We start from the raw sequence: 57,671 nt of genomic DNA on the forward strand, positions 1-57,671 counted from the left end.
TTGCCATAGCCCTTCAACTCATTGCCGGCATAGGCAACGACGCCATCCTCGGCGGCCTTCACCTCGGTTCCTTCCGGTACCGATATATTGATGCCATCGCTATTGCGGCCGAAGTTCTGGATGATCCGTCCCTTCACTGGCCAACGGAACTCGGGGCTACCCGGCGTGGCGGCATTGGCATCCTTCGGCAGTTCCGCGGCGGGAGCAGCCTGCTGGGGCAGATTCGCGGAGGGCGAGATCGTCCCAGTCGCAATCGGCGCAGGCTGGCTGACTTCGGCGGGCTTGGCCGGCTTGGCAGCTGCCACCTGCGCAGGCTTGCTGGCGGGCACCTTCTGCTTGGCAGCGGCCAGCTTCTCCGCCTTGAGCTTGCTCGCCTTGGTCGGATCGACCGGCTTGGCAGCCGCCACCTGGGCAGGCTTGGCCTTGGCCTCGACCGGAGCGACCTTTGCCGTCTGAACCGGCTTGACCGTCACCGGCTTCACGGTGGCAGTCTTGACTGCCTGTCCATGCGGGGCCGCGACCTGCATCGCCTCGGCGGCAATCGACTTCTGCGTCTTGGCGGCCCTCACCGGAACCGGAGTGGCGGCACGCGCCGCCTGCACCGGCTTGGGAGCAGCCACAGGCCTCGGCTGAGCGGCGGCGGCAACCGGCACGTCACGCGGCGGACGGTTGTCGACAACCTCAGCAGCCGGCGCCGGCGCAGCGGCATGGGCCGTGCCGCGCACGACCAGCTTCTGGCCGATCTTGACGCTCATCCATTCATCGATGCCGTTTTCCTTGGCAAGGCGGGGGCGCGTCGTGCCATAGGCCTTGGCGATCGACGTGAGCGTCTCGCCCGGCTTGACGACATGAACGCCAGAGGCCGCGGCAACGGGAGCCGGCCTCGGCTTCGCACCGGCGGCCGGCGTGGTCGCAACAGGGCGAACCTTGACCTCGCCAACGCTGCCGCGTGACGTCTCGGGTACATCGCCCGGATAGGGTTGCTCGGTGGCGGCGGCGACAGTCGTCACTGCGCCGTTGCCATTCTGGGCCGCGTTGTAGACGGGGATGATGACCTGCTGACCTGGTGTCAGCGAACGGGAGGTCAGGCCGTTGACCTTCATGATCGCGTCGGAAGGCACACCGTAGCGATTGGAGAGCGTGTTGATGGTCTCTCCTGCGGCGGCCGTGACCGGCGTTCCGCCCGTCGCGGTCCAACCACCGGCCTTGAAGCCGCCGATCTGCGGCGCAGGCGTCGAGATCGCGCCAGTCACGATCGGCTGCTCGCCGCGCGCCAGGCGATATTGCGTGGACGGTGCGCTCCGTTGCGCCACGGCACCAACCGGCGGCAGTGGCTGCGAGGCGACCACACCGGCCGCCGGCACCGTGTTGACGGCATAGCCGGAGTTGTCGTAACGCGGCCTCGCCTTGGAAGGCTGCGGCTGCGCATAGGCCAACTGGTTGTCACTCGCGGTGAATGGATTGGAGAAGGGGTTCTGGGCGAACCTCGATGTATCGCTGCAGCTTGCTGCGAGGCCAGCCACTAGGGCGATCACGGCGACGCGCGACAAATGGCGCGAACGGACCAATTCGATCGGAAAACGCATAGGACGCTCACACCCACGCTTGAGAAGAAGATGGGGTGATTAAGCCTCTATTGGGGTAAACAACGCCTTAAGAGCCGGACTCAATTTGGACAAAATCCGGGAATGGCGCCGATCGCGGGCAACCGGGCACCTTGGGACCCGAGCCACTCATCTCATTGAGATCACTGAACTTTACAACCGGCCGCGTGATGCTCATGCCAGTTGCATGACAGGAGATCACAATCAGGAAACCGGACAGCCCCCGCCTCATGCGTTAAGGTGGCACCGCGCCGGCGTTCGCTGGGAATCAGCGTGGCCGGCGCGACTCACAAATGGTGTCAGCGCGTCCATTCCAGGCGCAGATCCTCGGCGCTGCGAATGCCGCCATGGCCTTCGACCTTTAGCTCGCCGACGAGCCTTGCCTGCGGAATACGGCTGACGAGCGCTGCCAATCCTTCTTCCAGTTCGGCTTTTGCCAGGGCCTCGCCCAGGCAGCGATGGGCACCGCCGCCAAAGACATAGTGCCAGCGCGTGTGATCCGTCCGCCTGATGTCGAATCGATCCGGCTCGCCGAAGACCTCTGGATCGCGCAGGGCCGACATGGTGGAGAGCATCAGCAACGATCCCGGCGCCAAAGTATGGCCGCCTATCTCGATATCTTCCAGCACCAGCCGCGGCAGCGAGGCCACCGAAGGCTCGAATCGCAGGGCCTCGGAAACCGCGCCGGGAATGAGGCTGGGATCGCCGCACACATCCTGCCATTGTTCGCGATGCTCGAGCAGAAGTGCCGTCTGGATCGCCATCGAGGCCCGGGTGGTATCGCTGCCACCCAGCACAACGATGATGATCTGCATGATCGCCTCGAGCGGCGTCATCTCGGGATTCTCGTCGATGGCGGCGATATAGTCGGACAGGAAATCGCCGCGCGGGTTCTGGCGGCGTTCCGCCACCAGTTCATACATGTAGTCGGTCATCTGGCGGCAAGCATCCTCGAGTTCGGGGATGTCCTTTTCCGTCCACGAGGTGCCCAGACTGCGGGCGATGACGTAGATCCAATCCGCGAACTTCGGAATATCGGCCTCGGGCATGCCCAGAATGGCGGCGACGGTATGGGCCGGTATGATCGCGGAATAATCCCTGAACAGGTCCATCCCGCCGGCCTCATAGTGCTGGTCGATCAGTTTCTCCGCCATCGCGCGTACCTTGGGGCGGACCTCGGCAACCATCTTGAAGGCGAAGGTCCGCGCCATCGGGCCCCGTCGCCGCCTATGGGCAGCCCCATTCGAAAGCAGCATGCATTTGTCGTAAAAGTCGAAGAGCGGTCCGGAGGTGACTCCCCTCAATTGCAGGAGCTCGGTTTCAATCTGGCGGGTGCGCTCATCGGTGGTGAGGCTGACGACATCCTTGGCGCGCAGCACGAAGAGCGGCCCATCATCCCGCCGGATGAAAGGCGTTTCCGGTCGAAATTTGCGGAACAGAGCATGCGTGTCCTGATCCAGTTCGGCAATGCTGAATGTTGGAATATCTGAAGTATATTGTTGTGCTGCCTGTTCGGTCATCTCAAATCCCCCAACCGACTTGTGGCTCTGACTGAACGGCCAGGGGTGATCTTGAAATCAGACCTGAGCTGCCAGCCCCGCACCGTCGGAAACCGCCGCATACTGCACGGGATGGAGGTATCCCGCCATCCCTCCGTGACCTGAATTTGTCTGCATTCGCCGCGTCAGAGCCTCGCCCCCTGCCCTGCAGTCGAGCGATTGAAATCCGGCTCGACAGGAAAGACAGGTTTGTACTGTGATACCGGCGATGATGGAGCCGAATCTCGCTTCCGCTCCAAACTCGACGGCGGCTTAAAGCCGGTCGGCCACGCCCAGAATCATCGAAGCGGCACGGATGTCCATCAGCGGCGTATGATGGAAACCGTCGGCGTCGCGCACGATCATGGTCAATTGCTGCTCTTCGCCGGGCGGGCCGATCGGCGCGATCATCCGTCCCCCCAAGGCCAGTTGATCCAGCAGATCCTCCGGCACCTCGCTCATCGCCGCCGTGGTGACGATACGATCGAAGGGCGCCTGCTGGCGCCAACCGGAACTGCCGTCTGCCACCATCATGGTGACATTGAGGATGGTGACGGCCCGCAGCCTTTCCTCGGCCTCTGTGACCAAGGTGCGCCAACGGTCGAGCGTAAGGACCCGCTTGGCGAGGCGCCCGAGCACTGCGGTCAGATAGCCGGAACCCGTACCGATCTCCAGTACACGGTGCAGGGGTTCGACATCCAGGCGTTCGGCAATGGTGGCCGCGAGCACAGGCGGTGTGATGGTCTGGCCACACTGGATGGGAAGGCTGAGGTCGCGCCAGGCGAAATCGGCGAATTCCGGCAGCACGAAGACAGGGCGCGGCAAAGTGGAAACGGCATTCAGCACCTTCTGATCCGTCAACCCGTGGCGGCGCAGGCGCAGGATGAAAGCCATCATCTCCTGCGCGTGTTCGTCATCGGGATTCACAAAGGGCTCGTAATCCGTCATGTTGTCCGTCATCGCACCGTTTCAAAGCTATCCGAAAGCCGTTGCAGGGCTGGCACGTCGGTCAGGTTGAGATGGAGGGGGGTCACGGAAATCTGTTTGTTGAAAAGCGCGGCCAGATCGGTGCCCTCGAGCCTGGGCGGCGTTTCCCGCCGCGGTGCCAGCCAATAGTAGGGACCACCGCGAAAATCCTGCCGCTCCACCACGTCGACGAGGGCCGCATCGCGCTGTCCTTGCGTCGTGACGGCAATCCCGACGACCTCCTCGGGCTCGCAATCGGGAAAATTGACGTTGAACAAGGTTCCCTTGGCAAAACCGTGGGCCAGGAGCTTGCGGATCACGCCGGGTGCATGCTGTTCGGCGCAATGCCAACGCATGCCGTCCCTGCCCCCGATGCCATAGCCCTGGCTGAGCGCAATCGACGGTATTCCGAGAACGGTGCCTTCCATCGCGGCTGCCACCGTGCCGGAATAGATGACGTCCTCGGCGATATTCTGGCCGCGATTGACACCGGACAGCACCAGATCCGGCAGCTTGCCCTTGAGTAGATGCTGCACGCCCATCAACACGCAATCGGTCGGTGTCCCGCTGACCGCATAGCGCTTTTCCTCGATCTGCCGCAGACGCAGCGGCGTGCTGAGCGAGAGGGAGTGGGACACGCCGGACTGATCCGTCTCGGGCGCTACGACGATCACGTCGTCGCTCAGGCTGCGGGCGATCTTCTCCAGCGAAACCAGGCCTGGCGCATGGATGCCATCATCGTTGGTAATCAGAACTCGCATCCGCCGTTCGTCCCTTGTTCGCTGAGTCCACACCAGTGTGCCACAGGAAAAGGAGCTCCGGCGAGGGTTTGTCTTACGCAATCCCCTGCCGTTACGAAAATCCCTGCAGAAACAAAAGACTACCTCACCCTTCTTGATTCTGGAATCAAGGAGGGTATGGCAGGATGCGCAGAGTCGAGGCCTATTGTCTTTCGATCCGGCGCAGGCCGCCCATATAGGGAACCAGGACATCCGGAACGGTGATGGAACCGTCTTCGTTCTGGTAATTCTCCATCACGGCCACAAGCGCGCGGCCGACAGCCACGCCCGAGCCGTTCAGCGTATGCACGAAACGCGGAGCGCCACCGGACTTCGGACGGGTCCGTGCGTTCATACGGCGGGCCTGGAAGTCGCCACAGACCGAGCAGGACGAGATTTCACGGAACAACCCTTGCCCCGGCAGCCAGACCTCGATGTCATAGGTCTTCTGCGAGGCAAAGCCCATGTCGCCCGTGCACAGCGTCATCACCCGGTAGTGTAGATCCAACCCCTTCAGCACGGCCTCGGCACAGGCGAGCATGCGCTCATGCTCGTCGCGGCTCTGCTCGGGGGCTGTGATCGAGACGAGCTCGACCTTCTGGAACTGGTGCTGGCGGATCATGCCTCGCGTATCGCGCCCCGCAGCGCCGGCTTCGGCCCGGAAGCAGTGGGTCAGCGCGGTATAGCGCAGCGGCAACTCCTCCTCGGCAGTGATCGCGTCGCGCACGAGATTGGTCAGCGAAACCTCGGCCGTCGGAATCAGCCAGAAATCGCCGGGCTGCACTCGGAACTGGTCTTCGGCGAATTTCGGCAACTGGGCCGTGCCGATCATGGCATCGTCGCGCACCAGCAAGGGCGCCGCGACCTCGGTATAGCCGTGTTCGCCGGTATGCTTGTCGATGAAATACTGACCGATTGCCCGCTCGAGCCGGGCCAGGCTCTTCTGCAGCACCACGAAGCGGGAGCCGGAGAGCTTGGCGGCAATTTCGAAATCCATCAGGCCGAGCGCCTCGCCCAGCTCGAAATGCTCCTTGGGGGCGAATGTATAGGCCCGCGCCACGCCATGGCGGTGTCGTTCGACATTGCCGTGTTCGTCGGCGCCGGTAGGAACCTCGTCGAGCGGCAGGTTCGGGATCGAGATGAGCTGGTCGTACAGAGCCTTGTCGGCGACGCGCAGCGCCTCCTCGTCAGCCGGCATGGAGGCCTTGAGCGCATTGACTTCGGCCATCAGGGCTTGCGCCTTGGCCTCGTCCTTGGCCTGCTTGGCCGCACCGATCTCCTTGGAGGCGGCGTTGCGGCGTTCCTGGGAAGCCTGCAGCCGGGCGACGAGCGCGCGGCGGCTCTCGTCGAGCTCGAGTATGGTGGCGGACAGCGGCTCGAGCCCTCTGCGAACCCGGCCTTGGTCGAAGAGACCCGAGTTCTCGCGGATCCACTTCACATCATACATGAGATCAACTCCAGAACGGTCGTCGGGACACCGACGGGCTATTCCGAAGCCTGCGTATCGCTTTCCGCGCGCTTCTTCTCAACCCACCGGACCGAATAGATCGAGAGTTCGTAAAGGAGCACGCCCGGCACGGCAAGCGCGATCATGCTCCACGGATCGGGCGGCGCCAGCACGGCGGCGATCGCGAACACGATGACGATGGCATAGCGACGCTTTTCCGTCAGGAAGGTCGAGTCGACCACACCAATCCGGCCCAAAAGGGTCAGCACCACCGGAAGCTGAAACACCAAACCGAAGGCGAAGATGAGGTTCATCAGCAAGGACAGATAGCCATCGACAGTCGCCAGCAATTCGATGGTGGCGATCCCGCTGCCGCCCAGTTGCTGCATGCCCAGTGCGAAATGCATCACCGCGGGCATCGCCAGGAAATAGACCAGCAACCCGCCCAGGAAGAAGAAGAGTGGAGTGGCAATCAGATAAGGCAGGAAGATATTGCGTTCGTGCTTGTAAAGGCCAGGAGCGACGAAACGATAGATCTGGATGGCGAAGAAGGGAAAGCCGACAAAAGCAGCGGCGAAGAAAGCAACCCGAATCTGCGTGAATAGGAAATCCAGCGGATGATTGTAGATCAGCTTGACCGGATTGCCGGCTGCCGCCCATTCATAGGGCCACAGCAAGATGAGATAGATCGATTTGGAGATCGCGAAAGCGCCGATGAACAGCACGATGAAAGCAATGCCGGATTTCATCAGGCGTGAGCGCAACTCGATCAGGTGATCGAGAAGCGGCGCCTTGGAGGCGTCGATGTCGTCTTCGGTCATCTTAGGACTTGAACGCTGCAAGGGGGGCGAAGGCGGAGGGGATTTCGACCCCGACGAGTTTGGCGGCCAAGGACGAAGGGGTCGGCCCGTCGATGGAAGGCTCGCCTGACGTGGCACCTCCTGCTCCGTTCTCCAGAACCGGTGCGATCGCTGCCGGGCTGAGCGGCGGCTCCGAATCGAACACCGAGGATTTCAGGGCGTTGCGCGCCAGGCCGGTGGGGCTGCTGATGCTACTCAAGGTTGCCGCGGATTGGCGTAGCGTGTCGAATTCCTTTTTGACATCCTCGAGATTGGCTTCCTTGAGCGCTTCGTTGAACTGGCCCTGGAACTCGCCTGCCATGCGGCGCAGCTTGTTCACGCCCCGCCCGAGGGAGCGCATCGTGCTGGGTAGCTCCTTGGGGCCAATGACGACGACAGCCACCGCCCCCACGATCAGGATATGGCTCCAGCTGATATCAAACATGCAACGCTCGGTCTGGCGAAACGAAACGCTCCGCGCATATACGCGGAGCCTAGAAAGATCCAATCTTCAGGCTGAGGCCACCGGCGCAAACCGCGCCGGATCAGCCCGCCTTGGTCTGCTCGGCCGGGTTGACGGTCGTACCGGCCTGGGTATCGATCGTCTTCACAGGCTGCTGGGCCGTCGCCGGTTCGTCATCGGCCATGCCCTTCTTGAAGGATTTGATGCCCTTGGCAACGTCACCCATCAAGTCGGAAATCTTGCCGCGTCCGCCAAACAGAACGAGGACGACGACAGCCAGAATGATCCAGTGCGTAATACCCCATGTACCCATGATACCCTCCAACGCGGCAAAGCCGATTGCAACAACACAACAACGGCGCCGCTCGCGACCCGATGATCCCAGCAGAATCTAGGCGGGCTTCACGGCAAAAACAAGAAGGTTTGCCGTTCTTACTCAACCTTCATGTTCGGGTTCCGGTTCCGGAAATGCGAAGGAAAGGTCGGCAGCCTCCAGCGGTTCCTCATCCGGCGTCAGCGCGCTGTCATCATTGGGCATGGGCACGCTGAAGCCAGGCGGCAGCCGGCCGTCGAGCAGCCCCGCTCCCTTGAGTTCATCGAGCCCAGGCAGATCGCCGACGCCATCCAGGCCAAAATGCTCCAGAAATGCCGGCGTGGTACCATAAGTTACCGGCCGTCCCGGCGCGCGGCGGCGGCCGCGCAGGCGCACCCATCCGGTCTCCAGCAACACGTCCAACGTGCCCTTGGAAATCGAGACCGAGCGGATATCCTCGATCTCGGCGCGCGTCACCGGCTGGTGATAAGCGATGATCGCCAGGGTTTCCATCGCCGCCCGCGACAATTTGCGCGTCTCATAGGCATCGCGCGACAGGATCCACGCAAGGTCGTCGGCGGTACGGAAAGCCCAGCGCCCGCCCAGCCTGACCAGATTGACGCCACGGGAGGCATAGTCGGCCTGCAAGGCAGCGATGGCGGCGCCGACATCGGCCCCCTCGGGCAGCCGGGACGCCAGCGTCGCTTCATCCAGCGGTTCCGTCGCCGCGAACAGCAAGGCTTCGATCAGGCGCATATGCTGCTTCAGATCGGTCTGCGCTATGTCTTCCGGTTGGAACGATGCTATTTCGCCCAAAGCCTAATCCTTCCCTATGCGGGCTGCGTCACAAGAATAAAGCGCGGGCCGCATGGCCTACCAAAACCTGCCTCGTCCCCGGACCGGCACCGCCCCAGGCGGTTTGCCGCACAAGGGGATAAGATGCTGCCGATCCTTCCTGATGAAACCCTGGTTCGATCAGGAAGAATCGGCCTGGCCAGTCTCCCCGCGCGACCGCAGATAGATCGGCGAGAAGGGGGTGGCCTGGCGTAAATCGAGCTTGCCTTCCTTCACGAGTTCGAGGCTCGCAGAAAAGCTAGAGGCCCGAACCGTTGCCCGTGTCGAGGGCTCGGCCAGATAGTCCACCAGAAATTCGTCGAGACTGAGCCAGTCCGCCGCCGGCCCGATCAGCGCTTCCAGCAATTCACGCGCTTCGGCCAGTGTCCAGACATTGCGTTCGGGCAGCTTGACATAGCCGACCATGGCGCGCTGGCGCTGCTGGGCATAGGCCGAGAGCAGATCATGCAGCGTCGCCTCGAATCGCCCGTGATTGTTGAGCCGGACACCTTCCGGCATGCCGCGCTTGAAAACGTCGCGGCCCAGAACGGCCCGCTCCTGCAACTGGGCGGCGGCATTGCGCATGGCCTCCAGGCGCTGCAGGCGGAACGCGAGGGCCGCAGCCAATTCGGCGGCGGGCGGTTCTTCGCCCTTGGGCGATTCCGGCAGCAGCAGGCGCGATTTGAGATAAGCGAGCCACGCCGCCATCACCAGATAGTCTGCCGCCAGTTCAAGCCGGAGCCGGCGGGCCTCCTCGACGAAGGCCAGATATTGCTCGGCAAGGGCGAGGATGGAGATGCGCGTGAGATCGACCTTCTGGCGTCGCGCCAATTCGAGCAGCAGATCGAGCGGTCCTTCGAAGCCGTCGACATCCACGACGAGCGTAGGATCGCTGACCGCCTTGTCCGCCCTCACCTCCTCGTCGAATTCATCGTTCATTCAGACCGTCTCTCCGCTGGCGAGCGCCGCCGCCAGCCGTTCCCGTGCCTCGCCGATGTCGAGCGGCTCCGGCAGGTGCCGGATGCGGGCCAAGGCGGCATCGGCACGGCGGCGTGCCTTGCCTGCCAGAGCCGGGGCAGCACGCGCCACTCCGATCATCTCGTCCATCTTGCCGTTGCAATGCAGGCCGAGATCGCAGCCCGCAGCGAAGGCCGACGCAGCCCGCTGCTCCAAGGTTCCCTCGAGGGCCTGCATGGAAAGATCGTCGCTCATCAAGAGACCATCATAGCCGATTACCTTCCTGATCACATTCCGGATCACCTTTTTGGACGTCGTAGCTGGGGATGACGGGTCCAAAGCCTGGTAAACCACATGTGCGGTCATCGCGGCGGGCATATCGGCCAGCATGCGAAAGGGCAGGAAGTCGAGTGATTCAAGTTCGGCGCGGCTCGCCGCCACGACCGGCAGCGAGAGATGACTGTCCACGCCGGCCCGGCCATGACCGGGCATGTGCTTCATCACGGGTAGCACGCCGCCGGCGATCATGCCCTCGGCCGCAGCCCTGCCAAGCGTGCCGACCGTGGTTGCGTCGAGACCATAGGCCCTGTCGCCGATCACGTCATGGGCTCCTGGCACGGGGATGTCGAGCACCGGCAGGCAATCGACATTGATGCCGACCTCCAGAAGATCATGCGCGATCAGCCTCGCGGCCAGCCGGGTGATCTCGCGGCGTGTCACCGGATCATTGGCATGGATCTGGCTATAGCGCCGCGCTGCCGGATATTTCGGCCAATGGGGAGTCGTCAGCCGCTGGACCCGCCCGCCCTCCTGGTCCACCAGAACGGGCGCATCGCGTCCCACCGTTTCGCGCAGCGAATCCGTCAGGACCCGAACATCCTCCGGCGTACCGACATTACGCCGGAACAGGATGAAACCCCAGGGATCCGCATCGCGATAGAAAGCGCGCTCGTCGGGGGTGAGCGACAGGCCGGAACAACCCAGGATCAGCGCTGATTGGGGCATGACAGTCTCTTCGGCTTTCAGGAAAATATGAAGGACGGGCAAGCCAACTGGATCGGGGCGATCGGAACTCGGCCCCGATCGCCCCGATCCAGTTGGCTTGCCCGAAATCTCTCGGACCTCTGGTTCCGTCGCCGCGCCGTAGAAACAGCGCCAGGATCGGGCCAGCCGGTACTCAGTTGCGAGCGATCACGCAATCCCCGCCGGCAGCCTTGAGCTTGCCACAGAAGGCCGTTGCCTCGGCCGGGCTGGACCAGCCGCCAACACGCACCCGGTAGTAGGTGCCGCGGTCAGGCAGATCGACCTTGCGGATCGAAGGCTTCATGCCGCCCAGCACACCTGCAAAGCGGCGCTGCAGCGACTGGAACGCGTTCTGGGCGTCAGCCGGCGAACGTTGTGAGGAAACCTGGACGACATAGCTGCCACTGGTGACCGGGGCAGCTGTCGGACCCGACGCCGCGGCCGGGGCAGCCCCGGCGGCCGGTTCGGCCGACGCCACCTGCGCCGGCTTCGGCGCCGGCGGCATGTGGCGGGGGCGAACCGGTGGCACCGCGGGCGGCGCTACCTGGATTTGGGTCGGTTCGACGACCGTGGTGGCCCCGCCATCCTCCTCGCCCGGCAAGGCCTGTGCCGGCGCCTGCTCATCCGGCAACCCCGCGGCAGAGCCTGCAGGCACGGTTGCGACCGGGGCAGCAGGAGCCGCAGGCGTAGCCTGGCCAGCCTCGCCCTGGACGAGCGGAGCGGTGTCGGGGGCACCGGCGGGAGCCGTTGGCGTTGCCACGGCTGAAGGCTGCTCAGCAGGAGGGGTCGGCGCCAAGGCCGAAACATCCACGGAACGGGTCTGCGGGGCGCGCGGCTCGGCGTTGGTGATCGGCGCTTCGCCAGTCACCACCGAGCTATCCGGCATGATCTTGATGGTCTTTACCCGCCGAGGCTCGTCGGGTGCCTGTGCAACCTGGGATTCAGAAGCATTGCTGGCGGTCTGGTCGGGTGCGGCAGCCCCCTCGGGATTGGGGAGCACGATGTTGCTCGTCGTCACCGGACGCGTCGCATTGGCATCGGGCGCCGCCGGGGTCGGGGCTGCTGCCCCTTCGGGTCGGGTCGGCACCACCGCAACCGGCTGCTCCTCATGACGCACCAGCCGCTCATTGGCGACGGAAGCGGTCTGGTTGCTGCGATTGAAGATCTCGTGAGTCGGCTGGCTGGCCGCAGCCGCGGTCTCGGCCGGCTTGATCTTGACCGGATCCGTGCTCGCCTTGATCACCGGCGGCGCGCTGCCGATACCCGGAATGTCGCTGCCGACGAAGCCGCCCTTCTTCCAGACATAGGCCAAGCCGCCCCCTATACTGGCGACGAGAACGAGAGCGGCGAGGCTGACGGCGCTGCCGCGGGACTTGCGCCGGGGCATCCGGGTCTCGGCGCGCGGCGCCAGATATTCGTCATCGGCGGCCGGCGCATAGCGATCTTCCTCGCCTTCGGGATAGGCTTCCACATAGGGATTACCGTCACGATCGACCCAGACGCCGCGCTGTTCGTCATAGACCCATTCAGGTCCTTGCTCCTCGCGCTCGTCATCGAAGACATAGGCCTTCGATTGGCGCGTAGCGACATCCTGGTAGTCGTCGTAGTAGTCGTCTTGATGAGCCTGCGCCTGCTCGGCCTGTGCATGTTTGGACACGGTCTCGGGATGGCCATCGCGAATCTCGTGTCCATTGCGATCATAGCGATCCGTCATGCCCGCCTCCCGCGAACGCAAAACGCCGGCCGAAGCATAGGCCTTTGTGTCACGCCTTTCAGCATAAACATCGCGATCGCCACCTGCAGTTGCCAGATCGGACAGCCATTGATCGCTGTTGCTGGCTGCGACACGGCGATGTTCGGTTTCAATCATGACTCGTTCCTGACCAGGCTGGTCGATCGCCAGGGGCGATCTGCGGCCAAAACGGCCGATCTCGTTTCAGCGCATCTCGTCCGGCGCAGAACTGCCGAGCAAGCCGAGTCCAGACTTAAGAACCGTCTCGACCCCGCGCACCAACGCCAAGCGGGCGCCTGTTAACAATCGATCATCATCCCTAATGAAGCGTAAATGAGGAGCCCCGAGACTGCGATAATATTGCTGGTGCAGCCCGCCAGCCAAGCTGCACAGATAGTGGAGCAGCCTGCAGGGCTCGCGCTGCCTCACGGCGAGATCGATCTGGCTTGGATATAGGGCAAGCAAGCGCAGAATCAACTGCGCGCCCTCATCCTCGAAAGCCCCAACATCCCAATGATTTTCATCGCAATCACCATGTCCCCTGATCTCCCCTTGTTGGCGTAGGGCGCAGCAGCGGGCATGGGCATAATGCAGCTCAAAGACGGGGTTGGCATGGCTCTGATCGAGCAGAAGGTCGAGATCGAGCGTGAGCGGGGCATCGGCAGGCTGCATCAGCATGCCCAGACAAGCGGCGTCGTCGCCGATAATGCCGGCGACCATCGAAAGGTCGAGCTCGTCGGCGCGATGGCCGGCGATTGGCGGGGAGTTTCGCCCTTTTAAACCCAAAAGCGGCCCGAGTCGGACAATGACATCGGCTTGCACCGCACCTGTCCGGAAGTGCCTGTCCGCGCGAGAACCGAGATGGTCCAGCATATTGGCCAGGGCAGTGCCGACCGCTTCGCAGCGCGCCGGCGACAGGGGCCTGCTGCTCTGCGGATCGGTGGCCCCGAAGTCGATCGTGGAGTAGCCTGCCCCCTCGCGCGTTCTGGCGCCATAGCGGCTGCCGGCCCTCAGCACGCCGGCAAGCATGCGGGCCCAGATCGCCGGCGCCAGGGTCAGGTTCAGAAAGCCAGGCCCGGCAATTTCGACTCCGGCGATGCCATCGATGCTCTCCAGCGTTTCGGCAAGAAGACCGGCCAGGATCCAAGATGGCATCCCTGCCGGCCGGCTCAGCACGAGGGCAGCATTGCTGGTGAAATCTCCCCGCCCGATCTGGTCCGCCACCTCGACGCCGATCGAAGCAGCATCGAGACCGCCGGGCAGACGGCCCGCGGCCTGAAGCGAAGCGATAGCCTCCTGTACGCCACCCCTGAGCCATTCGATCGGGTCCATGGCAGCGACGTCAGCGCAGATCCGGCGCCGTTCCGAACAGGCGTCGATGCTCGTTGATGGCGAAAGTATCGGTCATGCCGGCAATATAATCAGCGACACGGCGCGCACGCTTGTCCTCCCGCGCGCCTTCCAGGCCCTCGCACCATTCGGCCGGCATCTGGCTGATGTCGGCGAACAGGCGGTCGAACAGGCTGGTGACCACCTGCGCAGCATGCATGCGGACGTTCATCACCCGTTCGTGGCGATACATGTTGGGATAAAGAAAGCCCTTGATTCCCTTGTCGGCCAGCGCGACGGACGGCGAAAAGGCAATCAACGTCTTGCCGGCTGCCCGCACATCCTCGCTCGATCGGTAGAGCCCGGAGGTGAAGGCGGCCTTGCCCATGCCGATCACATCTTCCACCAGCCGGGTGATCACTCGGCGCATCAATTCGTGGGTGGTGCGGCCACGATCGAGGTCAGGATGACGATCGGCGATCTCGGCGAGCAATTCACCGGCGAGCGGCACCTGCCCGAGATCCGCGAGTTCGAACAGGCCGGCACGCAGCCCGTCATCGATGTCATGTGCATTGTAGGCAATGTCGTCGGCAATGGCGGCGGCCTGCGCCTCGGCACTGGCGAAACTCTCGAGTTCGAGATTCTGCTGGGCCTGATACTCCAGAATGGCGACGGGAATGCCCCGCTCGCGATAGCGCGCCACCGGGGTGCCGTCCGGCTGCAGCAGAGGCCCGTTGTGTTTCACCAGCCCTTCCAGCGTCTCCCAGGCCAGGTTGAGCCCATCGAACTCGGCATAGCGCCGCTCGAGCCGGGTGACGATGCGCAGCGACTGGGCATTGTGGTCGAAGCCGCCATAGGCGCGCATCGCCTCGTCCAACGCATCCTCGCCGGTATGGCCGAACGGCGTGTGGCCGAGATCATGCGCCAGGGCCAGGGCCTCGGCGAGATCCTCGTCGAGCGCCAGGGAACGGGCGATCGAACGGGCGATCTGGGCGACCTCGATCGTGTGGGTCAGCCGGGTGCGGTAGTGGTCACCCTCATGCGCGACGAAAACCTGAGTCTTGTGCTTGAGGCGGCGGAAGGCCGTGGAGTGGATGATGCGATCGCGGTCGCGCTGGAAATCGGTCCGCGTCGGCGACTGCGGCTCGGCAGACAACCGCCCGCGCGATTGGGGCGCCACCGCCCACGGACCGCGAGGCCGGATCACGCAATCGGGTATCTCGAGTTCGGCCATCGCGCCTCACGCCTTGCTTGCGCCTCAATAGAGGTTGCCACGTGGCAAGGCAAAGCTTCTTTACAGCGCGATCGAGCATTGAACCTTTGGCCCTTCGCACATATTTTCGGTACAAGATGCAGCCAAGTTTACAGGATGCCATGACCAGTCCCGTTTCCGTGAGCGACCGCGCTGCGCGCCGGATCGCCAAGATTCTCGAAAGTGAACCGTCCGGCTCGATGCTGCGCATCAGCGTGGAGGGCGGCGGCTGCTCCGGCTTCCAGTACAAGTTCGTGTTCGACACCGAACGCCACGAGGATGACCTGGCGATCGCCAAGGAAGGCGCCACCGTGCTGATCGACGAGATGTCGCAGCAATATATGGAAGGCGCCGAGCTCGATTATGTCGAGGATCTCATCGGTTCTGCCTTCAAGATCAACAACCCGCAGGCCACTGCCGCTTGTGGCTGCGGCACCAGCTTCTCGGTGTGACATGGTGCGTGTTGCCAGCTGGAACGTGAACTCAATCCGCCAAAGGCTTCCCCATCTCACCGGCTGGCTGAAGGACGCCCAACCGGACGTCGTCTGCCTCCAGGAGATCAAATGCGTGGACGAGGCATTTCCCGCCGCCGAGATCGAGGCGCTCGGCTATAATGTCACCGTCCATGGCCAGAAAACCTTCAATGGCGTGGCCATACTCTCCAAGCACCCATTCGACGAGGTGAAGACGCGGCTGCCGGGCGACGATGGCGACGAACAGGCCCGCTATATCGAGGCCGTGATCTCCACCGCCTCCGGCGCGTTGCGTGTCGCTTCGATCTATCTGCCGAATGGCAATCCGGTCGGCACCGAAAAATATCCCTACAAGCTCGGCTGGATGGAGCGCCTCAGGCAGCACATCAGCGGCCTGCTCGCGTTCGAGGAACCCTTCGTGATGGCGGGCGACTACAACATCATCCCGCAGGCGGCAGACGCCAAGAACCCGGCAGAATGGGTGAATGACGCTCTCTTCCTGCTGCAGAGCCGCTCCAAGTTCCGCGAATTGCTGGCGCTCGGCCTGACGGATGCGTTCCGGGCCTGCGAGGATGCGCCCGGACACTATACCTTCTGGGACTATCAGGCCGGCGGCTGGCAAAAGGACAACGGCATCCGCATCGATCATCTGCTGCTGTCGCCGCAAGCGGCCTCACGCCTCCAGGGCTGCGCCATCGACAAGGCGATGCGCGGGCAGGAAAAGGCCTCCGACCACGTGCCGATTCGCTGCGACCTCGCCCTCTAGCGTGTGTCGTCAGTCGCGCTGCTGTGGCGGGTTGAAGGTGGGGAAGTTGAAGCCCGGCCGCCTCTGGCCGTGATTCTGGCCCCCCTTGCCGCCATAACGTCCGCAGAGTTGGGCCCCCGCGCTGGCCTCGGCACAATGGGGCGAGAATACCACCGGCGGCCCGCCCCTTCGCGACCTACTGCCGGGGAAGATGGTAATCGTCTCTCCCCGCCGTTTCAGAAGCGGGCAGCGCCGCCGGCGTTCCTGGTCGATGGAAAGCCCTCTCTGGCGAGGACAGACCTCGATGGCGCCTTCCCAGATGGTGAAACGCTCATAATTGTCGCTGATTTCGGCCGTGAAATTGGTCCCTCTCACACCGATCCCGGCGAGCGGCGTCTGGATCCAATAGGCCTTCTTGGCGGAGACACCGCTGGCAAAGCGAAACACCCCCTTCGACAGGCCGATCACCACATCCCTGGCCTGCCCCCCCGAATAGACGAAGCGGTCAAGCTTGGCCGATGCCGAAGAACCGAGCGCCAGGCGCGTCTGGTCGAGGAATTTGATTTCAAGGGCCCCGGAAGGGCCGGTGCGCACGGTCTCGTCGCGATAGACAGCGATATCGACCCCGAGTTCTCCGGCAACCGTGCCGATGGCGGCAGGGGTCACGCCGACCGTGTTCCCCACGGTCTCGGCAGCGTTGGCGGACGTGAAGGCCAAGCTGCAGGCTGCCGCCAGTCCAAAGAAGCGGGGTGTCAGGAAGCGCGATCGTGGCATGCCGATAATCCGCCCTATGTCCGGTCACTGTATTGTCGTTGGCGAAAACCGGCCTCCGACCGCCGGTGCCCGAGTTGAGCGAGCCGAAGGGGTGGCAGCGATGCCATGACCATCATGACGCATTCCCTTCCATGATCAAGAGGCGAGACTTCTGCGGCCTACAACCCAGCCACACCGGCTGCCGCCAGGGAAAAGCTGATAATTCACTGGCCGAGCGGGGCGAATTCCTCCAGTAGTACCTGCTGTGCTGGAGTATGAGCGTGACATCGACATGCGGCTGAAGCGCTTCCTTGGATATCCGCTGGTGGTGGCTCTGCCGCTGCTGATCTTCAGCCTGTTGACGTTGCTTGGTCCCGCCCCCCTCCCCCGGTTGCAGGACATCGTCTTCGACACTTATCAGCGCTGGCACGCCAAGGGACGCGATCCCGATTCGCCCGTGCGCATCGTGGCGATTGACGAGAAATCGCTGTCCGAAATCGGCCAATTCCCCTGGCCGCGCAGCGTGATCGCCACGCTCACTCAAAAGCTGGCCGATGCCGGTGCCGTCGTGGTTGCCTTCGACGTCTTGTTCAGCGAGGCCGACCAGACCTCGCCAGGACTGTTGGTCAAGAAGCTGCCCACCAGTGCCGAACGGGAAGCGCTGGAAAAAGCCATGAGCGCCTCCACCGCCTCCTACGACGTCATGTTTGCGCAGACCATGGCGAACATACCCGTCGTGCTCGGTCTTCTGGGAACCGATGCCGGCGAGCCGGTCAAGATCAAGAGCGGATACGGGCAGGTCGGGGATGACCCCGTCAATTTCCTGCCCTCTTTCCCAGCCGCTAAAATGCCGCTGCCCGTCCTTTATGATGCGGCCCGGGGAGCGGGTGCCATCAACTGGTTTCCCGACGGCGACAGCGTCATCCGCAAGGTGCCGACCTTCGTCGCCATCGGCGGCAAGGTGGCGCCATCCCTATCGCTTGAAACCATTCGCGTCGCCATGGGCGCCGACACCCTCATGGTGCGCGCTTCCAATGCCAGCGGCCAGCCCGCCTTTGGCGTCCAAAGCGGCATCAACACCATCCGAATCGGCGACGGCGACAGAAGCATCTTCATCGATACCGACAGCAATGGCGAGGTCCGCCTGGTTGCGCGCCGATCGGAGCCGTCATCCTGGATCTCGGCCGCCTCGATCCTCGACGGCAGCTTCAATCCGCAGGACATCAAGGATCATATCGTCTTCGTCGGCGCAGTCGCCATCGGCCTGCGCGATCAGCGAAGCACCTCGGTGGAAGAGGCGATCCCCGGCGTCGAGGTGCATGCCCAGATCGTCGAACAAGTGCTCGCCGGCGCCAGCCTGGTGCGACCTGACTGGATGCGCGGCCTAGAGGCATTCCTCATCCTCGCCCTGGGCAGCCTGCTGGCCTGGATTCTCAGGCGCACCCGCAACATGCCGTTGGTTTCGACCGTGGCCGGCCTCTCCATCCCGATCATGATCGCCTGCTGGAGCTGGATCCTCTATGTGCGGCAGGGCGTGCTGTTCGATGCGGTGATGCCGAGCGTGGGCACCCTCTCCGTCTTTCTCGCCGCCACGGTCTATCACTACCAGGAGGCCGAGCACCGGCGAGCCGAGGTACGCTCGATGTTCGGCCGCTTCGTGACGCCGGCAGTGGTGGAGCGCCTGGTCGAAGCTCCAGATCGCATCGTGCTCGGCGGCGAGATCCGCGAACTCACCATCATGTTCTCGGACGTGCGCAACTTCACCGGCATTGCCGAGACCCAGTCGCCGGAGGGCGTGGTGTCGCTGATCCGCCGCATCCATACGCCGGCGACGGAAGCCGTTCTCCGCCATAGCGGCACCATCGACAAATTCATCGGCGACGGCATGATGGCCTTCTGGAATGCGCCGCTCGACATGCCGAACCATGCGACGCTCGCCTGCAAGGCCGCGCTGGATATAGCCGGCATGGCACGCGAGTTTCGCGATCCGCCGATCCAGATGGGCATCGGGCTGCATACGGGCGAGGCCTGCGTCGGCAATCTCGGCTCGGAACAGCGGCTCGAATATTCGGCCCTCGGCGATGCGGTCAACCTCGCCTCGCGCCTGGAGGCTCTGACGAAGCTCTATGGCGTGGAGGTTCTCGTCACCGAAGCCACCAGCCGGGCGGCGACCGGCATGCCCTTCCTTGAGCTCGACCGTGCCATGGTACGCGGTCGGCAGGGTGCTATCGGGCTGTTCGCCCTTCACACCGGCGAGGCGGATACCGACTTCTTCCGGCTGCAGGTCGCCCAGGCGGAAATCCTGGCGCCCTATCGGGCCGGCGATTTCGTGGAGGCCCTGGCGTTGCTGGAAAAAAACGCAGGAGCCTATCAAAGGGGCTACCAGCGCCTGTTCGAATATTACTCAAAGCATTTCAATAGATTGATAGGAAACCCTAAACTTGATTGGCAAGGCGTGACCCAGCTCTGATAGGCATCAATTATCCTTCAGAGACATTTGCCGCCCAAGGGATGGCTCGCCTGCTCCACTCCGGAGATGCAGGGGACAATGTTCGAGCAGATTGCTCCGACCTTGCTAATGCCGGCAGCGCCGGTCGGCTCAAGATTGCCAGCAGATAACGAGCGGTCCAAGGCGTCAGCTTCGGTCAGCAAACACGAACCATCCGCACTTTCGATCTGCGCCGACCTATGAATGGTCCTTGAGGAACTGCGCCAGATAGGTCAGGCACATCTCGCGCTCGTCCGGCGTCGCCTTGGCGAAGGCATCGTCATAGAGATCGATGATCCACTGGTCGCGCTCGCCATTGGCACCGTCGCGCGCCAAAGTCAGATACATCAGGCCCCGCGCGCCCTGGCGCGGCATGTCGTTGCCCGACAGCAGGAGGTGGCCGAGCACGGCCTGTGCCTGGCGATGGCCCTTGTCGGCGGCCAGACGCAGCCAGCGGCCAGCGGTGATGGCATCGCGCTTTTGCACGGCATTGCCGTCGAGATAGATGCGGCCAAGATTATATTGTGCGTCGCTGTCGCCGAAATAGGTGGCGGCATACTGGAACAGCTCGGTCGCGTGCCTGGGATTGGGCTTCACCTCGTTGGGGATGCCCGAAACGTAATAGGAGCCGAGCGCGACGATCGCACTGGAAACGAAGCGGGCCTGGGCAGTGTCCGGGCTGTCCTCGCCATGGGCGTCGACGATAGCCTGGTAATAGTCGAACGCCCTCTTGTCGTCGCGCGGAACGCCATCCCCTTCAGAATACATCCGGGCGAGTTTCCACTGGGCCAAGGCATGGCCCTTGCTGGCGGCGAATTCCAGCGCCTGTGATGCTCCGGCAAGGTCGCCGGCCTTATAGGCCTTGGTGCCGTTGCGAAAGGCCTGCATCGGAGAAGGATCGTCCGCCGGCGTCTTGGTACCGTCGAAGGCCTGTGCCGCCACGCAGCCCAGGGACAGGAAGAGGCCGAGGCCGCTCGCGCGCAGAAGACAGCGCATCGAGGCAAGCGATTTGCCATGGCGCGCCGGGCCCCGATCAAGGGGTCCGCCTGCGGTCAGCCGGCCGGCCAAGGGAGAAATCTGGTTCATAGTGAAGGACATAGCCGACACTTCTGCCGATTCTTTGACCGATTCACGGCGGCTCTTCTGCCAAAGCCGCAAAGTTGATGGCTTTTTCGCGACGGCACCGGTCGGCCGGCGGAATCCTCCGGGCACGTGGACACGACCACTGGCAAATCCGGCGCTGTCCATTGCGTGTTCGCGAAAAGCTCTATCCAAGTTCGACCGCCACTCAAGCAACTCAACTGCGTTCAGCACGCTGGAGATCTTGACGCTCCAAAATGCGGGCTGAATTCAGCGGTCACTTTGTGGCAGGAACGCGGCCAAGTCGACGGCTGGAGGTCGGCAACGTAAGACTTCGAATCCGTGTTGCTCTATTGCCACACCGGACAGTGAAGAATTAACCATAGCATTTACGGGCGCACACGAGGATAACGTGCCATCGCCTCCAGATCATCAAGGTCTATGGTGTTGCGCATATACTGCCTGGAAGCGTCCTTGAAAGGTTGAAAGTCCCACGAAGTCGCTTTTCCAGAGTTCAAGGCGTCGTCCACAACCCGACGACGACGCTGGCTGGCGCGTACATCGGCATCGATAGCAGCAAGGCTCCAGCGCGTTTCTATTTCCTTACGAAAACCTGCCACGATTTCGGCATATACCGGCTCCGCCGCAAGATTTGTCAGTTCGGCGGGATCAACAGCCAGATCGTAGAGCTGATCGGGATCGGCAGGTGAATGCACGAATTTGAAGTTGCCGCGGCGGAGCATCAGCAGAGGCGCCACAGTACCTTCGGCAAGATACTCGCCGCGAACTTCATCATGCCCGCCCTCTCCGAGGCAATGCGGCACCAGGCTGGCTCCGTCGATGCCAGTCAGCTGCGCAGCCGCGCCAGGTTCGGCCATATCGACCAGGGTTGGCAGGATATCGACCAGCGACACGCTGGCAGCGACGCGATGCGGACGATAGAGCTGAGGCGCACTGATGATCAGCGGCACCCGGGCTGAGCCCTCGAACCAGCTCATCTTGTACCAGAGGCCGCGCTCGCCCAGCATTTCGCCATGGTCGCCGGTAAACAGAATGATCGTTTCCTTATCGAGGCCCGTCGCTTCCAGGGCCTTGAGCAGCTTGCCGACATTGGCATCGACATAGGAAATCGCACCGAAATAGGCATGCCGGGCATTGCGGATGTGTTGGTCGGTGATTTCGGCCTTGTCCATGTCGCAGACATGGCGCAGGCGCAGGGAGTGCGGATCGAGCTCCTCGACCGGAACCACATGACGAGGCAGGGGAATTTCCTCGTCCCGATAGAGGTCCCAATAGTCCTGCGTGATCGCGTAGGGATCATGCGGATGGGTCAGCGACGCCACCATGCAGAAGGGACGCTTGTCGGGACTGCGCACATGTTCATAGAGGGCGCGCTCGGCTGCGAACACCACCTCATCGTCGAAATCGAGCTGGTTGGTGCGCACGCAAAGGCCGGCATCGGTCACCGATGACATGTTGTGATACCAGCTCGGGCGTTCGTGCGGATGATCCCAATCGGGAGTCCAGCCATAGTCCGCCGGATAGATGTCGGTTGTCAGCCGCTCCTCAAAACCATGTAACTGGTCAGGCCCGCAGAAATGCATCTTGCCCGACAGCACGGTGCGGTAGCCTGCTCGCCTGAGATAATGCGCCCAGGTCGGGATGTCGGCGCGGAATTCGGCGGCATTGTCGTAGACACCCGAGCGCGACGGCAATTGCCCGCTCATGAACACGGCGCGGGAGGGCGAACACAAAGGCGAGTTGCAATAGGCGCTGTCGAACACCACGCCGCGCTCGGCCAGGCTCACGATATTGGGCGCCTTGACCAGATCGAAGCCGTGTACCGGCAGGAAGGCCGGTGCGAGCTGATCCACCATGATGATGAGGATGTTGGGCTTGGACTGGGACATGAGGACCTGACGCGCTGGGCTGGATTCGCAAACGGGAATAGCAATTGTCGGAACACATCGCGAGATGGCCTTGCTTGCATCCGACACGGGCTGGCCTCGGCGGCGCATTTGGGCTTATAGGGACGAGCCCAGTTCGAGAGATCGCGATGTCCCCTGCCCGCCTCACCACGCTCGCCTTCGATGCCGACGATACGCTCTGGCAGAACGAGCAATATTTCAGGACGGCCGAGGAAGAACTGGTCAGCCTTCTTGCCGACTATGCCGACAAGGATACGCTGCTGGCGCATCTTCTCGAAGTCGGCAAGCGTAATGTCGTCAGCCACGGCTTCGGCATGAAGACCTTCACCTTCTCGATGATCGATACCGCCATCGACGTCAGTGGCGGCCGGGTGCCGGCACAGGTCATCGGGCGCATCCTGGCGCTCGGCAAGGAGATCCTCAACCATCCGGTCGAGTTGCTGCCTGATGTCGCCGACACGCTGGAAAGCCTGGCGGGCAGCTACAGGCTCATCCTCATCACCAAGGGCGATCTGTTCCATCAGGAGAACAAGATCGCTCAGTCGGGGCTGCGCGGATTGTTCGAGGCGGTGGAGATCGTCAGCGAGAAGAATGCCGATACCTATGCGCAGGCCTTCGCGCGGCATGGCGATGGTCCCGAGGCCTCCATGATGATCGGCAACTCGTTGAAGTCCGACGTGATTCCCGCGCTCCGGGTCGGCAGCTGGGGCGTCTATGTCCCCCATCCCCTGACCTGGGCCTTCGAACATGCGGACGCGCCCCTGCACGAGCCTCGCTTTCGCGAGATCGAAACGCTGACGCAGACCGTCGACGTGATCCAGGCAATCAAGGATTAGGCATCGGGCGACTACGCCTCCCCGGACCCAATGCGGTTCGCCTAAGGAGGTTTCACGCGGACCGATAGACCTGTGCTACCGAGCCTCCGGGAAAGGCCGTCGAGATGATGGGCTCGAGGCGCCTTGGCGAGGTGATGTCGGAGAAGATCGGCATGCCCTTGCCGAGGACGATCGGATGCACCACCAAGGCGTATCGATCGACCAGCGCCCGGGCGACGAGGCTGCGCGCGAACGCAGCGCCGCCATGGGCAACGATCGGCTTGCCGTCGCTGGCCTTCATCCTGGCGATCTCGTCGGCCAGATCGCCGCTGGCCACATGGGCCTCCTTCCAACTTTCCGCACCGGGCTGCTGTTGTCCCGATCGGCCATTGCCGGCGCTGGCGGGGGCGTCAACCACCTTCAGGGTCGCAGATCCCTGCCTTGAAAAGACGGCCTTGGGTATCTGGTTCATTGCTGGCGCGAACACGCTGGTGGAAGTTGGCCAATGGGCGGCCATGGCCTGGAAGGTTCGGCTACCCATGATGTGCAGGCCCGCCTTCGACACAATCTCCAGCTTCCAGGCGATAGCCTCCTGGTCACCATCGAAGATCCAGTCGAGTTCCCCCTCAGGGCCGCAGACGAAACCATCGAGCGACATGGTCATCGTCAGGATCAATTCTCTCATTGCCTTCTCCTCGCATCCATTCGCTCCAAGGACGCGCGAGATCGATCGGTTCCGACAATGCCCGTGAATTCGGTCTCAATAGCCGATGGCAAGTCCATCCTTTCTCGGATCGGAACCGCCCGTCAGCGTTCCCTTGTCCCAATCGATGAGAACCATCTGCCCGCCACCCAGCGGCTCCTCGGCCGGGCCGACTTTGTGGCCGCGCGCCTCGAGGGCGCGAAGCGTGACCGCGGGAACGCCGCGCTCGGCGACGAGTTCGCCCTGCTGGTAGAAAACCCGCGGCAGATCGATGGCGGCCTGCGGATCCATGCCGTAATCGAGCAGATTGCTCAGCACATGGACATTGCCGAAGGGCTGATAGTCGCCCCCCATGACACCGAAGGGCGCAACCACCCGGCCGTTGCGGGTTGCCATGCCGGGCATGATGGTGTGGAGGGGACGCTTGCGCGGCGCAATGCAGTTCGGGTGGCGGCGTTCGACGCGAAATCCCTTGCCCCGGTTCTGCAGGACGATCCCCGATTTCGGGCCGACCAGGCCGCTGCCGAAGGAATGATAGGTCGAGTTGATGAAGCTGACCGCATTCCGATCGCGATCCACGACGGAAAGATAGACCGTATCCGACGGCTCCATCACCGCTGCAGGCAATTCACGGCTGGCACTATCGGGATCGATCCTGCGCCGCAGTCCATCGGCGTAGGACGACGCCAGCAAGGCCTCCACGGGAACGTCGGCATGATCGGGATCAGCGATCAACTCGTCCCTGATGCGATAGGCGAGACGCCCGGCCTCGACCTCCAGATGCAACCGCTCCGCTCCCAGCGGGTCGAGCCCGGCAAGATCGAAACCTGCCAGCAGGTTGAGCATCACCAGGGCCGTCAGCCCCTGATTGCTCGGCGGCATCTGCCAGACATCGACGCCGCGATAGCTGGTCCTGACGGGCTCCGCGTACTCGCCACCGGCGGTAGCGAAGTCATCCAGCGTATGCAGCCCTCCCACGCTGCGCAGATGAGCAACCAGATCCTCGGCAAGCTCGCCCTCGTAGAACGCCGTCCGCCCCTTGGCGGCGATGAGGCGCAGGCTCCGGCCAAGCTCCGGCTGGCGATGGACATCGCCTGCCCTCGGGACAGCGCCACCAGGCAGAAAGATGCGGGCAGCCGCGGCATCCTGCGCCAAAAGATCCTTCGCCTCGTGCCAATCGGCCTCGACCCGGTCGTGAATGACATACCCCGCCTCGGCATAGTGGATGGCGGGGGCCAGTACGCGATCGAGCGGAGTGCGGCCATGGTCGGTCGAAAGACTGCACCAGGCATCGATCGCACCTGGAATGGTGACGGCATGCGGACTGTCGGCCGGTATCTCCGTAAATCCCCGCCCCTCATACCAGTCGAGGGTTGCCGCCTCTGGCGCCCGCCCGGCCCCATTATAGGCGAGTACCGGGCCTTCTCCACCGGGCACATAGAGGCAGAAACAGTCGCCGCCGATACCCGTCGACTGCGGTTCGACCACCGCCAGGACCGCAGAGGCGCAGATTGCCGCGTCGATGGCATTGCCCCCCTCGCGCAGCAGGGCGAGGGCGGCCGCGCTGGCCAGGGGGTGGGACGTCGCGACCATCGCGTCCATGGCGCGGACGGGCGAACGGCCCGGAAGCTGAAAATCCCTCATGGTACATCTTCCTGAAATGCGTTGCGCAGAAGGTCGATCGTCGGGGCTTCCCCATCAGCAGCGTCTGTGCCGGCATCCTCGAGCAGCAAGGCGTGCTGGACCGAGCGCAGATGCCGCCGCATGGCGGCTTCTGCGGCTGGTGGATCATGCCGGGCAATGGCATCGACGATCTGTCGATGGTGGAGCGTGAGTTCCTCGAAACGCTCGGTCGTGGTGGGATCGTTGCGCAGGCTCCGCCAGGCCCCCTCCTCCCGCACGGCATTCAGGCTGTCGAACACGGCGAGGGCAAGGGCATTGTGCGTGGCCTCGGCGATGGCACGATGCAGGCGCACGTCCCAGATATCCCAGGTGGAGGCATCGCGAGCGGCGGCGCTCTTGTCGAGGAGATAGCGCAGATTGTCGATGTCCATGCGGCTCGCCCGCGTGGCGGCAACCCTGGCATAGGTCGGCTCCGTCCACAGGCAGAGATCCATGAGTTCGGCCGGACTGGTGCTGGCGGTGATCAGCGACATGCCCAGTTCCCGCTCGGGCGGGCGAGTGCCGACGAAGGTGCCCTTGCCGACATGCCGCCATAGGCGCCCCTCGGCCTCCAGCTGCTCCAGCCCGAGCCGGAGCGCCCGGCGGCTCAGCCCCAGCCGGAGCATGAGATCACGTTCCGGCGGCAGGCGACTGCCGGGAGGATAGGCACCGCCGTTCAACAGGCTGCGAAGATTCTGGCTGGCTTGCTGTTTGCTATTCATTTTGGAACCAATTTAAATATTGGTCTCATAGATTAGTATCGATTTTCTTGCATTGTCCATACGATTCTTCTTGCTGGCATGCCAATGTTATGTCCCAATAACGGTATCAATAATAAAATTGGTTCCAAACAAGGACCTGGAACAAGTCATCCGGAGCACCACCATGCGCGCATTCCGTGCCGTACTGCCTCGCCTTCGCCCTGACCTTGCTTTCCTATCGGCCGGCCTCGTGGCGGCGAATATCGCCACCATGGCCTGGGCACAGCCCATTCAGCCACCGGCTGCCATTGCCGAGGCCAAGAAGATGGTGATCTGCGCCGATATCGGATCGCCGCCGCTGTCCTTCTACAAGGATGACGGCTCGTTGACCGGAGCCGAGATCGAACTTGGTAATGCCATTGCCAAGCAATTGGGCGTCAGCGCGGAATGGAAGCAGGTGCAGTTCGACGGCATCATCCCGGCGCTGATCGCCAAGCAGTGCGACGTGATCATGTCCGAACTCTATGACAAGCCCAAGCGCCGGGAGGTCGTCGATTTCGTCGATTACCTCGCCTCCAGCCAGTCCCTCGTGGTGCTGAAGGGCAATTCCAGCCATATCACCGGGCTCGCCGACCTCTCCGGCAAGAAGGTTGCCGTCGAGAACGGCACCACGATCCAGTCCCTTGTCGATGAGGAAAACAAGAAGCTCGCCGGCGAAGGCAAAGCACAGGCACAGGTCGTGGTGTTTCCTAAGGACACCGATGCTTTCCAGGCCCTGCGCATCGGCCAGGTCGATGCCTATGGCACCACCATCAAGACGGCCGGCTATTATTTCAAGCAGGCTCCGGACCTGTTCGAAATGGGCGGGGAACCTTTCGCCCAGGCAATCATCGGTGCCGCTTTCCGCAAGGAGGACACCGAGCTGCAGAAAGCCTTCGCTGCGGCGCTCGACGCAGTCCGCAAGGACGGCACCTACAAGAAGATCCTGGAAAACTGGGGTATCGAACGCGACGCCTTGTGAGGTCTTGCCATGAACTTCAACTGGGCCTTCTTCTTTCACTATCTGCTCGAACCCTCCAGCATCTACTTGCACGGCCTGTGGCTGACGCTCAGCATCAGCATCGTCGCCCAGATCGTCGGCACCACCCTCGGCCTGTTCGTGGCCCTGGGGCGCCTGTCGTCCTGGCGGGTCCTGCAGGCGATCACCTCCTTCTATGTCTGGGTGATGCGCGGCACGCCGCTGCTGGTGCAGATCGTGTTCATCTACACCGCCCTTGCCGCCGCAGGCATATTGCGCTTTCACGACATCGATCTCGGCTTCATGGTCCTGCCGGGCAATGTCCAGGCGGGTATCATCGCCCTCAGCCTGAACGAAGCGGCCTATATGGGCGAGATCATTCGCGCCGGCATCACCTCGATTGATCGCGGGCAGACGGAGGCGGCCAAATCGCTCGGCATGACGCCTACCAAGCTCCTGCGGCGCATCATCCTGCCGCAGGCCGCGCGGGTCATCATTCCGCCGCTCGGCAACAATTTCAACGGCATGCTGAAGAGCACGACGCTGCTGAGCGTCATCGGCGTGCCCGAACTGCTGCTGGCGACCCAGATGGTGACGTCGGCAACCTTTCGCGTCTTCGAGCTCTATTCGGTGGTCGCGCTCTACTACCTCTCTCTCACCACCCTCTGGGGTTTTCTCCAGCGCTACATCGAAGCTCGCTTCAGCACGCCCTTTGCCGAGACGCGCAGCAAGGCGCCGCGCGGCCGGCTTCTGACCAGCCTGTTCGGAGTCAGCCCATGAGCACCATGGATACCCCGTGGACGGTCGAGGCCGAAGGCGTCGAGAAGTGGTTTGGCTCGATGCAGGTGCTCAAGGGCGTTTCGCTCAACGTCCGGCGCGGCGAGGTCGTCGTCATTGTCGGTGCCTCCGGGTCGGGCAAGACCACCTTCGTGCGCTGCATCAACCATCTTGAGAAGATCCAGAACGGCCGCATCCGCGTGAATGGCCATCTCATCGGCTATCGCGAGAAGAAGGGTCGCCTCGTCGAGGACAGCGAGCGCAATATCGCCCGGCAGCGCCGGGACATCGGCATGGTCTTCCAGCGCTTCAACCTGTTCCCGCATCTGAGCGCGCTCGGCAACATCATCGAAGCCCCGACGCAAGTGCTGGGTATCGACCCGGCAACGGCCCGTCGCGAAGCGATGGAATTGCTGGCGCGCGTGGGCCTCAAGGACAAGGCGGATGCCTATCCCGCCCAGCTCTCGGGAGGCCAGCAGCAGCGCGTGGCCATCGCGCGAGCACTCGCGATGAAGCCGACATTGATGTTGTTCGACGAACCGACCAGCGCGCTCGATCCCGAAATGGTCGGCGGGGTGCTGGAAGTCATGAAGGAGCTCGCCCGCGACGGCATGACCATGGTCGTCGTCACTCATGAAATGGGCTTTGCCCGTGAGGTCGCCGATCGCGTGGTGATGATGGATGACGGCCTCGTGGTCGAGGAGGCACCGCCCGAGACCTTCTTCACGGCACCCCGCTCCGACCGCTCGAAGGCCTTCCTGGCCCGCGTGTCGTGATCGCCATTGTTGGTGTGCCGGTCTTCAGACCGGCACACCATTCCCTTACAGGCTTGCCAGGGCGTCCTGCAGCTTGGCGCGGCGGGCTGTCGCCTCTTCGAGGCGCTCGCGATTTTCCTCGATCACCTCTTCCTTGGCCCGGGCAATGAAGTCGGGATTGCCGAGCTTGGCGTTGATCTTGGCGATCTCGCCGTCGATCTTGTCGGTTTCCTTCTTCAAGCGGGCCTTTTCGGCCTCGATGTCGACCACGCCTTCCAAAGCCAGGGCCGCCACCGCGCCGCGGGCGATGATCTGCACCGAGCCCTTCGGGGCTGCCGGGGCAAAGCTGATCTCGCTGATGCGGGCCAGGCGCTTGAGCGTCTCGCCATGGGCCGCGACGCGCGCCTCGATGGCCGGGGACGCGTTCACCATGACCAGCGGCACCTGCGCACCGCCGGGCACGCCGACCTCGGTACGGATCGAACGGATCTCGGTAACGAGATCGACCAGCCAGCCGATCTCCTCGTCCGCCGCCGCATCGAGCAGGCCACCAAGGTCCGGCCAGGCGGTCAGCGCCGCCATCTGGCTGCGCGAAACCGGCCCTGCCGTCACCGACCAGAGCTCCTCGGTCATGAAGGGCATGAAGGGGTGCAGCAAGAGCGTCGACTGGTCGAGGATGAAGGCGACCATGGCGCGTGTCTCGGCCCGTGCCGCCTCGTCCTCGCCCTCGATGATCGGCTTGGCAAGCTCGACATACCAGTCGCACACCACGTTCCAGATGAAGCGATAGACCGCACTGGCGGCATCGTTGAAGCGATAGGCCTCGATGGCGCGCTGGATTTCGCCCGCAGCCTTCTCCGCTTCGCCGGCGATCCAGCGGTTGAGCGCGATCTTGGCCGATTTCGGGTCGAAGCTGGGATCGCGCACGCAGCCCTTCATCTCGGCAAAGCGCGTGGCGTTCCACAGCTTGGTACCGAAATTGCGATAGCCCTTGACGCGGTCGATCGACAGCTTGATGTCGCGGCCGGGCGCGGCCATCGCGGCCAGGAAGAAACGCAGGGCGTCGGCGCCATAGCGCTCGATGCCGTTCGGATAGGCTTTCCGCGTCTCCGAGGTGACATGCCCGACATCGGCCTTGTTGGCCAGGGCCGAGGTACGCTTGGCGACGAGGGCATCGAGCTCGATACCGTCGATGATATCCAGGGGGTCCATGACGTTCCCCTTGGATTTGGACATCTTGGCGCCCTTTTCGTCACGGACGAGGGCATGGAGATAGACGTCCTTGAACGGCACGTCGTTCTGGGTAAACAGGCCCGTCATCATCATGCGGGCAACCCAGAAGAAGATGATGTCGAAGCCCGTCACCACCACGGAAGTCGGGTAATATCTGGCAAGCTCTGCCGTCTTGTCCGGCCAGCCGAAGGTCGAATAAGGCCACAGCGCCGAGGAGAACCAGGTGTCGAGCACGTCCTCATCACGGGTGATCGGCGTGCCGGCACCCCATTTCTCATCGGCCTTGGCGCGCGCTTCCGCTTCGTTGCGGGCGATGACGTAGCCGCCATCTGGCCCGTACCAGGCCGGGATCTGGTGGCCCCACCACAGCTGGCGCGACACGCACCAGGGCTGGATGTTCTCGAGCCAATCGAAGAAGGTCTTCTCCCAGTTCTGCGGCACGAAACGCGTCTGGCCGCGACGCACCGCCGCCAGGGCCTCCTCGGCGAGCGGGCGGACATTCAGATACCACTGGTCGGTAAGCCAGGGCTCGATCGGCACGCCCGAGCGGTCGCCGTGCGGCACCTGATGCTTGTGCTTCTCGATCTCGACCAGGCGGCCGGCAGCCTCCATGTCGGCAACGATGCGCTTGCGCGCCTCGAAACGATCCAGGCCACGATAGGCTTCAGGCGCGGCGTCGTTGATACGCGCCTCGGCCGTGAGGATGTTGATCACATCGAGGTTGTGCCGCCTGCCGACCTCGAAATCGTTGAAGTCGTGCGCCGGCGTGATCTTCACCGCGCCGGTACCCTTCTCGGGATCGGAATATTCGTCGGCGACGATCGGAATCAGGCGCCCGACCAGCGGCAGCCGCACTTGTCTGCCGACCAGATGGGTGTAGCGCTCGTCAGACGGATGCACTGCCACGGCAGTGTCGCCGAGCATGGTTTCCGGGCGCGTGGTGGCGACGGTGATGGTTTCGCCGGTTTCATTGCCTGCCTCGTCCACCACCGGATAAGCGAAGTGCCACAGGCTCCCGTTCACCTCGACCTGCTCGACTTCGATGTCGGAGATCGCGGTCAGCAGCTTGGGATCCCAGCTGACCAGGCGCTTGTCCTTATAGATCAGGCCGGCTTCGTTCATACGCACGAAGATCTCGATCACGGCCTTGGACAGGCCTTCGTCCATGGTGAAGCGTTCGCGCGACCAGTCGCAGGAAGCGCCCAGGCGCTTCAACTGATTGACGATGGTGCCGCCCGATTCCGCCTTCCAGGCCCAGACATGCTCGAGGAATTTCTCACGCCCGATCTCGCGGCGATGGATCTGGCGTTCCTGGAGCTGGCGCTCCACCACCATCTGGGTGGCGATCCCGGCATGATCGGTGCCGGGCTGCCAGAGCACGTCCTTGCCGCGCATGCGCTCGAAGCGGCAGAGAATGTCCTGCAGCGTGTTGTTGAGGGCATGGCCCATATGGAGCGAACCGGTGACGTTCGGCGGCGGAATCACGATCGAATAGGGAGCAGCGCCGGCCCGATCCGGGCGACCCGCGCGAAAAGCCTGCGCCTCTTCCCAGGCCGCGGACACGCGCGGCTCGACGCTGGCGGGATCAAAGGTGGTTTCGATCATGATCTTCTTTCAAGGCAGGTCAGCTGGCATGGGCGGCAAGCACAGGCACCGGCGGCTCCGTGATTCGGCCTGCCGACATGCCCGTGAGCGAGTAGTCCACGCAATTCACGGCCGGTAGTGGCAGAAACGCCCCCTCAAAGTCAACGAAACAAGCGCCAAGACCGCTGCGCCCGGGAGCTTTCCGGCATTTTCCAACGCGATACGCCCTGCGATCTTCCGACCTCTTCCTCCCCTGGTGCCGGCCTTCACCCCCAGGCACGGAGTCGTCTTGTGACAAGAAAATAGAAAGCCTCTCCCTCTACATCATGAAGTCGTCACGATTCTTCGGTTGAAGGCCGGCGGTTCGGGTGTGGGATGGTCGGGGACGATGTCGCGAATACACCCGCCAGTTGTTGCCGGCGACCGTATCACCTATGGTGCCCCGATGATGACCCGACGCCTCCTCCCGAGGGACGTGGTGCCGTCCCTTGCCCAGCCACACCTATTGCGCATGCCGAAAGCGCGTTAAGAAGACCATGAACAGACGCGACTTCTTGAAATTTGCCTCGATTGCCACCGGTGTGTTGGCCGCGCCCCAGGGGGCCAGGGCAGCGATCGACGCCCCGGGCCTGAAGGAAGGCGAGGTTTTCTCCCGCGACAAGCTCCTGGACTATGCCAGGAACCTGGCCAAGGCCCCCTATCAGGCACCGGATGCCACGCTGCCGTCCTCGCTGCAGAACCTGGACTACGAGCAATATGTCTCGATCCGATTCCGGCCGGACCGGGGCATCTGGAGCCAGGATCACCGCGGCTTCGTGATCGAACCGCTGCATCGCGGCTTCATCTACGCGACCCCTGTCGATCTGTTCACTGTCGAGGACGGCCGCGTCCTCATTGTGCCCTATGAGCCGGCGATGTTCGACTTCGGCAAGATCGCTGCACCGCCGCCTGATTCCAAGCTGGGCTTTTCCGGCTTTCGCCTGAAGGCGCCGATCGACATGCCCAATCGGCTCGATGATTTCGCCATCTTCCAGGGCGCCAGCTATTTCCGCGCCATCGCCAAGAACCAGGTCTATGGCGCAGCGGCGCGCGGGCTGGCGATCAATACCGGCGAATCCAGCGGCGAGGAGTTCCCCGCCTTCCGCGCCTTCTGGATCGAGCGTCCGCCTCAGAATGCCGAGAATCTGGTGGTGCACGCTTTGCTCGATTCGGAAGCGGCGACGGGCGCGTTCCACCTGACGCTGCATCCGGGCGAGATCACGACCATCGACGTCGAAACCACGATTTTCCCGCGCGCCAAGATCGAGCATGTCGGCATCGCGCCGCTGAATTCCATGTATCTGTTTGGCTCCAACGACCGTAAGGGCGTCGACGACGTACGCGTGGCCGTCCATGGCTCCTCCGGGCTGCAGATGCTGTCCGGCGGCGGCGAATGGATCTGGCGCCCGCTGCAGAATCCGGAGACGCTGCAGATCTCGGCCTTTGTCGACAAGACGCCGCGCGGCTTCGGTCTGCTGCAGCGCAATCGCGACCCGGCCGACTACGAAGACAGCCGCCACCGCTACGAGATGCAGCCCAGCGTATGGATCACGCCCAAGGGCGACTGGGGTGAAGGCTCGATCCAGCTCGTGGAGATCCCGACGGATCAGGAAATCCACGACAACATCATCACCTATTGGCGCCCCAAGGATGCCCTCGAGGCGGGCAAGGACTATTCATTCGCCTATCGCACCAATTGGTGCTGGACGCCGGCTGAGCGCCCGCCAATGGTATTGGTGCGCGAAACGCGCATCGGAGCCCTGGGCTCCAAGCGGCGCCTGTTCGTGATCGACTTCCAGGGCGACTTGTTCGCCAGTGCCGACAATCTCAACGGCGTCACGCCGGAGATCACCGTGAATCCCGGCAAGCTGAGCGACGTCAGTTTGACTCTGGAAACGGAGCGGCGCATCGGTCGCCTGAGTTTCGGCCTTGACCCGAGCAGCGAAACCTATTCGGAAATGCGTGCCGTGCTGGTCAAGGACGGCAAGCCTGTAAGTGAGACATGGCTGTATCGATGGACACCGTAGAGGAACACACCGGCGGCACAAACCCTACCTCGTCGCAGGAATGGGTCTATCAGCGCCCCGCCATGCCGGATGAGAATCGGCTGGAAATGCCGGTGCAGTCGCTGACCAAGTGGTCGCGCTCGGAACGCCGCTCCTGGATCCATCCGGCCCTGCATCACGGCTCCTGGCTCATCCGGCTGTTCGTTTTCGGCGGCATGCTTGTGCTCACCGCTTTCGGCGCCTGGGAAATGTACAAGGTCGTCGAAGTCGGCGGGGTCACCTTTCTCGAATGGGCCCTGGTCTGCCTGTTCGTGCTGAACTTCTCCTGGATCGCCCTCGCCTTCACGGCAGGCGTCGCGGGCTTCGTCTATCTGCTCTTCCACCGGCGCAGCACCCAGCCGCTGCCGCAGCAATTGAGCACCCGCACCGCCGTGCTCATGCCGATCTACAACGAGGCGCCGAGCCGGGTTTTCGGCGCGATGCAGGCCATCATCGAATCGGTGGAGCAGACAGGGCTCGGCCGCGCCTTCGACTATTTCTTCGTCTCCGACACCACCGACCCGAATGTGTGGATCGCCGAGGAACGTGCCTTCCTGGCGATGCGCAAACGCCTGGGACCTGACATCCAACTCTGGTACCACCATCGCCAGCGCAACACGAACCGCAAGGCGGGCAACATCGCCAACTGGGTCACGCGCTGGGGCGGCTCCTACGACCATATGCTGGTGCTCGACGCCGACAGCCTGATGACGGGCTCCTCCGTCGTGCAACTTGCTGCCGCCATGGAGCGCGACCCCGATGCCGGCATCATCCAGACATTGCCGCTGATCATCAACCGCAACACCCTGTTCGCGCGCATCCAGCAATTCGCCGCGCGCGTCTATGGTCCGGTGATCGCCGAAGGCCTGTCGCTGTGGATGGGCCATGACGGCAATTACTGGGGCCATAACGCTATCATCCGCACCAAGGCCTTCGCGGCGCATTGCGGCATGCCGGATCTGTCCGGCCGGCCGCCCTTCGGCGGCCACATCCTCAGCCACGATTTCGTCGAGGCGGCGCTGATCCGCCGTGCCGGCTACGCCGTCTACATGCTCAACGACGTCACGGGCTCCTATGAGGAGAGCCCGCCCTCGCTGATCGACCTGTCGGCACGTGACCGGCGCTGGTGCCAGGGCAATCTGCAGCATGCCCGCGTGATCGGTTCCAAGGGTTTCCATCCCTGCACGCGCCAGCATTTCGCCAACGGTATCTTCTCCTATCTGGCAAGCCCGCTCTGGCTGCTCCAGCTCCTGGTCGGTCTGACCATCGCGCTGCAGGCCCATTTCATCCGGCGCGAATATTTCACCGACGAATTCTCGCTCTTCCCGACTTGGCCGGTGTTCAACGCCGAACTCGCCTTGGCACTGTTTGGCGGCACCATGGGCATCCTGCTGGCGCCGAAGCTCTTCGGGCTGATCATCATGCTGCTCGACGGCCCCAATCGCCGGGCAAGCGGCGGCGGCATCCGGCTGACCCTGTCGGTGCTGCTCGAGATCATCCTCTCGGCCCTGCTCGCTCCGGTGATGATGCTGATCCAGTCGGGCGCCGTGTTCGAAATCCTGGTCGGGCGCGACTCGGGCTGGAAGCCGCAACGGCGCGACGACGGTTCGATCCCCTTCCGCGACATCGTCAAGCGCCATCGCTCGCACACCGTTCTCGGTCTCTTCGCGGGCGTGGCCGCCTATGTGATCTCGCCCTATCTGTTCACCTGGATGTCGCCGACCATCCTCGGCCTCCTCCTTGCCATTCCGCTCTCCTGGGCATCCGGCCAGCTCGCGCTCGGCCTGTGGCTGCGCCGCCACGGCATTCTGGCTACGCCCGAGGAGACCCATCCGCCGGAAGTGGCGACCCGGGCCAACGCCCTCAGCACCGAGCTCGCCGCCGTCGGCGAGGATGACAGCGATGCCATCGAGGTCGTCTACAAGGATGCCGGCTTCCGAGCCCTGCACGAGACCATGCTGCCGACCTCGGCTTCCCGCGAGCGCGGGCGTTTCGAGCAGGATCGCGTCATGGCGCAGGCCAAGATCGCGGAAGCCGCCTCGATCGAGGAAGCTGCCAAATGGCTGAATTCGAAGGAACGCTTCGTGGCGCTGCATGATCGCAGCCTGATCGCCAGCCTGTCGCGCCTGCACGAGCCGGCCAAGGCCGAACCAGCCTAAGCCGTTCACTCAAGGCCCATCATCGGCGTGCCTTCGCAACGGAGGCAGCGCTATGGGCCGACGGCTTCACCACTCAGGCCGGGTTCGGGCTGCAGGCCGTCCTGGAGGCGCGACTTCAGCCGATTTTCCTGGCGCCTCTTGGCATAGGGCGTGCTGCGATCGGCGGTTTCCTGGACCAGCGGGTCCAAGCGTTCATCGACGGCGGCGATGGCCTCGTCGGCATAGGGGAACTCATCCTGGCGCCCCCATGCCCGCCAGGCCTTGGCCACGCTCAGGCGCAGCCGGCCATAGGTGTAGGCATAGGCGCCCATCGTGCGCGCAAAGCGCCAAGCATAACGGGCGTAGAAGCGCAGCGGGTTTTCGGCTGGCAGCCCGTAGCGCCGCTCCCTGCGATCGATGATGCGCCCGAGGCCGAACTCCGCGAAGGCGACGCCTTCGCGCCGTGGCCCTTCGCGATAGGCGATCAGATTGTAGAGCGTGGTCAGCCGCATGCCGTTCCTGAGCTGCACCCGGCGCTTGAACACCCGCTCCATATGTCCGAAATCATAATAGCGCCGGCTGGCCTCGTGGAAGACGGCATCGAGCTCGGCGTCACTCATCTTGGGATGATGGGTGACGCGATGATTCAAGTCATATTTGTTGAAGTCCGGGTCCATCCATACCCCGGCTTCCTTCATGCGCTTGTGATCCTCGCTGCCGGGCAAAGGCGTCAGAATGTTGAAGTAGAGCACGTCGATGGCGAGTTCCCGCTTGATCAGATCGACGTCACGCAGGATCGATTCCCGTGTATCGGCAGGAAAGCCGATGATGTAGCCGCAGCTGATCACCACAGGATGGCGCTTCCACGCCAGCACCATCTCGCGATATTCCTCGATGCGGTTCTGGCGCTTCTTGGCCGCCTCCAGATTATCGGGATTGATGTTTTCGAGCCCGATGAAGATCAGCCGCACGCCGGCCCGCACCACCTTGTCGATGAAGCCGGGAATGCGATGGGCCATGGTGTCGACCTGGATCAGCAGGCGGGCTTCCAGCCCCTCGTGCTCACGCAACTCGATCAGCCGGTCGCAATAGGCCTCCCAATTGCGATTGCGAGCGAAATTGTCGTCGGTCACGAAGAACTTGCTCACGCCTTCCGCAGCGTTCAGCCGGAGGATGGCCTCCAGCTCGTCCGCCGTGCGGAAGCGGCTCTTGCGTCCCTGGACGTTGATGATGGTGCAGAAGGAGCATTCGAATGGACAACCACGGCCGAGATCGAAGCTCGACCAATGGGTGAAGGAGCGCCGCACGATCGGTCCGGGCAGCAGCGGCACCGGTACGTTCTGAAGGCCGGGCTGGTCCTTCAAATGATTATAGAGTGGCTTCAGGGTGCCGGCCAAGGCATCGCACAGCACGACGTCGAGGCGGTCGGGCTCGGCCTCGCCGGCGAACTGGCTGACACCGAGCTCCCGAGCCAGAGCGAGTTCCTCGGCATCCTCACCGAGCATGGCGACACAGCCGGACACATGAAAGCCGCCAATGCAGACCGGCACGCCGGCGGCTCGCAGCGGACGCGCAATATCCATCGCCCGCGGATATTGGTTGGTCTGCACACCGACCAGCATGACGATGGCCTGCGCACCCTCGCCCTGATGGCTTGCCAGAATGGCAGGAATGTCCACCCGGGTATTGGTCTCGTCGATGGCGTGCACCCGCGCTTCGACGTCGGGACCGAAGACTTGCCGGGAGATGGCGTCTTCCACCAGGGCCCACACGCAGGCAAGCGAGTTCGACGGAATGGCCGACCTTATCCAGCGGATAGGATAGCCGTCATCGTCATATCGCGTAGTCTTGATCAGCCAGATATCGACATGGCGCGTCTGCCGCCCCGGCTGGGCGCCTAGTCTACGCGGCCCTGCAACTGCCTGCCCTTGCATGCCTTGGCCCCAAGGATATTTGTACTTTTGTAGAGACTTCCATTCCGGGAGCAAGATGATTTTTGCTTAGTGCTGCGCCAAGCCCCGCATTGCTGGGTGTTTTACGCACATGCTGCTTCGCAGGGACCACCAACACCCGGCACCGAGGCGGGTGAACAAGTAGTAAGACGGCAAACCTCAGCATACCCGCCACAATGATCTCTTATTAACACACGCACTCCTCTCCTGATCGGGAGTCTTGGCACGTTGTCACCAACGCCGATCGAAGCTGCACAGCCAAATCAGCCTGCAGAGGTAAAAAATATATAATTTCCATAAACTTTATAGAAAAACATTGACATTCTTAAGCTGAACACAAACGATCAGCCTCGATCCATTGCCGTTGGAGACCGCCATGGCTACGCCCTCTGCGAACCGTCGCCACGAGTTTGGCGTCACGGGCCGACCACGTGAACGCTGTCGATAGAGGGACGGACGCTCCGACCTTCATCCTTGACCATTCCAGACGTTTGAGCCCACCATGTCATCTTCCGATGTTTCACCCATTGCACTCAGCAAACGATATCGTTTGACACGCATTGCTTTTATTGCCGTTCCAGCCCTGGTTGCCGTGGCTATCGCAGCAGGGCTTTGGTACGCCCCCATCGACTGGAACGCCGCGCCCGCCGAAATCGGTTCGGGCCTGGTCTCGCGTGGCTTCTGGACGGCCGTTGCCGTCGGGCTGCTGGCCCAGATCGTCGACGGTGCTCTCGGCATGGCCTATGGCGTGACCTCCACGACCTTCCTGCTCTCCACGGGCGTGCCGCCGGCCGCGGCTTCGGCCTCGGTTCACATCGCCGAGATCTTCACCACCGGCTTTTCCGGCCTCTCGCATTGGAAGCTGGGCAATGTGAACGGCAAGCTGTTCGCGCGCCTGCTCGTTCCCGGCGTCATCGGCGCGGTGATAGGAGCCTATCTCGTCACCGCCATCGACGGCGATCTGCTGAAGCCGTGGATATCAGCTTATCTGCTGCTGTTGGGTCTCTATATCGTCAGCAAGGCCTTCCGGGCCATCCACGTCCGCACCGAACCGCCGACTTTCGTCGCGCCGCTCGCCGTTACCGGTGGTTTCGTCGATGCGGTCGGCGGTGGTGGCTGGGGACCGGTGGTCACCACCTCGCTGCTGGGCACTGGCCACGACCCGCGCACCACCATCGGTTCCGTCAACGCCGCCGAGTTCTTCCTCGCCATCGCCAGCGGCTTCTCCTTTGCCCTGCTCGGCGGCTTCACGCATTGGACGACGATCGCCGGCCTGGTCTTCGGCGGATTGTTTGCCGCGCCCTTCGCGGCGCTTCTGGTCAAGAAGCTGCCGACCCGCGCCCTCCTGATCATCGTCGGCGTGCTGATCACCGCGCTCAGCGCCTGGAATCTCTGGAAGGCCCTGGCATAAGCCGGGCGCCCGTCGTCACGCGGGTGCCGAATTCATCGGCAGCCGCGTAACGTGAATCGGTGATCCATGCCGGTTTACGCTCCCACGCCGAGCGATTTGAGCTTGCGGTGCAGAGCCGAGCGCTCCATGCCGACAAACTCGGCCGTACGGGAGATATTGCCGCCGAAACGATTGATCTGCGCGATCAGATATTCGCGCTCGAACAATTCGCGGGCATCACGCAATTGCAGTCCCATCAACTGCTCGCCCCCCTGCCCGTTCGGGCGGGTCGGCATCAGCGCACCGATCTCCGGCGGCAGCATTTCGGCAGTGATGGTCGCATCGGCATCGCCCCCCACCAGGATCATCAGCCGTTCGATATTGTTGCGCAGCTGGCGGACATTGCCGGGCCATTCATGCGACTGCAGCACTGCCATGGCATCGGGGCCGACCACGCGGCGCGGCAAGCCAGTCGCCTGCGCGATCTGACCCTGGAAATAGTCCACGAGTTCGGGAATATCCTCGCGGCGCTCGGACAGGCCGGGCACGCGGATCGGCACCACGGAGAGGCGGTGCAGGAGATCCTCGCGAAAGCGGCCGTCAGCCACTTCCTCAGTCAGGTCACGCGAGGTCGAGGTGATGATGCGCACGTCGACATGCACCTTGGTGGCGCCGCCAACGCGGGAGAAATTCTGGTCGATCAGCACCCGCAGGATCTTGCCCTGCGTTTCGCGCGGCAGATCCGCGACCTCGTCGAAAAACAGCGTGCCCCCATGGGCTTCCTCGAAAGCACCGACCTTGCGGGCACGGCCATCGCCGCCTTCGACACCGAACAGTTCGGTTTCCATGGTATCCGGCAGGATCGACGCCGAATTGAGCACCACGAACGGTCCCTCAGCTCGTTGAGAGGCCTGATGGATGGTTCGGGCCGCCAATTCCTTGCCTGAACCGGGCGGGCCGGCGATCAGGATGCGGCTATTGGTCGGCGCGGTCTTCTCGATCACCTGCCGGAGCTGGTTCATGGCCGAGGAGCGCCCGATCATCTTGGAGGCGCTGCCCGAGATCTGGCGCAGTTGGTTGACCTCCCGGCGCAGACGCGAGGTCTCCAGGGCACGCTCGGCAACCAGCACCAGCCGATCCGCCTTGAACGGCTTCTCGATGAAGTCGTAGGCACCGATCTTGATCGCGGCTACGGCGGTTTCGATATTGCCATGGCCCGAGATCATCACCACCGGAACTTCGGGGTGCTCGGCCTTCAGGACCTCCAGAAGCTGGAGCCCGTCGAGGCGAGACCCCTGCATCCAGATATCGAGAAAGATGAGATGCGGCCGGCGCTGGGCGACGGTCGCCAAGGCATCGTCTGCGTCCTTTGCCGTTCGCGCGCCGTGACCTTCGTCCTCGAGGATGCCGGCAACGAGCTCTCGGATATCGGCCTCATCGTCAACGATCAGAATGTCGGTCGCCATCGTCTAGTTCCTACTTGCATGAGGTGAATTCAGCGCCACCGCCCTGCACAAGGCCGGGTGTGCCGCTCGCAAATGCCTTGCGATCGCGCTGGAAGAATGGGCCTTCGCCCTGATGAAATCGGATGTCACCATCATTGCGCGGCCTCGTTGCTGGCCGGCGCCTCCGCCGGAAACCACAGGCGCATCATGGCGCCATGGCCGCCGTCGGCCACATCAGGCGCGTCGAGCAGCTCGATACCGCCGCCATGCTCCTCCATGATCTTGCCGACGATGGCCAGGCCAAGGCCGGTGCCCTTCTCGCGCGTGGTGACATAGGGTTCCAGCAGCTTCTGGCGATTTTCCTTGGGCAGGCCGATGCCGTTGTCGACAACCTCCACGGCGATATCGGTTCCCTTGCGCAGCGCGCGAACCTCGACGGTGCCCGGTCCCTGCCTGTCCTCGGGACGGCCGGCGATCGCCTCGGTGGCATTCTTGATGATATTGGTGACCGCCTGGGAGAGCAGGCGCCGATCGAAACGGGCGATGATGGGTTCGGGTGGTGGCTGATAGGTGAAAGTGATGTCGGGATAGCCGATGCGCATCATGAACACGACCTGCTTCACCATCTCGCCGAAGTCTTCGCTCTCGATCGAAGGCTTGGGCATGCGGGCGAAGGAGGAGAATTCGTCGACCATGCGCTTGATGTCGTCGACCTGGCGCACGATGGTGTCGGTGCACTGGTCGAAGACCTCGCGATCCTCGACGATGACCTTGCCATACTTGCGCCGGATGCGTTCCGCCGAGAGCTGGATCGGCGTCAGCGGATTCTTGATCTCATGGGCGATGCGGCGGGCCACGTCCGCCCAGGCCGAACTGCGCTGTGCCACCACGAGTTCGGTGATGTCGTCCAGCGTCACCACATAGCCATGCTCGCGCATGGTGGACTGCTCGGAGGTGACGCGCACGGTGAGATTGCGCTCGCGCCCGTCGCGATTGATGGTGATCTGGCCCTGCACCAGCCGCGACCGCGTACCGAGGGCGTCGGCGAGATAGGTCGACAGCTCCGGCATCACTTCGGCGAGGGGCCGACCGACGGCGGACTGGCGCGACTTGATCCAGGTGCTGGCGAGCGGATTGACCACGGTGATCTTGCCCTCGTCGTCGATGCCGATCACACCGGTGGAAACACCGGACAGCACCGCCTCGATGAAGCGCCGCCGGCTGTCGAGCAGGTCATTGGCCCCAAGCAGGTCGTTGCGCTGGGTGCGCAGCGTATCCGTCATGTTGTTGAAGGTATCGCCAAGCTTGCCGAGGTCGCCCGAGCGCCGCTCCACCGGCACATGCACGTTGAGATTGCCGCTGCCGACCTGGTCGGCGGCACTGATCAGGCGCCGGATCGGCTCGACCAAGCGATTGGCGAAGGACAGGCCGATCCAGATCGCCGCCAGCAGCATGTTGAGGGCGATGATGGCATAGAGCAGCGCGAAATTGACCTGGGTCGGGAAACGGGACGCCTTCAGATTCTCGAAGCGCTCCGAATCCTCGCCGGTCTGGCGGATATATTCGGCAATCTTCGGGTCGAAGGGCCGGACGATGAAGAGATAGCGGTCGGTGTAGGCGGCCAGCTTGATGATCTGGCCCGTGACGTTCTGCGTACCTGGGTCGATGCGCACGGCTGGTTGCTGGTCCGCGGCGGCAAGGGCCGGATAAAGCTTGGCCGGCAGGAAGAAGGGCAGGCTCCCGGGCACGTAGGACTGGTCGGTCACCTGGCCGTCCCGCGTCAGGATCATGGCGCTAGACAGGCCGTAATTCACGGCGAGCATGTCGAACAAGCGCTGATATTGCGACCTGTCGGCCGCATAGAGCGGTGAATATTTGTTGAGGTCGGCAGCCATCGACAGACCGGCAAACCGTAATTGCAGGGCCTGCTCGTCCTGGTAGGAATTGGCAACGGCAACCGACGTGTTGACGATATTGCTGACGCGCGTCGAGAACAGATTGTCGAGGCCGCGGTCGAGTGAGATGATCGCCACCGTCGCCAGCAGCAGCACCGGCACGGCGGAGACGACGGAGAACAACCCGATCACTCGCATATGCAATGCGGCCCCGGCCTGCCCGCGACGCCTTGCGACGATCAGATTGCCTGCCTCGACCGCCAGCAGCACCAGCAATGCCACGATGAAGGAGGCGTTGACGATGAATAGCGCGTCGATAGCGTTGCTGTAGGCGATATCGGTGTTGGGCGCCTGGGCGACGCTATCGATACCCAGATAGAAGCGCAGATGGGAGACCGTGCTCTTGAGCAGCAACGAGACCGGCTCGACGTCAACCAGCACGAAGAAAGTGCCGATAGCCGACGCGACCGAAAGAATGACCAGTCCGAAACCAAGCAGGCCGAGGCGCCGTGCCGGCATGCTGGCGACGTCTGGCACCGTCTGCTGGGCATTGTCTGCAACTGCCATTCGAACGCCGTCCTCGCCCCATTGTCGATCGGTCAGCCCGGACGATTCCCGGCTGAGTGATTCTTGCAACACTGTTGCCGAATTGTAACAGAATCAAGGCGAAACTGACGAAACGGGACAATCAACGTTTCAGGCAAACGCGTCCTGTTCGCCGATCATCGCTTCGGCCGCCGCCCTGGCGGCATTGCAGAGCCAGTCTTTCCCGCGCTTACGCAAGTCCTGCTGCAGCAACGGCAACCGATCCGGATCATCGGCATGGCAATTGGCGATTTCATGTCCCATCAATGCGAGCATGCGAGGCGACAGGAACGCGTGGATCGCCGTTTTCACTTCCAGCTTGCGGCTGTTGGGGGACAAGCGCCGCACGAGGATGGCATCTTTCACCCCATAATGCGGGTCCGGTGCCCGGCAGCGGCCGGTTGCAATCGTCGCGGCCAGGATCGCCTTGGCCTTCCGATCGAAGCAAAGGGACCAGGCCGAGATGGTCAACCTCTTGGCCTCGCGCAGTACCGGCCCGCCCCGCCACTCGCCACAAGCCAGGAAACGCGCCCGGCCGAGACTGCCGGTGCCCGCCCGTCTGGGGAAGAAATGATATGTGCCCTGCGGATCGGGCATCGATGCCCGCAACCTCTCCTCGTAATCAGGTTTGATCGGCTTTCGCGTCTTGATGTCAAACTTGCTCCAGAACGCCTTGCGCTCCGATTCCGGCAGCAGCACGGCCCTGCGTAGCCACTTGTGATCACGCTCGAGCACCACCGGAGCGGGATTGGCCAGCCCCGTGACATAGCCGGCCACGACGGCCCGGCAGATCTCCGCCGCCGATGGATCGCCGCTGCCCCGTGCCAGCAACGCACTGGTGGCAAGCCGCACGAGATCGAGCACATAGGGCATGAAGGCGGCATCGTCGAAATCGTTGGCGCCCCAGACCAGGCGCCCTTCGCTGTCGCGCCAGGTGCCGAAATTCTCCAGATGGGTGTCGCCGATCGCCAGAACTTCCGGTGCGTCGGCGAGCTCAGGGCAGATCTCCAGGATCGTCTCGGCCCAACGCCAATAGGTCGCACGCAGAAAGGCAAAGGCGCTGCCGCACATCTTGCGGTGTTTTTCTTCCAGGTCCACCTCGACGAAATCGGCCCCGATCTCATCCCTCAGCCAGTTTTCATAGGCTCGCACCGAGGCCCTGATTGCGTTCATGCCTGCATCCCATGTCCGGGTAGTCGAATGTAGGAGGCAGCGGAGCCGAACGATAGCTGATTTGTCACCTTCCCGACGTCACGCAACAGTCGAACGCCCATGCTCTATTTTATCTGCACAGGTCCAACCATCGACGCATGAAGCGGGAGAAGCAGGCATGCGAGCGGAAGCAACGAATGGTGATTTGGCGCTTCGGGCCATCTCCGGCAGCCATGTGGTCCTGCTGGCGCTCGACGCCACTGCCGAGGCCCGCCAAGGGCTGCTCGGCTTTGCCATCAAGCGCACCGATGTCATCGAAGACCAGTCCTATTGGCTGAGCGGCACCAAATTGTTCCGCGAGGTGGTTCCAGAACCGCGTCCTGGGCAGAAATATTCCACCCTCGAACATCCGATCCAGAGCTTCTTGTGGAGCGACTACACCGCCAAGCCCGGCCGTTCCTATGGTTTCCTGATCCGGCCGGTCTACGGCACGCCCAAGAACCTGCGCTATGGCAACGACATCGAGATCGAGGTCACGACCGAGAGCGAGGATAGCGGTAGACACGCCGTCTATTTCAATCGCGGCGCCATCGCGAGCCAGGCCTTCGCCGAGAAATTCGGCAATCGGGGTCCGGCCGATCCCGATGACCGCCATGACCGCACGACCCAGTGGCTCTCGCGCGGCCTGCTCGAGGCCGTTCTCGATTTCATCGCCGATGCCCGCCCGGGAGAAAGCCTGCGCATCGCCGCCTATGAATTCAGCTATCCGCCGGTGCTGAAAGCCCTGGCTGCCGCCCATGAGCGCAAGGTCGACGTCGCCATCGTCTATGAGGCCGGCCAGGAAACCGTGAAGGGCGAGCGCAAGGATACCGAGGCCACCAAGACCAACGCCGCCGCTATCAAGGCAGCCGGCCTGTCCAAGACGATCTTGCTGCCGCGCACCCGCCGCAACGATATCCCGCACAACAAGTTCATCCTGCGCCTGTCGGACGATCCGGCGCGCATCGCCCTGTGGACCGGTTCGACCAACTTCACGGCGTCCGGCTTTCTGGGGCAGAGCAATGTCGGCCATCTCGTGCGCGATGCGGCGCTTGCCGCCTACTATCTCGCCTATTGGGAAAAGCTTGCTGATGACACCGAATGGAAGCCGCTGCGCCAATGGGTGGGGGCCGAAAATGCCGCGCCCCGAGACGAGATTCCGCCAGGCACGATGACCCCGCTGTTCAGCCCGCGTCCCGATGACAGTCTGCTCGACTGGTATGCCGACCGCATCCGCTCCGCCCGCCAGACCGTGATGTTCACGGCCGCCTTCGGCGTCAATGCCACCCTGGCCAAGGCCTTTACCGAGGACGTGGATTTCCTGCGCTACATCCTGCTCGAAAAGCCGCTCGACACCAAGGCGGAAAAATTGCTGGGCGCCGACCTCGATCTGCAGATCGCCAACGGAGCTGCTCTCGGCAAGACGACGCTACGCGCCAAGGTCCCCGGCTGGAAACTCGACAGATGGTTCCTGGAGGAGGGTCATTACCGCTATGAAGGCAACGTCTTCTACATCCATACCAAGATCCTGCTGGTCGACCCGCTGTCCGACGATCCTCTGGTCATCAGCGGTTCGGCGAACTTCTCCAAGAACTCGCTCGTCAACAATGACGAGAACATGCTGCTCATTCGCGGGGAGACGCGCGTCGCCGACATCTACATGACGGAGTTCGATCGCATCTTCCGGCACTTCTACTTCCGCAATGTCGCCAACCAGCTCGCACTCAAGGGCAGCGAGGGGGCACAGGCAATCTTCCTCGACCCGACCGACGGATGGGTCAGCGAGAATTTCGATCCCGATCGCATGAAGTCCAAGCGACGCAAGCTTTTCTTCCCGCAATCGCCGAACTGAGCCCCACGCCGCGCCTCACCGGATGGCGCGGATGACCTGGATGTCGAGGTCGCGGATCTTCTTGCGCAGTGTGTTTCTGTTGACGCCGAGGAGTTCGGCCGCCTTGATCTGGTTTCCGCGCGTCGCCGCGAGCGCGGCCCCGATCAGCGGCTCCTCGATGTCGCGCAGAACCCGGTGATAGAGCCCGGGAGGCGGCAGATCGTCGCCGAACTTACTGAAATAACGCGTCATGTGCCGCTCGACCGAGGCCGACAGGGTTTCGTCGACCGAGCTCTCCGCCTCCAGCGGCATGGTCTCGGAGGTCGCCAATTCCTGCTCGATGATCGCGGCCGTCAACGTCTCCTGCGGATAGAGAGCGCAAAGCCGGCGCACCAGGTTTTCGAGTTCGCGCACATTGCCCGGCCAGCGATGACGCTTGAGGCGTTCGACGGCGGAAGCGTCCAAGTGCTTGGCCGGCAGGCCCTCCCGCTCCACCAGCTTGAAGAAATGGCGGGCAAGATCCGGCACATCCTCGGCCCTCTCGCGCAGGGGCGGCAGGCGCAGCGGCACGACATTGAGGCGGAAGAACAGATCCTCGCGGAACAGGCCCTGCTGGATCAGGATGCGCAGATCCTTGTTGGTGGCGGCGACGATGCGAACATCGGTCTTGATCGGCGTGCGCCCGCCCACCGTGGTGTATTCACCCTGCTGCAGCACACGCAGCAGCCGCGTCTGCGCCTCCATCGGCATGTCGCCGATCTCGTCAAGGAACAGCGTGCCGCCCTCGGCCTGCTCGAAGCGCCCGACCGAGCGGGCATTGGCGCCGGTGAAGGCCCCCTTCTCATGGCCGAACAATTCGGATTCGATCAGGTCGCGCGGGATCGCCGCCATGTTGATGGCAACGAAGGCGCCGCTGCGGCGCTTGCCATAATCGTGCAGGGCCCGGGCCACCAGCTCCTTGCCCGTGCCGGACTCTCCGGAGATCATCACGGTCAGGTCCGTCTGCATCAGGCGGGCGAGGACGCGGTAGATCTCCTGCATCGCCGCCGAGCGACCGACCAGCGGCATGCTCTCGGCTTCCTCGCCCGAGCGCGGCGTCGGCTTGCCGCGAGGCTCGCTCAGCGCGCGGCCGACGATGGCGATCAGTTCCTTCAGGTCGAAAGGCTTGGGCAGATAGTCGTAGGCGCCCTTCTCAGACGCCCGGATCGCTGTCATCAGCGTGTTCTGGGCGCTCATCACCACGACGGGCAGTTCCGGCCGCACCTTCTTGATGCGCGGCAGCATGTCGAAGGCGTTCTCGTCCGGCATCACCACGTCGGTGATGACCAGATCCCCCTCGCCCTGGCTGACCCAGCGCCACAGCGTGGTGGCGTTCCCTGTCGAGCGCACCTCATAGCCGGCACGGGACAGGGCCTGGTTGAGCACCGTCCGGATGGCGGCGTCGTCATCGGCGACGAGAATACTGCCTGCCTGCATACTCGGTTTTCCTATGCGCTAAAGCGTTTTGTGATTTGAGCGTTTCAGTTCAAATCGCAAAGACGCGTCGAACCAAAGAGAAAGAACAAACAAGCGTTCACGGCTGAAGGCGCTTTGCTTCGGAATCGGAACGATACATGGGGAGAAGGATGCGAAAGACCGTACGCTTGTTCTGGCTTTCGCATTCGACGATCCCCCCGTGATCGCCGACGATCTTGGCGACGAGGGCCAGTCCCAGCCCGGTACCGCTGGTCTTGGTGGTGACGAAGGGATCGAACAGATAGGGCAGGAGATCCGGCGCCACGCCCGGCCCGCTATCCTTGATGCACACTTCGATGGGCAGGCTGACCCGCGAGGACGATCCCGGTACCGAAAGGCGCACGCCCGGCTTGAAGCCGGTGGTCATGGTGATCTCGCCATCCGCCTCGCCGTCAATGGCCTCGGCGGCATTCTTGACCAGGTTGAGCACGACCTGGACGAGTTGGTCCTTGTTGGCATGCACAGGAGGCAGCGAGGGATCGTAGTCCTCGATGAATTTGATCTTGCGGGCAAAGCCGGACTGGGCCAGCTTCTTCACATGCTCCAGCACGACATGGATGTTCACCGGGCTGCGCGCCACCGGACGCTCGTCCGAGAACACCTCCATGCGGTCGACCAGCTTGACGATGCGATCGGCCTCCTCGCAGATCAACTGCGTCAGCTCGCGATCGGCGTCCTCGACCGACTGCTCCAGGAGCTGGGCTGCGCCGCGAATGCCGGAGAGCGGGTTCTTGATCTCATGGGCCAGCATGGCTGCCAGCGCCGTCACCGAACGGGCGGCGCCCCGATGGGTGAGCTGGCGGTCCATCTTGTCGGCGATGGTGCGTTCCTGCAGCATGATCACCACGCCGCCGGACTGGTCCTGCATCGGCGCAACCTGGATGTCGACATGCCGCTCTCCGCCGAGCCGGGGCGAGCCGAGATCGACGCGATATTCGTTCACGGGCGCATTGCGCTCGCGGACCTGGTCGATCAGGGCCAGCAGCGGCGAACCGAAAGGCAGCAGGTCCTTGATCAAATTACGCCGCATCATTGGCGCGCTGACGTCGAAGAAGGCCTCGGCGGCCATGTTGGCATCGAGTACCCTGCCCTGCGCATCCACCGAGAGAATGGCGTGCGGCAAAGCATTCAGCACAGCTTCGTGATTGGGCATGTGGCGCGGCAGGGCTGTCATGCGGCCACCCGGTCGAGGCTGGCGAAATAGGCGGTGAAGGCGGCCGCCACCTCGCCGGGCTTGTCGCCCGTCAGAACCGACTGGCGCAGTTCGGCATTGCCGCCACCGAAATAATCCTGAGCCGCCTCCATGGCGGAAGCCAGATGCTTGCGGGCATGGCGGATCCCATGCGCCGGCCCGTAGAGATCGAGCAGGCCATGAAAGTGCTCGAGCGTCAGATCGCGCTGCGCCGGCGCATCAGGCACGGGTAGAACTTCGCCTGCAGCGAGCTCGCGGGCGATATGCCCCGGCAGCCATGGCCGTCCCTGGGCAGCCCGGCCCACCATCACGGCATCACAGCCCGATTGCTGCAGCATGGCGAGGGCATCGCTAAGGCTCCGGCAATCGCCATTGGCGACGACCGGAATACCGACGGCCTGCTTTACGGCCCGGATGGCCCGCCAATCGGCGGTGCCCTTGTAGAATTGCATGCGCGTGCGCCCATGCACGGTGATCATGGCGGCGCCCGCCTGCTCAGCCCGGCGGGCGAGCTCAGGTGCATTGAGGCTGGCCTGATCCCAGCCCAGGCGCATCTTCACCGTCACCGGAACCTTCACGGCCGACACAGTCGCCTCGATCAGGGTGAGCGCATGATCGAGGTCACGCATCAAGGCCGAACCGGACCAGCCACCAGTGACGCGCTTGGCCGGACAACCCATATTGATGTCGATGACATCGGCGCCGGCATCGACCGCCACGCGGGCTGCCTCGCCCATCCAGTACGCCTCGCAACCGGCGAGCTGCACGACATGCGGTCCGCCGCCGGGCGCTTCGGCTCGCAAGCGAGCCTCCTCGTCACCGGTAGCGAGGCGATCGCTCGCCACCATCTCGGAAATCACCAGACCTGCGCCCTGGCGCTGCGCGATGCCGCGCAGCACGGCATCGGTCACGCCCGACATCGGCGCCAGGACCACCGGATTTGCCAACTCGACCGTCCCGATCCGCAGCCGTTTTGGCGGCGCAGATTCGATCGTGGCCGTGATTTCCTTGCCTACCATGAATGCAGGGCTCCTCTATGCTCACAATCTAGCCAGTCACATGGACGGCAGCAAGCGGAATTCGCCTCCTAAACAAGCATGCCTGCAAAACGGGCAGCGCAGGGCAGATTCATCGCACCGCCACTTCCGATACTCCGATTTGCACATTGCCCGCGTTTGGCAAATGATGCGGTTGCGCAAGGGCACCTCATGCTGCCTCTTACAGCCACGCCCTGGAGTAAAATCGATGAAGATCAAGCTATCACAAGTTGTTATAGCCGCTGTCTCAAGTACTTTGTTGGTAGGCGCCGCCCACGCCGGCGATGCCTCCGGGACCTGGCTGCGGGAGAACGGCGAATCGAAGGTGAAGATCGCTCCCTGCGGCGAAGCTCTGTGCGGCTCCGTCACTTGGGTCAAGGATCCCAAGCATCAAGACAATGTCGGCAAGCGCGTTTTCTACGACATGGCGCCGTCGGGCGACGATAAATGGAAAGGCAAGGCCTTCAATCCTGAGGACGGCAAGACCTATACCGGCACCATGACCCTTTCGGGCAACCGCCTCACCACCGCCGGCTGCGTGCTTGGCGGACTGATTTGTCGGTCCGTCACCTGGAACCGCCAGTAAACATGGCAGGCGCGCCGTCCCCGATGCCGGCGCGCCTTTTCACCTCGCCGGGAAGTCTTGCTCGGCCGGAAGCACGAAAGGGTATCGAGCGATGACGGCAGACAACGAGCCTGCGGTACGCCCGATTTCGTCGCATGACGTGGCTTGGACGGAATGGTCCGACGTGCCTCGTTTCGGCGTACGCTATCGTCATCTCACCTTGGCTGCCATGGGTGAGCCCTATCATGTCGGCGTCGCCATCGAGGAGCTCGAGCCCGGCAGGCAGAGTTCGCCCGCACATTTTCATATTTTCGAGGAAGAGCACGTCTTCGTCCTCGACGGAGAACTCACCGCGCGGGTCGGCGTCGAGACGCATGTGATGAAGGCGGGCGACTATATCTGCTTTCCCGCCGGACAAAGGGCCGGGCATTGCCTCCTCAACACCGGCACAGCAACGGCCCGCTACGTGATCATCGGCGAGCGCAACCCCAATGAGGTCGTCGTCTACACCGACTCGAACAAGGTGCTGGTGCGAGCCCTGGGACGGGATGCCATCTTCGACCTCGCGGCGGCCCGCAGCTACTGGGATGGCGAAGTGACCGGCCTCGACAATCCTGCTTTTCCCAGGCCCGACGTCATCGCCACGCTGTCTCAGCCGGCCAAGCCTCTCCTCCCCATCTCGGCGGACGACATCCCCTGGAACGGCGATGGCGCCGGCCCGCAATTTGGCGGTTCTTCCAAGCATTTGACCCACGCGGTGGCCGGCAGGGCCTATCGCGTCGGCGTGCTGATCGAGTCCCCGGCTCCGGGCATGCGGCTCTGCCCGACCCATTACCACATGCTGGAAGAAGAGCATGCACTGGTCCTCGAAGGAGAGCTGACGCTCATCCTCGGCGAGGAGCGCCTCCCCATGAAACCCGGCGACTATGTCTGTTTTCCCGCCGGGCGGAAGATCGGCCATTCCTTCGTCAATAGCGGCACGGGTCCCTGTCGGTATCTGATGATCGGCGAGCGCAATCCGAACGAGGTCTGCGTCTATCCCGACTCCAACAAGATGGCCGTCGACGCCCTCCGCGTGGAACCGGGGGTTTTCGACATGTCGGCGACCAGGAACTATTGGGATGGCGAGAAGACCGCCTGAGTCGAATCAGGCACGATATGCCGTCTTCTCCGCTCCATCGAACCATGAAGCGAGATCGGCACACCGCTACCTCTTCCTCAAAGTCCGAGCTTGGCCTTGAGGATATCGTTCACGGCCTGCGGGTTGGCCTTGCCGCCGCTCTGCTTCATCACCTGGCCGACGAACCAGCCGAGCATGGTCGGCTTGGCCTTGACCTGCTCGACCTTATCGGGATTGGCCGCGATCACCGCATCGATGGCGGCCTCGATCGCCCCGGTATCGGTGACCTGCTTCATGCCGCGGGCCTCGACGACTGCGCGCGGATCGCCGCCTTCGGTCCAGACGATCTCGAACAGATCCTTGGCGATCTTGCCCGAGATGACGTTCTCGCCGATGAGATCGACGATCGAACCGAGTTGCGCGGCGGAAACGGGCGAGGCGGTGATGTCGAGCCCTTCCTTGTTCAGCCGGCCGAACAATTCGTTGATCACCCAATTCGCAGCAATCTTGCCGTCGCGCCCCGTCGCGACCGCTTCGAAGAAGTCGGCGGATTCGCGCTCGGCCGTCAGCACGCCGGCATCATAGGCCGACAGGCTATACTGGTTGATGAAGCGGGCCTTCTTGGGATCGGGCAGCTCCGGCAGATGGCCGGCGAGATCATCGACATAGGCCTGGTCGAATTCGAGCGGCAGCAGGTCCGGATCGGGGAAATAGCGATAATCATGCGCCTCTTCCTTCGAGCGCATGGACCGCGTCTCGCCCTTGTTGGGATCGTAGAGGCGGGTCTCCTGGTCGATCGAGCCACCATCCTCAAGAATACCGATCTGGCGGCGAGCCTCGACGTCGACGGCCTGGCCGATGAAGCGGATCGAGTTGACGTTCTTGATCTCGCAACGCGTACCCAGGGGATCACCGGGCTTGCGCACGGAGACGTTGACATCGGCACGCAGATTGCCCTTGTCCATGTCGCCATCGCAGGTGCCGAGATACCGCAGGATGGTGCGCAGCTTGGTGACATAGGCGCGCGCCTCGTCGGCCGAGCGCAGGTCCGGCTTGGAGACGATCTCCATCAGGGCGACGCCCGAGCGGTTGAGATCGACCAGCGATACGTCGCCCACATGCATGGACTTGCCGGCATCCTGCTCCAGATGCAGGCGCTCGATGCCCACATTCAGCGTCTCACCAGTCTCCGGCACCTCGACGATGACGGTGCCCTCGCCGATGATCGGCTGCTTGTACTGCGAGATCTGATAGCCCTGCGGCAGGTCCGGATAGAAGTAATTCTTGCGGTCGAACACCGACTTCAGATTGACCTGTGCCCGAAGGCCGAGGCCGGTGCGGATCGCCTGGCGCACGCACTCCTCGTTGATCACGGGCAGCATGCCGGGCATGGCGGCATCGACCAGCGAGACATGGGAGTTGGGCTCGCCGCCAAACTTGGTGGAAGCTCCGGAAAAGAGCTTGGCCTCGGAGGTGACCTGGGCATGGATTTCCATGCCGACAACCACTTCCCAATCGCCCGTGGCGCCCTTGATCAGCTTCTTGGGATCAACCGTGGCGTTCATATCTAGGCTCCGGTTCAAAGTAGAATTCAATGTTTGAGCGGGCTGATGTCAGCCTCGTTTATCCGTGGTCAGGTGCCGGTTCTCGTAATCGATGATCCAGGCCACCATGTCGCGCCAGATGAGCTCGGCGAGTTCGGGCGGCAATCCTTCCGCCTCGGCCTGCTTGCGGGCCGAGGCCACCACCTCCTCGACGCGTTCGGGGATGTTGGCGGGCAGGCCGTCGCGGTTCTTCACCTTGACCACCCGTTGCACGACCTTGAGGCGGCTGGCCAGGAGATGCACCAGCTTTTCATCGATGGCATCGATCTCCCGGCGCAGATCCGCCAACGTCTCGGTCGTGCCCGATGTTTCGCCGGTGTTCTGGCCGCCGCTCATGCTCAGGCCCACCAGCGCTCGGGCCGGCCGAGCGAACCGGCGGCCTGTTCGACGGCGTGGCCGAGGGTGAACAGCGTTTCCTCGTCGAAAGGGCGCCCGATCAGCTGGAGGCCGAGCGGCAGGCCACCCGAGGACAGCCCCGCCGGCACGGACAGACCCGGCAGGCCGGCCAGGTTCACCGTCACCGTGAAGACGTCGTAGAGATACATCTCCACCGGATCCGTCCCACCCTTTTCGCCGATGCCGAAGGCGGGCGACGGCGTGGCCGGCGTCAGGATGGCGTCGACGCCGCTGGCATAGGCCTGTTCGAAATCGCGCTTGATCAGCGTGCGGATCTTCTGGGCCCGGACGTAATAGGCATCGTAATAGCCGGCCGAGAGCACATAGGTGCCGATCAGGATACGGCGCTTCACCTCGGCGCCGAAACCGGCGGCGCGGGTGTTCTCGTAGAGCTCGGTGATCTCGCGCCCGGCAACCCGTTCGCCATAGCGCACGCCGTCATAGCGGGCCAGGTTGGAGGAGCACTCGGCTGGCGCCACGATGTAATAGGCCGGCAAGGCATATTTGGTATGCGGCAGGCTGATCTCGCGAATTTCGGCGCCGGCATCACGCAGCCAGTCGATGCCCTTCTGCCAGAGCGCGTCGATCTCCGCCGACATGCCTTCCACCCGGTATTCCTTGGGAATGCCGATGACCTTGCCCTTGACGCTGCCGCCGATCGCCGCCTCGTAGTCGGGTACGGCGATATCCATGGACGTGGTGTCCTTGGGGTCGTGCCCGGCCATCGAATTGAGCATGATGGCACAATCGCGCACGGTATGGCCGAAGGCACCGGCCTGATCGAGCGAAGAAGCGTACGCAATAATCCCCCAACGTGAGCACCGGCCATAGGTCGGCTTGATGCCGGTAATGCCGGTGATGGCGGCCGGCTGGCGAATGGAGCCGCCGGTATCGGTACCGGCCGCACCGGGGCACAGGCGCGCGGCCACCGCAGCGGCGGAACCGCCCGAGGAGCCGCCGGGAACCAGGAAGCCGTTCGGCGCCTTGCCGGCAGCGCGTGCCTCGACGAGTTTGCGCTTGCCTTCCTCGGCGCTCCAGCCCGGCGGCAGCCAGGGCGAGACCGCCGCGCCGAAGGCAGAGGTCTCGTTCGACGAGCCCATGGCGAATTCGTCATTGTTGGTCTTGCCGAGCATCACCGCGCCATCACGCCAGAGCTGGCTCGTCACCGTCGACTCGTAGGGCGGTACGAAATTGTCGAGGATGCGCGAGCAGGCCGTGGTGCGCACGCCCTCGGTGGCAAACAGGTCCTTGACGCCGAGCGGCACGCCCTCGAGCGGACCGCCCTCGCCCTTGGCGAGCCTGTCATCGGCCCGGGCAGCCATGGCGAGCGCCTGCTCCGGCGTTTCCAGCACATAGGCGTTGAGGCCACGTGCCTTCTCCATCGCGTCGAGATAGGCCTTGGCCGCCTCGGTTGCGGTAAACGTCTTGGCCTTCAGGCCGTCGCGGATTTCAGCAAGGGTGAGATCGGTAATATGGCTCACGGAAGGATGTCCTGAACGGATACGGCCCGGATTCGGAGCAGCCAGGAATACAGCAGCTCGAACGCGCGGGGCCTGGAAACGGCGTAACTCAGTCGACGACCTTGGGAACGAGGAAATAATTGTCCTCGGAAGCCGGCGCGTTTGCGACGATCTTCTCCGCGATATTGCCGTCCGTCACCACGTCCTGGCGCTTCTTCATCACCATGGGTGTCACCGACGTCATCGGCTCTATGCCGTCGACGTCGACTTCGTCGAGTTGGGCCACGAAATCGAGGATGGCATTCAGCTCGCCCTGCAAATGCGGAACGTCTTCTTCGGTGACGGCAATGCGCGCAAGACGCGCGATACGCTTCACCGTGGCGGCATCGACAGACATGAAACCCTCGATTGTGCGCAAAATCACGGAACGGCGCGGTCTATCACGCGTAGCTTTGCAGGCGCAACCAGTCTTGTCCTCCATGATGCCGCAAGTCAGGAGAACGAGTCACGCTTGTTTGACGCCGCCTGCGCAATGGCTCTCGCAAGAGGGCGCTGCGCAAGCTATCCTGCCTCCGCGATTGGGGAACCTCCATGAGAGCACGCTGTGTCCTGCTCCTGCTCGCGCTCCTGGCTTTCGGGAGCGGCATGACGCCGGCCTCCGCCAAGCTGCTCGCCCTGATCGTGGGCAACAACGCCTATCAGGAAGTGCCGCCGCTGCAGACGGCCGTCAACGATGCTCAGGCGATGCGGGACGCCCTGCAGCGGGCGGGCTTTACGGTCACGCTCGTGGAGAACGGCACCAAGCGCCAGATCAGCCGGGCCATGGCCACGGTGGAGGGGGCGATCAGCCCGGGCGACACCGTTCTCTTCCACTACTCCGGCCATGGCGTCGAAATCGACGGTCAGAACTGGCTGTTGCCCGTCGACGTCCCCACGGCGAAAGAGGGCGAGGCCGGTCTCATCAAGGACGAATCCTTCAACGCCGCCGACATCATCGAGCGCTTCCGTTCCAAGGGCGCACGGCAGGTGGTGGCGATTCTCGATGCCTGCCGCAACAATCCGTTCGCCCAGGGCGGCACGCGCGCCCTGCCCGCGACCCGGGGCCTTGCTCGCATGGAAGCGGATGGCGGCGTCTTCATCATGTTCTCGGCCGGCAGCAAGCAGGAGGCGCTGGATCGCCTTTCGGCGGCCGACTCGGAAAAGACCTCCGTCTTCGTACGCTCCTTCCTGCCGCTGCTGGAGCGGCAAGATCTGACGCTGATCGACATGGCCAAGGAGACCCAGGAGAAAGTGCGTGCCCTTGCCCGCAGTGCCGGGCGGGAGCAGGTGCCGGCCTATTATGACGGGATCGTCGGCCGGGTCACGCTTACGGGCGACCTGCCTGCGGCGCGTGCGAGCGCCCAGCCGCCTGTCGTCACGCCCGACCCGCTCTCCGGAGGCAACAGCCAGTCGGAAAATCTGTTCTGGCAATCGATCCAGAGCAGCTCCGATCCCGCCATGTTCCAGGCCTATCTCGACCAGGTGGGCGCCGGCACGTTCACGGGCACCTACAAGGTGCTCGCCCAGATCAAGCTTGCCGCACTGCAGCCCAAAGCGGCGCAGCAGCCGGCCCCGAAACCGGTTCCTTCCGCGCCTCCGGCAACCGAGCAGGCCGCCTTGTCGCCGCCGCCCACGCCTGGCAATGCGCCCGCCGACGCGATGGTGACTGCCTGCGACGCAGTAGCTGCCGATGCGCGCGACCCCGACAAACCGGCCGCAATTACCGGAGCAAGGCTGTCGGCCGACGGCGCCTCGGCGGCCATTGCCGCGTGCAGCAAAGCCGCTGCAGTGCCTGGATCGCCACGCCGCGTCTATTATCAGCTTGCTGTCGCCTATGGACAGAACGGACAGGATGCCCTGGCACTGGCCCAGCTCCAGAAGGCCGCCTCGCTCGGTCACGGCATCGCTCTGTACGAGCTTGCCGGGCGCTATCTGGCCGGCCGCGGTGTTCCCAAGGATGCCATCAAGGCCCTCAGCCTCTACTACAAGGCGATCGATGGAAACTATGCGCCGGCCATCAGTCGAATCGCCTGGATGTATGCCAGCGGCCTCGGCGCCAGCCGCGACTATCGCAAGGCCGCCGCGATCTACGAACTCGGGGTCAAGGCCAAGGAGCCGACGGCCTATTCCGGGCTTGGCCTGCTCTACCTCAAGGGCCAGGGCGTGACCAAGGATGTCGGCAAGGCTTGCGACCTCTTCAGGCAGGGTGCGTCGGCCGGGGATGCCGACGCAGCCGGCAATCTCAATGCCAAATGTCCACCGGGCTGAGCGACAGGCATGGGCAGCGCCATCGGACGGTTAGAAATGAGCGGAGAGTACGGATGTCGATGAAACTGCTGGCAGGTTCGCTGTTCGCCACGGCGCTGGCGCTGTCGTGGAGCGCGCCGGGGCTGGCGGATCCCGCCCGTCCCCTGCTGCTTGCCCAGGCGAGCCAGTCGGCC

The 57,671-nt window shown here is 63.3% G+C and carries 47 protein-coding genes (2 of these 47 cut by a window edge); 15 read left to right on the forward strand and 32 right to left on the reverse strand.

Annotated elements, in window-relative coordinates:
* From U1R88_RS04000 to U1R88_RS04065, 14 genes are all read right to left on the reverse strand, one after another.
* Positions 1-1,586: the 5' portion of a peptidoglycan DD-metalloendopeptidase family protein gene (locus tag U1R88_RS04000; protein WP_322430069.1), read on the reverse strand. It extends 208 nt beyond the left edge of the window; 1,586 of the gene's 1,794 nt are visible here — the first part of the coding sequence; it begins with the start codon at positions 1,584-1,586; its stop codon lies off the left edge, out of view.
* A 317-nt stretch (positions 1,587-1,903) separates the two neighbouring features.
* A complete protein-coding gene (locus U1R88_RS04005; RefSeq protein ID WP_322430070.1) occupies positions 1,904-3,124 on the reverse strand; it encodes a cytochrome P450 in 1,221 nt (406 codons plus the stop codon).
* Positions 3,125-3,415: 291 nt separating this feature from the next.
* Entirely contained in the window at positions 3,416-4,102 is a 687-nt protein-coding gene (locus U1R88_RS04010) for a protein-L-isoaspartate(D-aspartate) O-methyltransferase (protein WP_082979540.1), read from the reverse strand.
* Positions 4,099-4,869 (reverse strand): 5'/3'-nucleotidase SurE, encoded by a 771-nt coding sequence (surE, locus tag U1R88_RS04015; RefSeq protein WP_322430071.1) that lies wholly within the window; start codon positions 4,867-4,869, stop codon positions 4,099-4,101. Before surE ends, U1R88_RS04010 begins: the two co-directional genes overlap by 4 nt.
* Positions 4,870-5,050: 181 nt before the next feature.
* Positions 5,051-6,334 carry a serine--tRNA ligase gene (gene serS, locus U1R88_RS04020; RefSeq protein ID WP_322430072.1) on the reverse strand — a complete coding sequence of 428 codons (1,284 nt, stop codon included), beginning with the start codon at positions 6,332-6,334 and terminating at the stop codon, positions 5,051-5,053.
* Positions 6,335-6,372: 38 nt separating this feature from the next.
* Complete coding sequence (gene tatC / locus U1R88_RS04025; RefSeq protein WP_311935963.1) at positions 6,373-7,155, reverse strand: twin-arginine translocase subunit TatC; 783 nt, start codon at positions 7,153-7,155, stop codon at positions 6,373-6,375.
* A 1-nt stretch (position 7,156) separates the two neighbouring features.
* A complete protein-coding gene (tatB, locus tag U1R88_RS04030) occupies positions 7,157-7,618 on the reverse strand; it encodes a Sec-independent protein translocase protein TatB (protein WP_322430073.1) in 462 nt (153 codons plus the stop codon).
* A 100-nt stretch (positions 7,619-7,718) separates the two neighbouring features.
* Positions 7,719-7,949 carry a twin-arginine translocase TatA/TatE family subunit gene (locus U1R88_RS04035; RefSeq protein ID WP_068284764.1) on the reverse strand — a complete coding sequence of 77 codons (231 nt, stop codon included), beginning with the start codon at positions 7,947-7,949 and terminating at the stop codon, positions 7,719-7,721.
* A 123-nt stretch (positions 7,950-8,072) separates the two neighbouring features.
* Positions 8,073-8,705, reverse strand: coding sequence for an SMC-Scp complex subunit ScpB (gene scpB / locus U1R88_RS04040; protein WP_082979539.1), 633 nt, complete (start codon positions 8,703-8,705; stop codon positions 8,073-8,075).
* Between the two features lie 219 nt (positions 8,706-8,924).
* Complete coding sequence (locus tag U1R88_RS04045) at positions 8,925-9,722, reverse strand: segregation and condensation protein A (protein ID WP_322430074.1); 798 nt, start codon at positions 9,720-9,722, stop codon at positions 8,925-8,927.
* Positions 9,723-10,745 carry a beta-N-acetylhexosaminidase gene (nagZ, locus tag U1R88_RS04050; RefSeq protein WP_322430075.1) on the reverse strand — a complete coding sequence of 341 codons (1,023 nt, stop codon included), beginning with the start codon at positions 10,743-10,745 and terminating at the stop codon, positions 9,723-9,725.
* Positions 10,746-10,917: 172 nt separating this feature from the next.
* Entirely contained in the window at positions 10,918-12,633 is a 1,716-nt protein-coding gene (locus U1R88_RS04055; RefSeq protein WP_322430076.1) for an SPOR domain-containing protein, read from the reverse strand.
* A 66-nt stretch (positions 12,634-12,699) separates the two neighbouring features.
* A complete protein-coding gene (locus U1R88_RS04060; protein ID WP_322430077.1) occupies positions 12,700-13,827 on the reverse strand; it encodes a DALR anticodon-binding domain-containing protein in 1,128 nt (375 codons plus the stop codon).
* A gap of 10 nt (positions 13,828-13,837) precedes the next feature.
* Positions 13,838-15,058 (reverse strand): deoxyguanosinetriphosphate triphosphohydrolase, encoded by a 1,221-nt coding sequence (locus U1R88_RS04065; RefSeq protein WP_322430078.1) that lies wholly within the window; start codon positions 15,056-15,058, stop codon positions 13,838-13,840.
* A 140-nt stretch (positions 15,059-15,198) separates the two neighbouring features.
* Between U1R88_RS04065 and erpA the strand changes: the two genes are divergently transcribed.
* Positions 15,199-15,528 (forward strand): iron-sulfur cluster insertion protein ErpA, encoded by a 330-nt coding sequence (gene erpA, locus U1R88_RS04070; RefSeq protein ID WP_068297179.1) that lies wholly within the window; start codon positions 15,199-15,201, stop codon positions 15,526-15,528.
* A gap of 4 nt (positions 15,529-15,532) precedes the next feature.
* Positions 15,533-16,315 carry an exodeoxyribonuclease III gene (gene xth, locus U1R88_RS04075; protein WP_322430505.1) on the forward strand — a complete coding sequence of 261 codons (783 nt, stop codon included), beginning with the start codon at positions 15,533-15,535 and terminating at the stop codon, positions 16,313-16,315.
* Between the two features lie 9 nt (positions 16,316-16,324).
* Here xth and U1R88_RS04080 read toward each other — a convergent pair whose 3' ends face one another.
* Complete coding sequence (locus U1R88_RS04080) at positions 16,325-17,068, reverse strand: FecR family protein (RefSeq protein ID WP_322430079.1); 744 nt, start codon at positions 17,066-17,068, stop codon at positions 16,325-16,327.
* Positions 17,069-17,339: 271 nt separating this feature from the next.
* On the opposite strand from U1R88_RS04080, the gene U1R88_RS04085 reads away from it, so the two are divergent.
* Positions 17,340-19,517, forward strand: a complete 2,178-nt coding sequence (locus U1R88_RS04085) for a CHASE2 domain-containing protein (RefSeq protein WP_322430081.1) — start codon at positions 17,340-17,342, stop codon at positions 19,515-19,517.
* A gap of 216 nt (positions 19,518-19,733) precedes the next feature.
* Here the strand turns inward: U1R88_RS04085 and U1R88_RS04090 are convergent, their stop codons facing one another.
* Both U1R88_RS04090 and betC read right to left on the reverse strand, forming a co-directional pair.
* Positions 19,734-20,633 (reverse strand): tetratricopeptide repeat protein, encoded by a 900-nt coding sequence (locus U1R88_RS04090; protein WP_322430082.1) that lies wholly within the window; start codon positions 20,631-20,633, stop codon positions 19,734-19,736.
* 371 nt (positions 20,634-21,004) lie between these two features.
* The gene (gene betC / locus U1R88_RS04095; RefSeq protein WP_322430083.1) at positions 21,005-22,525 is read right to left on the reverse strand and encodes a choline-sulfatase; all 1,521 of its coding nucleotides are present in this window, start codon (positions 22,523-22,525) and stop codon (positions 21,005-21,007) included.
* A gap of 146 nt (positions 22,526-22,671) precedes the next feature.
* Between betC and U1R88_RS04100 the strand changes: the two genes are divergently transcribed.
* Entirely contained in the window at positions 22,672-23,379 is a 708-nt protein-coding gene (locus tag U1R88_RS04100; RefSeq protein WP_322430084.1) for an HAD family hydrolase, read from the forward strand.
* Between the two features lie 52 nt (positions 23,380-23,431).
* Here the strand turns inward: U1R88_RS04100 and U1R88_RS04105 are convergent, their stop codons facing one another.
* The 3 genes from U1R88_RS04105 to U1R88_RS04115 all read right to left on the reverse strand — a co-directional run bounded on the left by U1R88_RS04105 (position 23,432) and on the right by U1R88_RS04115 (position 26,445).
* Positions 23,432-24,043 (reverse strand): dihydrofolate reductase family protein, encoded by a 612-nt coding sequence (locus U1R88_RS04105; protein ID WP_322430085.1) that lies wholly within the window; start codon positions 24,041-24,043, stop codon positions 23,432-23,434.
* Positions 24,044-24,118: 75 nt separating this feature from the next.
* The gene (ggt, locus tag U1R88_RS04110) at positions 24,119-25,705 is read right to left on the reverse strand and encodes a gamma-glutamyltransferase (protein WP_322430086.1); all 1,587 of its coding nucleotides are present in this window, start codon (positions 25,703-25,705) and stop codon (positions 24,119-24,121) included.
* Positions 25,702-26,445 carry a FadR/GntR family transcriptional regulator gene (locus U1R88_RS04115; RefSeq protein ID WP_322430087.1) on the reverse strand — a complete coding sequence of 248 codons (744 nt, stop codon included), beginning with the start codon at positions 26,443-26,445 and terminating at the stop codon, positions 25,702-25,704. The genes ggt and U1R88_RS04115 overlap by 4 nt, the downstream gene beginning before the upstream one ends.
* A 163-nt stretch (positions 26,446-26,608) precedes the next feature.
* On the opposite strand from U1R88_RS04115, the gene U1R88_RS04120 reads away from it, so the two are divergent.
* From U1R88_RS04120 to U1R88_RS04130, 3 genes are read left to right on the forward strand one after another with little or no spacing between them, the layout of a single operon-like run.
* Positions 26,609-27,445 (forward strand): ABC transporter substrate-binding protein, encoded by an 837-nt coding sequence (locus tag U1R88_RS04120; RefSeq protein WP_322430088.1) that lies wholly within the window; start codon positions 26,609-26,611, stop codon positions 27,443-27,445.
* 9 nt (positions 27,446-27,454) lie between these two features.
* Positions 27,455-28,222, forward strand: coding sequence for an amino acid ABC transporter permease (locus tag U1R88_RS04125; RefSeq protein WP_322430089.1), 768 nt, complete (start codon positions 27,455-27,457; stop codon positions 28,220-28,222).
* A complete protein-coding gene (locus U1R88_RS04130) occupies positions 28,219-28,995 on the forward strand; it encodes an amino acid ABC transporter ATP-binding protein (RefSeq protein ID WP_322430090.1) in 777 nt (258 codons plus the stop codon). The genes U1R88_RS04125 and U1R88_RS04130 overlap by 4 nt, the downstream gene beginning before the upstream one ends.
* Before the next feature lie 45 nt (positions 28,996-29,040).
* On the opposite strand, the gene U1R88_RS04135 is transcribed toward U1R88_RS04130, so the two are convergent.
* Positions 29,041-31,812: a valine--tRNA ligase gene (locus tag U1R88_RS04135; protein ID WP_322430091.1), complete on the reverse strand. Its 2,772-nt coding sequence runs from the start codon at positions 31,810-31,812 to the stop codon at positions 29,041-29,043.
* 515 nt (positions 31,813-32,327) lie between these two features.
* On the opposite strand from U1R88_RS04135, the gene U1R88_RS04140 reads away from it, so the two are divergent.
* Complete coding sequence (locus U1R88_RS04140; RefSeq protein WP_322430092.1) at positions 32,328-33,857, forward strand: OpgD/OpgG family glucan biosynthesis protein; 1,530 nt, start codon at positions 32,328-32,330, stop codon at positions 33,855-33,857.
* A complete protein-coding gene (mdoH, locus tag U1R88_RS04145; RefSeq protein ID WP_322430093.1) occupies positions 33,833-36,034 on the forward strand; it encodes a glucans biosynthesis glucosyltransferase MdoH in 2,202 nt (733 codons plus the stop codon). The genes U1R88_RS04140 and mdoH overlap by 25 nt, the downstream gene beginning before the upstream one ends.
* A gap of 50 nt (positions 36,035-36,084) precedes the next feature.
* On the opposite strand, the gene U1R88_RS04150 is transcribed toward mdoH, so the two are convergent.
* Positions 36,085-37,947: a B12-binding domain-containing radical SAM protein gene (locus tag U1R88_RS04150; protein WP_322430094.1), complete on the reverse strand. Its 1,863-nt coding sequence runs from the start codon at positions 37,945-37,947 to the stop codon at positions 36,085-36,087.
* 520 nt (positions 37,948-38,467) lie between these two features.
* Between U1R88_RS04150 and U1R88_RS04155 the strand changes: the two genes are divergently transcribed.
* Positions 38,468-39,376 carry a sulfite exporter TauE/SafE family protein gene (locus tag U1R88_RS04155; RefSeq protein ID WP_322430095.1) on the forward strand — a complete coding sequence of 303 codons (909 nt, stop codon included), beginning with the start codon at positions 38,468-38,470 and terminating at the stop codon, positions 39,374-39,376.
* 74 nt (positions 39,377-39,450) lie between these two features.
* On the opposite strand, the gene ntrX is transcribed toward U1R88_RS04155, so the two are convergent.
* The 3 genes from ntrX to U1R88_RS04170 all read right to left on the reverse strand — a co-directional run bounded on the left by ntrX (position 39,451) and on the right by U1R88_RS04170 (position 44,453).
* Positions 39,451-40,821 carry a nitrogen assimilation response regulator NtrX gene (ntrX, locus tag U1R88_RS04160; RefSeq protein ID WP_322430096.1) on the reverse strand — a complete coding sequence of 457 codons (1,371 nt, stop codon included), beginning with the start codon at positions 40,819-40,821 and terminating at the stop codon, positions 39,451-39,453.
* Between the two features lie 131 nt (positions 40,822-40,952).
* Positions 40,953-43,262 carry a sensor histidine kinase NtrY-like gene (locus tag U1R88_RS04165; RefSeq protein WP_322430097.1) on the reverse strand — a complete coding sequence of 770 codons (2,310 nt, stop codon included), beginning with the start codon at positions 43,260-43,262 and terminating at the stop codon, positions 40,953-40,955.
* Positions 43,263-43,391: 129 nt separating this feature from the next.
* Entirely contained in the window at positions 43,392-44,453 is a 1,062-nt protein-coding gene (locus tag U1R88_RS04170; protein WP_322430098.1) for a DUF2252 family protein, read from the reverse strand.
* 157 nt (positions 44,454-44,610) lie between these two features.
* Here U1R88_RS04170 and U1R88_RS04175 point away from each other — a divergent pair, with 157 nt between their 5' ends.
* Positions 44,611-46,323, forward strand: a complete 1,713-nt coding sequence (locus U1R88_RS04175; protein WP_322430099.1) for a phospholipase D-like domain-containing protein — start codon at positions 44,611-44,613, stop codon at positions 46,321-46,323.
* Between the two features lie 15 nt (positions 46,324-46,338).
* Here the strand turns inward: U1R88_RS04175 and ntrC are convergent, their stop codons facing one another.
* The 3 genes from ntrC to dusB form a co-directional block, all read right to left on the reverse strand.
* Positions 46,339-47,778: a nitrogen regulation protein NR(I) gene (ntrC, locus tag U1R88_RS04180; RefSeq protein ID WP_322430100.1), complete on the reverse strand. Its 1,440-nt coding sequence runs from the start codon at positions 47,776-47,778 to the stop codon at positions 46,339-46,341.
* Between the two features lie 97 nt (positions 47,779-47,875).
* Positions 47,876-48,991, reverse strand: a complete 1,116-nt coding sequence (locus U1R88_RS04185) for a two-component system sensor histidine kinase NtrB (RefSeq protein WP_068297124.1) — start codon at positions 48,989-48,991, stop codon at positions 47,876-47,878.
* Positions 48,988-50,028 (reverse strand): tRNA dihydrouridine synthase DusB, encoded by a 1,041-nt coding sequence (gene dusB / locus U1R88_RS04190; protein WP_322430101.1) that lies wholly within the window; start codon positions 50,026-50,028, stop codon positions 48,988-48,990. Before dusB ends, U1R88_RS04185 begins: the two co-directional genes overlap by 4 nt.
* A 226-nt stretch (positions 50,029-50,254) precedes the next feature.
* On the opposite strand from dusB, the gene U1R88_RS04195 reads away from it, so the two are divergent.
* Positions 50,255-50,632, forward strand: a complete 378-nt coding sequence (locus U1R88_RS04195) for a DUF2147 domain-containing protein (protein ID WP_322430102.1) — start codon at positions 50,255-50,257, stop codon at positions 50,630-50,632.
* Positions 50,633-50,723: 91 nt separating this feature from the next.
* A complete protein-coding gene (locus tag U1R88_RS04200) occupies positions 50,724-51,752 on the forward strand; it encodes a cupin domain-containing protein (protein ID WP_322430103.1) in 1,029 nt (342 codons plus the stop codon).
* A gap of 77 nt (positions 51,753-51,829) precedes the next feature.
* Here the strand turns inward: U1R88_RS04200 and gatB are convergent, their stop codons facing one another.
* From gatB to gatC, 4 genes are all read right to left on the reverse strand, one after another.
* Positions 51,830-53,296: an Asp-tRNA(Asn)/Glu-tRNA(Gln) amidotransferase subunit GatB gene (gatB, locus tag U1R88_RS04205; RefSeq protein WP_322430104.1), complete on the reverse strand. Its 1,467-nt coding sequence runs from the start codon at positions 53,294-53,296 to the stop codon at positions 51,830-51,832.
* A 48-nt stretch (positions 53,297-53,344) separates the two neighbouring features.
* Positions 53,345-53,671, reverse strand: a complete 327-nt coding sequence (locus U1R88_RS04210; protein WP_068297204.1) for a chorismate mutase — start codon at positions 53,669-53,671, stop codon at positions 53,345-53,347.
* Positions 53,672-53,673: 2 nt separating this feature from the next.
* Complete coding sequence (gatA, locus tag U1R88_RS04215; protein ID WP_322430105.1) at positions 53,674-55,212, reverse strand: Asp-tRNA(Asn)/Glu-tRNA(Gln) amidotransferase subunit GatA; 1,539 nt, start codon at positions 55,210-55,212, stop codon at positions 53,674-53,676.
* A gap of 88 nt (positions 55,213-55,300) precedes the next feature.
* The gene (gene gatC / locus U1R88_RS04220) at positions 55,301-55,588 is read right to left on the reverse strand and encodes an Asp-tRNA(Asn)/Glu-tRNA(Gln) amidotransferase subunit GatC (protein WP_068297110.1); all 288 of its coding nucleotides are present in this window, start codon (positions 55,586-55,588) and stop codon (positions 55,301-55,303) included.
* 194 nt (positions 55,589-55,782) lie between these two features.
* Here gatC and U1R88_RS04225 point away from each other — a divergent pair, with 194 nt between their 5' ends.
* Positions 55,783-57,498 (forward strand): caspase family protein, encoded by a 1,716-nt coding sequence (locus U1R88_RS04225; protein ID WP_322430106.1) that lies wholly within the window; start codon positions 55,783-55,785, stop codon positions 57,496-57,498.
* 53 nt (positions 57,499-57,551) lie between these two features.
* Positions 57,552-57,671: the beginning of a tetratricopeptide repeat protein gene (locus U1R88_RS04230; protein ID WP_322430107.1), read on the forward strand. 876 nt of this gene lie beyond the right edge of the window; 120 of the gene's 996 nt are visible here — the first part of the coding sequence; it begins with the start codon at positions 57,552-57,554; its stop codon lies beyond the right edge, outside the window.

Origin of the sequence: Labrys sedimenti, assembly GCF_034424805.1 — a bacterium.
In the GTDB taxonomy this organism is placed as follows: Bacteria; Pseudomonadota; Alphaproteobacteria; order Rhizobiales; family Labraceae; genus Labrys; species Labrys sedimenti.

Bases quoted from the DNA above. Each gene is read 5' to 3' on its own strand.
- U1R88_RS04005 (WP_322430070.1), bottom strand. From the start codon at position 3,124: ATGACCGAACAGGCAGCACAACAATATACTTCAGATATTCCAACATTC.
- U1R88_RS04010 (WP_082979540.1), bottom strand. From the start codon at position 4,102: ATGACGGACAACATGACGGATTACGAGCCCTTTGTGAATCCCGATGAC.
- surE (WP_322430071.1), bottom strand. From the start codon at position 4,869: ATGCGAGTTCTGATTACCAACGATGATGGCATCCATGCGCCAGGCCTG.
- serS (WP_322430072.1), bottom strand. From the start codon at position 6,334: ATGTATGATGTGAAGTGGATCCGCGAGAACTCGGGTCTCTTCGACCAA.
- tatC (WP_311935963.1), bottom strand. From the start codon at position 7,155: ATGACCGAAGACGACATCGACGCCTCCAAGGCGCCGCTTCTCGATCAC.
- tatB (WP_322430073.1), bottom strand. From the start codon at position 7,618: ATGTTTGATATCAGCTGGAGCCATATCCTGATCGTGGGGGCGGTGGCT.
- U1R88_RS04035 (WP_068284764.1), bottom strand. From the start codon at position 7,949: ATGGGTACATGGGGTATTACGCACTGGATCATTCTGGCTGTCGTCGTC.
- scpB (WP_082979539.1), bottom strand. From the start codon at position 8,705: ATGCGCCTGATCGAAGCCTTGCTGTTCGCGGCGACGGAACCGCTGGAT.
- U1R88_RS04045 (WP_322430074.1), bottom strand. From the start codon at position 9,722: ATGAACGATGAATTCGACGAGGAGGTGAGGGCGGACAAGGCGGTCAGC.
- nagZ (WP_322430075.1), bottom strand. From the start codon at position 10,745: ATGCCCCAATCAGCGCTGATCCTGGGTTGTTCCGGCCTGTCGCTCACC.
- U1R88_RS04055 (WP_322430076.1), bottom strand. From the start codon at position 12,633: ATGATTGAAACCGAACATCGCCGTGTCGCAGCCAGCAACAGCGATCAA.
- U1R88_RS04060 (WP_322430077.1), bottom strand. From the start codon at position 13,827: ATGGACCCGATCGAATGGCTCAGGGGTGGCGTACAGGAGGCTATCGCT.
- U1R88_RS04065 (WP_322430078.1), bottom strand. From the start codon at position 15,058: ATGGCCGAACTCGAGATACCCGATTGCGTGATCCGGCCTCGCGGTCCG.
- erpA (WP_068297179.1), top strand. From the start codon at position 15,199: ATGACCAGTCCCGTTTCCGTGAGCGACCGCGCTGCGCGCCGGATCGCC.
- U1R88_RS04080 (WP_322430079.1), bottom strand. From the start codon at position 17,068: ATGCCACGATCGCGCTTCCTGACACCCCGCTTCTTTGGACTGGCGGCA.
- U1R88_RS04085 (WP_322430081.1), top strand. From the start codon at position 17,340: ATGCGGCTGAAGCGCTTCCTTGGATATCCGCTGGTGGTGGCTCTGCCG.
- U1R88_RS04090 (WP_322430082.1), bottom strand. From the start codon at position 20,633: ATGTCCTTCACTATGAACCAGATTTCTCCCTTGGCCGGCCGGCTGACC.
- betC (WP_322430083.1), bottom strand. From the start codon at position 22,525: ATGTCCCAGTCCAAGCCCAACATCCTCATCATCATGGTGGATCAGCTC.
- U1R88_RS04100 (WP_322430084.1), top strand. From the start codon at position 22,672: ATGTCCCCTGCCCGCCTCACCACGCTCGCCTTCGATGCCGACGATACG.
- U1R88_RS04105 (WP_322430085.1), bottom strand. From the start codon at position 24,043: ATGAGAGAATTGATCCTGACGATGACCATGTCGCTCGATGGTTTCGTC.
- ggt (WP_322430086.1), bottom strand. From the start codon at position 25,705: ATGAGGGATTTTCAGCTTCCGGGCCGTTCGCCCGTCCGCGCCATGGAC.
- U1R88_RS04115 (WP_322430087.1), bottom strand. From the start codon at position 26,445: ATGAATAGCAAACAGCAAGCCAGCCAGAATCTTCGCAGCCTGTTGAAC.
- U1R88_RS04120 (WP_322430088.1), top strand. From the start codon at position 26,609: ATGCGCGCATTCCGTGCCGTACTGCCTCGCCTTCGCCCTGACCTTGCT.
- U1R88_RS04125 (WP_322430089.1), top strand. From the start codon at position 27,455: ATGAACTTCAACTGGGCCTTCTTCTTTCACTATCTGCTCGAACCCTCC.
- U1R88_RS04130 (WP_322430090.1), top strand. From the start codon at position 28,219: ATGAGCACCATGGATACCCCGTGGACGGTCGAGGCCGAAGGCGTCGAG.
- U1R88_RS04135 (WP_322430091.1), bottom strand. From the start codon at position 31,812: ATGATCGAAACCACCTTTGATCCCGCCAGCGTCGAGCCGCGCGTGTCC.
- U1R88_RS04140 (WP_322430092.1), top strand. From the start codon at position 32,328: ATGAACAGACGCGACTTCTTGAAATTTGCCTCGATTGCCACCGGTGTG.
- mdoH (WP_322430093.1), top strand. From the start codon at position 33,833: ATGGCTGTATCGATGGACACCGTAGAGGAACACACCGGCGGCACAAAC.
- U1R88_RS04150 (WP_322430094.1), bottom strand. From the start codon at position 37,947: ATGCAAGGGCAGGCAGTTGCAGGGCCGCGTAGACTAGGCGCCCAGCCG.
- U1R88_RS04155 (WP_322430095.1), top strand. From the start codon at position 38,468: ATGTCATCTTCCGATGTTTCACCCATTGCACTCAGCAAACGATATCGT.
- ntrX (WP_322430096.1), bottom strand. From the start codon at position 40,821: ATGGCGACCGACATTCTGATCGTTGACGATGAGGCCGATATCCGAGAG.
- U1R88_RS04165 (WP_322430097.1), bottom strand. From the start codon at position 43,262: ATGGCAGTTGCAGACAATGCCCAGCAGACGGTGCCAGACGTCGCCAGC.
- U1R88_RS04170 (WP_322430098.1), bottom strand. From the start codon at position 44,453: ATGAACGCAATCAGGGCCTCGGTGCGAGCCTATGAAAACTGGCTGAGG.
- U1R88_RS04175 (WP_322430099.1), top strand. From the start codon at position 44,611: ATGCGAGCGGAAGCAACGAATGGTGATTTGGCGCTTCGGGCCATCTCC.
- ntrC (WP_322430100.1), bottom strand. From the start codon at position 47,778: ATGCAGGCAGGCAGTATTCTCGTCGCCGATGACGACGCCGCCATCCGG.
- U1R88_RS04185 (WP_068297124.1), bottom strand. From the start codon at position 48,991: ATGACAGCCCTGCCGCGCCACATGCCCAATCACGAAGCTGTGCTGAAT.
- dusB (WP_322430101.1), bottom strand. From the start codon at position 50,028: ATGGTAGGCAAGGAAATCACGGCCACGATCGAATCTGCGCCGCCAAAA.
- U1R88_RS04195 (WP_322430102.1), top strand. From the start codon at position 50,255: ATGAAGATCAAGCTATCACAAGTTGTTATAGCCGCTGTCTCAAGTACT.
- U1R88_RS04200 (WP_322430103.1), top strand. From the start codon at position 50,724: ATGACGGCAGACAACGAGCCTGCGGTACGCCCGATTTCGTCGCATGAC.
- gatB (WP_322430104.1), bottom strand. From the start codon at position 53,296: ATGAACGCCACGGTTGATCCCAAGAAGCTGATCAAGGGCGCCACGGGC.
- U1R88_RS04210 (WP_068297204.1), bottom strand. From the start codon at position 53,671: ATGAGCGGCGGCCAGAACACCGGCGAAACATCGGGCACGACCGAGACG.
- gatC (WP_068297110.1), bottom strand. From the start codon at position 55,588: ATGTCTGTCGATGCCGCCACGGTGAAGCGTATCGCGCGTCTTGCGCGC.
- U1R88_RS04225 (WP_322430106.1), top strand. From the start codon at position 55,783: ATGAGAGCACGCTGTGTCCTGCTCCTGCTCGCGCTCCTGGCTTTCGGG.